The sequence below is a fragment of the Mesorhizobium sp. CA4 genome (assembly GCF_020165075.1).
GTDB lineage: Bacteria > Pseudomonadota > Alphaproteobacteria > Rhizobiales > Rhizobiaceae > Mesorhizobium.
Genome location: NZ_JAIUHK010000023.1, coordinates 1 through 54,267, shown reverse-complemented (window position 1 = coordinate 54,267; position 54,267 = coordinate 1). Strand labels below are relative to the sequence as shown.

Below are 54,267 nucleotides of genomic sequence, written 5' to 3'. Positions count from 1 at the left end.
GCCCTCGAAGGTGCCGGCGGTCACCATGTCGTAGATCGGTATGCCGAGCTTTTCATAGGTGCGGATGGCGGCGTAGTTCTCGCCGCGCCGCCACCAATTGGCCATGGCGGTGATAAAGGCGCCGTAGGGAGTCATCACGCTGGAATCGCGCGAATAGACCTGCATCGGCAGTTCCGGCGTCGGCTCGTGCCAATGGATGTTGACGCCGAAATGCTCATAGGCCGCGACGAGATCCTTGTGCTGCGCCTGCGCGATCTGGACGTTGCAGGGCGCCTCGCGCAGATGCTTGCGCGACAGCGAGCTGGTCGACAGGTGACGCAGGAAGTTCGGCGAGCCGAGCAGCACGTCGGTCAGCACATCGGTTTCGTTGGCGAAGCCCCAGGCGGTCAGCGGCTTGGTGCCGCCATTGGGATTGCGGCGCTGCAGCGAGAACGGCTCGGCGACGATGCGGTCATGGACGGTCATGGAGTTCTCCTCGAGCTTAAGGTTGTCGTTGGTCGGTCATGCGGTGGAGGCGGCCGGGATCCACCAGTCGCGCCCGCGCGGCGTGGTGACATATTCAGGCCAGCGGAAGTTGATCGGCGGTTCGTAGTCGCAGAGCGGCGCGATCCAGCTCGATCCGCCGACGCCGCCCCCGGTTCGCCTGACGAACTCGTCCATCGCGGCATCCCGCGCGGCCTTGTCCTCGAGCAAGCGCAGGGCGGTGAGCGCAACGGTCTTGGCGGCGCAGGTGACCATCGGGTCAATGGTCGCCGAAATGCCGCCCAGCGCGTTCATCACCCAGGCCGGATAAGTATGGCCCGGGGCCGCGCGCAGCGCCGGACGGGCGATGTAGAAACGCGACGTCGGCGCATGCCAGCTCATGTCGGTGTAATCGTCGGAGGTGGAGTTCACCTGCGAGGGCGGCAGGTCGCGGCGCAGGATCGCCTCGGCCTCTTGCGGCGAAATCAGACGCGCCAGCTCGTCGATGAACGGGTTCTCCGTCGCCTCGCCGCCGGCATTGACCTGGACTTCGCGGGCGATCGCCCTCGCCTCTTCGTTCCAACGCGGCGCGCCGACGATGGAAAGCGCCTGATAGGTGATGTCGGCCATGGCGTGATTGGCCAGCCCCGGCCGCGACTTCGACACCCAGTGGCGCTCGTAGCGGCAGCCGCTCATCTTGGCAGCCGCCTCCGCGTTGCGGTCAAGCACGGTCATCACCTGCTCGGCCATGGCAATGGTCGGCACGCGGATCATGTACTGGATCTCGGCCAATCCCGCCGGCAGGTTGTCGGCGGTCGCCTGCCCCGCCGTCAGGATCGCCTCGCTGATCGACCAGCCGCCCTGATGCGTCAGCATGGAATCGCGCAGCGCCTTGGAGGCCATGTACATCATCACCAGCGCGTCGTTGGCGCCGGGCGCCCGGACCGCCGAATGCGCTTGCGGGATGGGTGCTGCGTCGCTTGCCGCGCGGGTCCAGTTCTCCGGATCGTCGCAGACAAAGCGGTAGATCATCGAATAGGCGGCGCCGCAATGCGTGTCCCAGCGCGCGGTGTTGCAAAGCGGCAGCATGTAGAAGGGATGGAAGGAGATCATGCCGGCGAGGCCGTCATAATAGCCCTTGGCCGCATGGATCGGCTTCGACCCCCTCACCTTCTCCGCCGGCTCGCCGGTGAAGCGCAGCGTGCCCTTCATGCCGTGCTCCAGCATCGCCGCCTTGGTGGCCAAGAGGCCGCCGAGGCTGCCGATGCCAAGGCCCGAATGTGGATCGGTGTGGCCGCCCGCCTCAACACCGAGACCCGGGCGCGGCCGCTTCACCGTCGCGGCATCTTGGCAATTGCCGGGCACGGCATCGTACTCGCCATACATGCCGATCACCGGGCCGTCGCCATTGGTCCAATGGGCGCAGAAGGCCGTGGGCATGCCGCCGGAACCTTCCTCGACCGAAAAGCCTTCGCGCTTCAGCCGGTCCACATACCAGGCTGCCGACTGGTACTCGCGCCAGGCGGTTTCGCCAAAGTCGAAGATGGTGCGGGTCCAGGCCGAGAGCAGCGGCTGGATGCTGTCGATGCAGGCAAGCGCGGTTTCTTGCGCCGAGGTCGTCACCGGTTTGTCCATGCCTCAAAGAAAGCAGTGAAGCGCCTCATCAAAAAGTGATATGTTTTTCCGGCTCGTGCAAATTCGGTTCACCTGAGGCCTCTTGCGAATACCTTCCACGCAGGCGCTGCGCGCCCTCGACAGTTTTGCCCGTCACGGCAGCGTCTGGCGCGCCGCCGACGAACTTCACCTCACCCGCAGCGCGGTTTCGCATCAGTTGAGACTGCTCGAACGCGACCTCGGCTTCGATCTTCTGCAGCGCATCGGCAAGGGCGTCGCGCTGACGCCCCGCGGCCAGCGCTACGCGGCCGACGTCAGGAAGGCGCTGACAGTGCTGGGCGATGCGGTGACGCAGGGCGGCGGCGCCGGTGTCGGCGGCTCCTTCGCCATCTCCTGCCCGCCGGGCTTCGCCTCGATGTTCCTGTGTACCCATATAGGCGAGTTCCAGCAGATGTATCCGGACGTTGCGCTCTCCGTGCTGACGCCACGGCGGCTCGACGATGTCAGCAATCCGGAGGCCGACGCCTTCATCGCCTTCGGCGTCGGCAATTGGCCGAACCGGGCGGTGGAACTGCTGTGCGAAGTCTCCTTCACGCCGCTCTGCAGCCCGACGCTGCTCAACAAGGTCGGCGGATTCTCCAAACCAGCCGATGTGCTGCGCGCCAACCTGCTGCATCTCAGCGACACCGAGGACTGGGCGCGCTGGCTGGCGCTGTCCAAAGTGGAAAATCCCGACACCGAGGGCGGGATCTTCTTTTCCGATATGAACCTCGTCTTTTCGGCGGCGATTGCCGGCCAGGGAATTGCGCTCGGCGACGAACTGACTGGACGCCGGGCGCTGGGCGAGGGCCGGCTGGTCAAGCCGTTCGAAGCAACCGTGCCCTCGCCGCGCGCCTATTTCCTGGTCTTCGAGCACGCCAAGGCCGGACACCCGGTGCTCAATGCATTCAGCGACTGGCTGAGGGCGAAGCTGTCGGAGAACAGGCTGGCGACGTATTGAGGCGCTTGCCATGGATGCAGACTGAACGTCGGCTCGATTGTATTTCAACACGCCGGTGAGACATGACCCAAAGACACATGCATCGTTCGTCACCCCATCCCTGGATCGACAGGGTCTGGCAGACGGTCTGCCTGGAGGATGGGATCTACAGATCGACTCCCGACGGCTCCTGGGATCTGATCCTGAGTGTCTCTCCCGACGGGCGACCGACGGTCTTCCTGAGCGGACAAGCAACCGAGCCGGTGGATGTTCCTTACCTGGCCGGTGAACATTCGGTGGTCATATCATTTGCCGCCCATGTCCATCTGACCAAGGACGAGGAGATCAGAACCGGCGCTGCGATACGGTTGCTGCCGGTTGAGAGCGGGGGTTTCCTGCTTGACGGCGTCGAACTCCCGCTGCCGACCTTCGGCAATGCCGAACAGCTTACCGAGAGGATGGTCAAGGCAAATCTGCTGCAATCTGACGATCTGGTCGCCAAAGCATTCACCCCGAAGCCCAAAGCCGCCTCAAGACGGTCGGTACAGCAACATTTCAAGAAGACGACCGGCATCACCCAGAAGGATTTTCAGCTGATAAGGCGGGCACAGGAAGCTGTACGGCGGTTGAAACGGGGCGAGAATTCAGCCGCTGTCGCGGCCGATCTCGGCTACAGCGACCAACCGCATATGATCAAATCCATCAAGAAGATCATGGGGCACCTGCCTTCGAATCTCGACCCGGTCCACAAGATCTGAACACCGGGACAAGATAAGCTTGCCCGGTGTTCATCAGCACCAAACATGGATCATTTGGTCAGAAGTGCCGCAAACCGCCTGATGTCGTCGACATAAAAGGCGGGGTCCTCCCAAGCCGCGAAATGGCCGGCGGTCTCCATATCGTGAAACTGGACCACATTGCCGGAGGTCTGGCGGTCAGCCCATTCGCGCGGGAGCCGCACGCCGCCCGGGATCGGCGCCTCAGTCGCCACGGCGACCGGAACCTTCGTGTCCGCCCCCCTGATCGTCGGCTGCTGCATGGCGTTCTGGTTGTAGATGCGAAACGACGAAGCCGCCGTTTCGGTCAGCCAGTAGATCATGATGTTGGTCAGCAATTCGTCACGCCCAAACCGCGCGTCCGCATCGTCTCCAAGCCCCATACCGGCCATGAAGCTCATGATCCATGCGGCAAGGCCGACTGGCGAGTCGTTCATGGCGAAAGCCAGACTTTGCGGTTTGGTGGCCTGCACCAGATTGAACGCGCCATGGCTGAAGAACCATCGCTGAATTGCACCTGCGTAGGCTTGCTCGGGCGGGCTCAGCAACGCGAAATCGGTGGTGTGGTCAGGATATCCAACATCAGTCACGTGATAGCCCAGGAGCTTTTCCGCATGCCGCTGCGCCAGCGACATGGCGATCACGGAGCCTGTATCGCCACCGGCGGCGATGAATTTTCCATATCCGAGGACATCCGTCATGAGCGTTGCAAGGAGGTCACCGACCTTGTCCATCGCCAGCGCGGTCCTTCCGGAGAAGCCGCTCCCCGGGATCGACGGCACCACAACGTGAAAATCATCGGAAAGCGGCTCGATCACCTTATGGTAGCGGTAGAAGGAGTCTGGCCAGCCATGCAGCAAAAGCAGCGGCGTCGCATCCTTTTTCTTTGAAGGATGATGCACGAAGTGGAGCTCGATACCATCGATGCCGACCTTGAAATTGTGCAGGGCGTTTATGGCTGCCTCGGCCTTGCGCCAGTCATAACCGTTGATCCAGTGGTCGGTCAGCTTTTTCATGTAGGCGAGGTTCGTACCGAGCATCCAGCCAACATCAGCAGGTTCATCCGGCCAGCGAGTATGCTCAAGCCGGAACTTGAGGTCGGCTAGTTGCGATTCAGAGATGACGACGTTGAAGGGCATCGGGGCGGCCATGAAAAAGTCTCCTGTTGGCGGCGTTTCGTCTCATGGTGTGCTGTGATTTATCAACCTACGCGGGATGGCGGAAAACCGATTGTAAAAATGCGCAAACTCGATGCGATACCCGCCGCGGGCATCCCGCCCCAACCTCGCCACACGTGAATCAAATTTGCCGGTCAGACGAAAACTATTCGGTTGCGGTGAGCCGCAGCCGTGCCTACGATTTGGCTTGACGGTGAGGATAGAAGCAGGATGCAGCAACCCGGCCGGGCCGCAGAGATCAAGGCGAACGGGATCGGCAAGAGCTTCGGCTCGTTCCGGGCGCTCGATAATCTCACGCTCGATATCGGCCGCGGCGAGTTCCTGACGCTGCTCGGACCATCCGGCTCTGGCAAGACCACCTTCCTGATGATCCTCGCCGGCTTCGTGCAGCCGAGCGAAGGCAAGCTTTTCAGCGACGGCGTCGACATCACCAACCGGCCGGCCGAGCAGCGCGCCGCCGGCATGGTGTTCCAGGGCTATGCTTTGTTCCCGCATATGAGCGTGGAACAGAACATCGCCTTCCCGCTCAAGGTGCGCAAGAAATCCGCCGCAGAGATCAAAAGCCGTGTCGGCGAGATGATCGAACGCGTCGGTCTCAGGGGCCACGAGAAGAAGCTGCCGGCGCAGCTTTCGGGTGGCCAGCAGCAGCGCGTGGCGCTGGCCCGCGCGCTGGTGTTCGAACCGGGAGTGCTCTTGCTCGACGAGCCGTTCTCGGCGCTGGACAAGAGCCTGCGCGGCCAGATGCAGGCCGAGATGAAGCGGCTACACCAGGAGACCGGCACAACCTTCGTCTTCGTCACGCACGACCAGAGCGAGGCGCTGGCGCTGTCGTCGCGCGTCGCCATCTTCAATCACGGCAAGCTCTTGCAGGTCGGCAGACCGGACGAAGTCTATGACCGGCCCGCCAACCGCTTCGTCGCCGAGTTCCTCGGCGAGATCAACATGCTGCCGGTGAAGGGCGTTCGCCCCGCCGACAATGGCGCCACCGGGCTTTGCGAGGACCGCGCGGTCAACATGCGCTGCAAGGCCGAGGCGATCAAAGGCGACGCGATCCTCGCCATCCGCCCCGAGGACATGTCGATCGCGCCGGAAGCGTCGGTCAACGAGAACGGCATCGCGGCGACCGCTGTCGCCTCGACCTATCTCGGTGCCGCGACCAAGCTCGATCTCACCACCCGCCAAGGCGCCAAGGTCACCGTCTCGGTGCCGAACGAGGTCGCGGCCGCGGCGCTGAGCAAAGGCAATTCCGTCTGGCTGACCTGGCCGGCGGAGAAGGGTTTCCTCCTTCCGGACGGAGGACAGTAAGCACCCGCCGCCGCGGCCCGAAATCGCCGCGCTGGCTTCCGGTTCAAATCAACGACAACAAGGGGAACTGACATGAACGATACGAAGAAACAGACAATCGAATCCCTCGCCGAGCGGACCAAGCGCGGCGAGATCTCGCGCCGGCAGTTCGCGCAGCTTGCGGGCCTCGTGCTCGCCGGCACGCCGATGCTTTTGCGCTCGACCGGCGCTCGAGCCGAGACCAAGGGGCTGGTGCTGGTGAATTGGGGCGGCGACGCCATCACGGCTTACGACGCCGCTTACGGCCAGGCCTTCACCAAGGAAACAGGGATCCCGGTCAAGATGGACGGCTCGGGCCCGACCGAAGGCGCGATCGCCGCGCAGTTCAAGAGCGGCGCGCCGACCTGGGACCTGGTCGACGTCGATCCGTTCTCTGCCATCACGCTCGGCGGCCAGGGCATGCTCGAGCCAATCGACTATAAGATCGTCGACAAGAGCAAGATGCGGCCGGGCTTCGGTTGGGAATATGCCGCCTCGACCTACTTCTTCTCCTATGTGATCGCCTACGACTCGCAGAAATTCGGCTCCAACGCGCCGACCGGCATGGCCGATTTCTTCGACGTCAAGAAATTCCCTGGCAAGCGCTCGCTCTACAAATGGGGCGTGTCGAGCTGGGAAGCGGCGCTTCTGGCCGACGGCGTGGCGCCTGCCTCGCTCTACCCGCTCGACCTGAAGCGCGCGCATGACAAGATCGCCGCCTTCAAGGAAAACGTCGTCTCCTATTGGGGCGGCGGCGCCGAGAGCCAGAGCGTATTGCTCAACGGCGAGGCTTCGATGGCGATCGTGTGGTCGACCCGCGCCTCGCTGATCGAGCAGGACTCCGGCGGTCAGATCAAGTTCATCTGGGACCAGGGCCTGATCTCGCCCGGCGCACTCGCCGTGCTGAAGAACAATCCCGGCGGCAAGGACGCGGCGATGAAGTTCATCGCCAGCACCCAGGATCCGCAGAAGGAACTGGTGATGTTCGAGAAGCTCGGCCAAGGCCCGGCGAACCCGGCGGCCGACGCGCTGATCCCGGCCGACAAGAAGCGCATCAACCCTGTCGATCCGGCGAACATGGCGAAGCAGATCCCGCTCGACATGGAGTGGTATGCCAAGAATTACGGCGCAGCACTCGACGAATACACCAAGATCATCTCGGCCTGATCGGGCCGAGAACTACTTGGCGATGAGAGGCACCCTCTCCGACAGGACGGGCGCGGCGCTGTTGATGGCGCCGCTGCTCCTGTTCCTCGTGCTTGCCTATGCCTGGCCCTTCCTCGGAGTGGTGAAGTGGAGTTTTACGCTCCCCACCCCCGGGCTCGGCCAGTACCACGCTTTGCTCACCGACGACCTGGTGCAGTCGGTGTTCATCCGCACGCTGCGCATCGCGGCGATCGTCACCGTGGTCTCGGTCACCGCCGCCTATGCCATCACCGTGGTGTGGGTGCGCGGCAGCCCGGTGCAGCGCGTGCTTGCCGAGTTCTGTATCCTGGTGCCATTCTGGATCTCGGTGCTGACGCGCGCCTTCGGCTGGGTGGCGCTGCTCTCTAACCGCGGCCTGATCAACACCTGGCTGCAATCGATCGGCTTCATCTCCGAGCCGCTGACTTTGGTGCGCAACGAGTTCGGCGTCATCGTCGGCATGTCGCATTTTTTGATCCCCTTCGCGGTGTTCCCGCTGGCTTCCGCCATGCGCAGCCTGGACGAGCGCGTGCTGCTTGCGGCGCGCGGGCTTGGCTCCAGCCGCATGCGCACCTTCTGGACGGTGTTCGTGCCGATGACGCGCTCCGGCATCATCGGCTCGGCGCTGATCACCTTCGTCTTCTCGCTCGGCTTCTTCGTCACGCCGGCAATCCTCGGCGGCGGCCGCAGCGTGATGATCGCGGAGCTCATTTACCTGCGCATCTTCCAGAGCCCGGATTGGGGGCTGGGCGCAGCGATCAGCGTCGTGCTGGTGGTGTTCGTCGGCGCGCTGATGGCGCTTGTGTTCCGCTACGTCAGACCGAAGCAATTGGTGTAGCCAATGCCGACCTATCGCCCCGGCCCCGTCTCGCTCATCCTCGCCGTGCTGGTGGCGCTGTTCCTGTTGATGCCGCTGCTTGCCGTCATCCCGGTGTCGCTTACGCCGAGCCGCATGCTGGCTATGCCGACGGGTGAACTGTCGCTGCGCCACTACCGCTCGCTGATCGAGGATCCGCGCTGGCTGGATTCGATCCTGCTGTCGCTCAGGATCGGCATCGTCAGCAGCATCCTCTCGACGGCGCTGGCGCTGACCTTCAGTCTCGGCGTGTGGATGTTTCAGCCGCGCTTCACCGCTGCGCTCGTCGGCTTCGTGCTGCTGCCGATGGTGGTGCCGCCGGTGGTCTCGGCGGTGACGCTCTATTTCCTGCTCACCTCGGTCTCCGGCCTCACATCGTTCTTCGGCTACGACACCTGGCTGGGCGTGGCCATGGCGCATTCAGTGATGACCGTGCCTTTCGCTACGGTGCTGATGCTGGTGTCGCTCAGCCAGCTCGACCGGCGCATCGACCTTGCCGCGCGCGGCCTTGGCGCAACCGTGTGGGAACGCGCGACGCGCGTCATCATGCCCAACATCAAGTTCGGCATCGTCACCGCGGCGCTGCTGTCGTTCGTGCTTTCGTGGGAAGAAATCGGCGTGACGCTGTTCATTACTTCGGTCAACGCCATCACCCTGCCGCGGCTGATGTGGATGGGCCTGCGCGACAACATCGATCCGGCGATCGCGGCCCTCTCGGTGATCCTGATCATCATCACCGTGCTGGTGCTTGCGGTGCGCAGCGTCATCACGAGGCAGCGTCCCGCGAAACCCTGATCGGGCAAACCTGACCGAGACGCGACCGAACCTGCCGGGATCACCGGTGACTTCGTCGCCGGGCTCGACTTCTATCGGCTTAACAGGTGCCGGTTATCACCACCTGCCCCGCCGCTTCCCACGACACCAAGCCGGTGACGCCCGCGGTGAACGCAGCAAGCCACGCAACCCAAAACGAAAGAGGCCCGCCGGGAGCGGCGAGCCTCTTACGGAGCCGAAGTGGAAGTTCGGCGCCGTCATGATCCGGGGGTGTGGATCGACTTGGAATTTAGCCAACAGCGCCCGGCGAGGCGACTTACAAATCTGTAAGCTTCGGCTGAGCCGGGTCCCGCTCATACAAGAGAACCAATTACTATCAGCAACTTGCAGCGAATATCGGGCTCCGAAGCATCGTCTCTCAAACAAACGTGATGACCCCCCGGCGAGCGGCATGGCAAGAGCGGCGGTTCAACGAAACGTGGGCGGCGTCGCGATGCGGCCCGCTTATATGTCAGTCTGCGCCGTCGAGGTGCCGCGCCGGACGAAGGCCCCTGGCCCCGTCCGTGCGTGGCAAGCAGCTCAGGCAGCCTGCGGCCGCCGCATCCTCTCGACCAAAGCCTGCCTTGCCGGTCCGGCAAGCGGCTTGTCCGTCGTCAGCAGGCCATCGAGCAGTGTCAGAAGCTCGCGCGCTGCCGACGACTTGCAGGAATAATAAACCATCTGACGATCGCGGCGGGTTTCGACCAGGCCAAACCTGCGCAGTTTGGCCAGGTGTTGCGACAGCGCTGACTGGCTGAGTTCGACCTTGTCGGCGAGCACGCCGACAGAGAGTTCGCCCTCGGCGAGGTAGTTCATGATGAGCAAACGCTTCTCGTTGCCCATCACCGCAAGAAAGGCTGCCGCGCTTTCTGCGTTGGCGGTAAGTTTCTTGGTCACCATCGATTTCCCCATGGTTCATGCTCTTCCGAAGGCCATGGGGGCAATGGCTTCAGAGTTCCAGAGCGTTGATGAGCCTGCCCCGGTTTGAATGCGGGACCTGCCCTGCTTCTTTTTCGACCAGAACCCCTTCGTAACCCGGTTGCCACCACGTCGGGGTTGCTGGTCTCGGACAGAACGCGCGGCGCTTTTCTGGGCTCAAGTCAATGCAGACTCAGAAAAATTCCGCGCTGCTAATGCGTATCAGCGCAGCGCTCGTTCGGCAAGAATATAACGAGGCCGGCAAAACAGCGGCCAGCCGCAAGTAAGGAAGCACAGCAACCGGTGTGCCCGGCTAAGAAACCTTGGCCACGATGTTGCCGCGACTCACTCCCAATCTCGAAGCGTGCTATTATTAGCCGGGCAAGAGGGGCCGGGCTGGAGGAGGAAGCCATGTCCGTTGTACGCAACACGTTCAACCCCGACGAGACGGCCATGCTTGGCCGTGTCTACCAAAACGGCAATTTCGAAGGCGAGACTGCCGAGCAGAAGGAAGCGCGCGCCTCGCGTATCATCGCCAATTACATGGCGGGTATCACCGACGAGGCGGAACTGATCGAGCTTTCACGGAGGCCGCTTGGAAGATGAGCAACCTACGCCAGCTTCGTGAAACGCTTCACGCCAAGTTGACGTTTCGCGACGCAACTCTACGATAATATATCGTGTTCCGATATACTTCGGGAGGTTTTAGCGATGATGCAGGGATGGTTCTCCAGGCCGGTCGAAGTCGCCGTCGGGGTGTCCGGCTCGATCCGCCACATATCCAACGCCGAGCAGGCCGTCGAACTGCTGACCGGCCAATGGCGCGATGCCGGCAGCGCGCTGCATGGCGCGGCGCTGCGCGCTTGCCGGCGGGCGATCCGTGGCGACGTTGCGGCGGACAACGCCAGGGAGGCCTTCATCATGGCCGCGCGCGAGGCGCACGTACTAGTGGAATAGAACAACGGCGCCCGGCGCTCCACAGGCTGCCTATCGATAGTAAAGCCATAAAAGCACCAGCACCGCTGACGCCGCCGGAGAAAGCAGGATTCCGGCCCGAAAGATGCATATGGCCAGCTGAAGCGGAGTGATCATGCCTGGCGGGAAACCGATGCTCTGTTCGAAACGCGCGCGCACGATCCATCTCAGCGCGCGAGCGGTTCGGTCGCGCTTCCTCGTAGAGCCCGAACGCGGTCGCCATCAAGGTGGCAACGGTCATGGTGGGATGCTAGCACGGCGATAAGCATGAGAGGTCCTCCCGCGTTTCATCAGCCTGCCGGATTCATTAGATCAGGATGACGTTCCGGTAGATCGCCAACCGGTTCCCACTGTGCATCCGCTGAATTTCGGTTCGCAATCTAGCGCCACCCGCGAGAGTACGGCAGTGACTTTGGTCCCGCGATTTTCGACCATCCGCACTCGCCGGATTGGCCGCCCTTGAACCCGTCCGGACGCAGCGTTTCACCGTGTCACAGAAACGGTGAAACGGTCTACCTCTTTGTTTTTACGCAACTCCGGACGGAAGGCTGCGGCGGAGGCGCCGAGCCACCCGCCCACGCTTTTCCTGGAATTGCCGTAGCCTTGAAATTCTTCGGAACCTAACGCGCGGTGATCGGTTAACGCGCGGGTCCGCAATCGCGGAACCGCATCGGGCGCGTCATCCGGCGCCGATTGCTTGCTCAAAAGACGATCATAAGAACGGAGGAAGTGATGAACGATGTCTGGTTTTCCGAGCCGGTCGTGATCGATTTCCAGCCAAACGGTCAGCGCAAGGTTTCGAGCTGCTTCGAGGCGATGGAATGCCTGGACCAGCGCTGGCCCAGACAGGCGCGGGGCGGCGCCTGGCGCTCGGCGAGCCGCGTCTGCCGCGACGCGCTCGATGGGCTGCGCAGCCCGGTGGAAGCCCGCAAGACACTGCGCAAGGCTGCCAAGGTCGCCGGACTGCTGGCGTAGCCTCGATTTTCCCACGGCGCCCCGTGAGGGGCGTCACCAAGCCCGTCGCGGTTTCCCATTGCCGCGGCGGGCTTGTGTTTTCATGCAGCGAAGTGGCGGCCGACGCATACTTGGAACGCGTTCAAGCACGCGTCCCGCTGATACATGAAAACGCCGGCCGCTCGGCTTCGGGGTTGCCTGACGGGTTCAGGCCGCTCCATTTCGGCGAGTCGACCGGCAGCCGCAACGCGAGCACCGGGACGTGGTAAATGGGCGGTTACTATCCACAGGTCGTGGCGGCGGATAGTTCAGCCAAAGCCGCCAAGCACTTCCGGGAACCGGACCGCCAATGCGCCTTCTTCCGCCTGCCGGGCGTAGATTTGATGCATCTTCGCGCCGTCATATCTGGCGCGGCGGCGTTGGACTTCGTTTCCGAAAAGACCAGCAACGGCGTCGAAACGACGCAAGAAGCGCTTCATCACGCCGCGCTCGAAGCGTATGCGCTGCTCGAACGGCTTGCGCCAGGGCGTGTCCTTTGCGAGATCGCGCCAGATGCTCAGCGCTTCCAGCTCGACCCCGACCTGGTTGCCCCACGGCTTGCCGCCGGCGAAATGCCTGGCCCAGGCCTGGGAGAAGCGAAACTCCCTTGTCCCCAGCGATTGCAGGTTCCAGTTCGGATGCATCGTCTGCCATTTGCCCTCGAAGGCGATGTTGAGGGCATTCTGGTCGTTCATCTTGCCTTGAATGGCGGTGTTGCGCGTGCGCTCCAGCAGTCCGTCCGCCCGAACAGCGCCCATGTCGAAAACCACGACACCGGAGTTGAAGTAGGGCGCGCCCGGCTTCAGCCCGAGCTTTTGTCTGTAGGACGGCCGAAAATACATGTAGTCGTCATGCGCCGCGAGCATGGGCGCATGCAGCTCCTGCCCGGCAAGCTCGTTGATATCCCTGTTGAAGAGAACGTCGCAGTCCGTGTAGGCGACACGATCATATGGCCCAAAAACCGGAAGCTGGTCGGCGAAAAGACGAGTGTAGGCGGCGATACTGTATGCTCCGAAGCGGAAGCCGCGGCTAGTCATGAAATCCGCGACGTCGACCAGCTCGACCTTGCCTTTCAGCAGATGGCGGCCGGCTTCGAGATCCGGTTCGCTGGCGCCGGTATAGAGCAGGTAGCCGTCGATCGGCGCGGAGACGTCAACGATCCGACGCGCCGCCAGGCTGGCATACGGAAAATATTCAGCATCCGCCGCCAGGAAGAAACACTTCGTCATTCGCACCGCGACCCTTATCCTGCTGCGGTGCCTGCCACAAAATGCTTCTCGACGAAAGCCTCGATCGGGCCGGTGAGCGAGGCGGCCTCGCGCTTGACCTTATCGTCGTCCCAGCGCCACCACTGGATCGCCAGCAGCTTCGCTATGATCTCCTCGGGGAACCGATATCTGATCAGCCGGGCTGGAGAGCCGCCGACGATCGCATAGGGCGGCACGTGTTTGGTGACGACGGCACCGGCGCCGACGACCGCGCCATCGCCGATTTCCACACCCGGCAGGATCATTGCGCCATTGCCGATCCAGACGTCATTGCCAACAGTGATGCCGGCCTGCCTGCCGCCATTTGCGATCGGTTCGGGCTGTTTCAGCAACCGGCTGTAGATTGGAAACGAGGTTGCGCTCTCGGTCGGATGCTGGCCGGAGCAGATGAAAACCACCCGACCGGCGACAGAGCAGAAAGCGCCGACTTGCAACGGAGCATCCTTTAACGGGTCCAAGACTTTTCGCCATGTCACGCCATAGGTGTGGCGGCCAACGGTCACATGTTCCGGCAATCCGGAGCGCATGTCCCTCAGCCATTTGGAAAGAGCCGACATCCAGATACCTCCCCATACTTCTGCGACATAGCTTCGGACCGGCCGAACCATCAACCGGGAACTTTGGCCGGCGCAAGGGAGCGATCCACCGAAAAACCTGTTATCCGCACATCGACATTGGGGAAATTCGAGTGGATTGCGGTTGCCTGTGTTGGTAGTGGGAGCGTCTCAGACACATCTCCCATAGATCGAATGAACGACGTTTTTGGCTATATCGCCTATGGCGATAACGAGGTTTATCACTTTGGCGCGCTGCTCAGCGCGCTTAAGCTTTTGCACAATTGCCCAGGCGCCAAAATATTCGTCGCAACCGACAGACCCGAACTCTTTCGCTTATACCCCGTAGAGACGATCGCAATAACCGCCGACCAGAAAGAGTTGATGTCTTTCGGCTGGCGCTATCATTTCGGCGTCAAGGCTGCATTCCTGATCGAGATCCTGAAGCGAGCGGACCGCCTGATCTTCATGGACTCGGACCACTATCCTTATGTCGATCCATCCAGAGGGTTCCGACAGATTTCACCGACGCGTTCCTTCATGCGTAAGTGTGAGGGTGAGCATCGGCTTTACCCGGTTCTCACAGGCAAAGGCATCAAAATCGGAGACTACACTCTGACTGGGCACGAACCGATGTGGCAAAGCGGAATCCTTGGCATTCATCGAGCCAATATTCGTGCATTAAACGAAGCCTATTCCGCGATGCTGGCCGTACGCGAATTGACCAATACAGATGCGCCGGAGCAGTTTTGCATCGGGGTCGCGCTCTCTCGAAATGGCCTGGCCCTCAGCCGACACCACCTTCCGGTCAGCGACTACAACACACGTGGCAAAAAGGCTTTCGCCAGCCCGCGCGTGCTGCAGTTCTTCAACATGTACGGCGACGCTCCGATAGCCGAACAGGTAAGGAGAGCCGGGTGGTATCGCTTGTGGCGAGCTCCCATGGACCTATGGCGGCAGCGGGATAGGTGGTCGCTTTAAGTTGGCCGTGAGATTTTACGGCAGAAGAAGAATGTCTCGCTGTTCGAGCGCGTCGCGAATATTCATTTCCTTTTCGGTTTTGCCACTGGAGACGCCTTCGATGTCTATTCCATTGAAAATGGCGGACTTCCGTTTCTCCTGGCGTCACGTTATGCAGGCCAAATGGGTCTGAAGATCGTCGATGTCATAACCAGAGCGCCGGCAATCATCGCGGCGAAGGAAGCCAGAAATAGGCTAGTATACAAGGCTTTCGAGCATCGGGGCCGAGTTGCTGGACGCGCTTTTGCAGACCGCCTGAAAGCCACTGGTGCATCGCGTGTCTGCTTTGCGGTGGCGTTCAACACGCCTTGGGTCATAGATGCGCTGGCCAAGGCCTGGCAAATGCACCCGCCGGGAATGACGCTGGCAGTTGTCGACAATTCGACCGGTCGGGCGTCGAGAGAAGCAATAGAAAGCATCTGCAAGGTAAGAGACGTGCCTTATTTGGCGCTTCCGATGCGGGTAGAAAAACATCTGTCCAGATCGCACGGAACCGCGATAAACTGGACCTATCATAATATCATACGGCACTTGGAGCCTGAGTTATTCGGCTTCATTGATCATGACTGCTTCCCGGTAGTGCCATTTGACATCCCGGCCAAGATGGAAGAAAAGGCTGTCTACGGTAAGCTGTTCCTTCCAGGTCGAAATCATATCCACGAGCCGAAGCCGACCGATCGACACTGGAATTTATGGGCAGGTTTCTGCTTCTATCGCTTCTCCGCCACGGAGGGACGAAAGCTGAACTTCGAACCCCGCTTGAACATGGGGCTCGATACTGGCGGCGCAAACTGGAAAGTCCTTTACTCGCATTTGGACAGGGCAAGTGACGTTGCTGTAGCCGTCGCGCGGGAAAACCCGATGACGATGGCGGGTGCGGTCGGACACCATGAGATCATCGAGGAAGCATTCTTCCATGTTGCCGGCGTATCCTACCCCGACCGTCCCAGTTATCACCGCAGAACAACCGATCATCGAAAACTGATCCGCGACTACGTCTGGAATACATACCTTGGCGGCACGAGCGGCAGGGTAGCCCAAGATTTCTAAGTGCTGACCAGATCTTCGGGCTAGTCCGCCCGAAAACGCAAGCTAAACGACAGGCCCATGAGCCGATCCCGCAGCAATACCCCGATCGTCGGCATGACCACAGCCGACAGCGACAACGCATTCAAGCAAGCCGAGTATCGACGCGAGCGGCGGGTTGTGAAGGTGCGGCTCGAGCTTGACGAGGAAGCATTGCCCATCAAGGAATCCGTGGGCCAGTGAGAAGGACGACAAGCAATGGCTGACCGATCCCTCCCCTGAGCTGATGCGGAAGTAACATCCGTGCAAAACGGCGCCAGAAGGAACTCGCACTGCCAAGTCAAGTCGCAGCGTGAGGCAAAGACGAGAGGATTGTTAAGCTAGCTGGGCGGACTGGGCAAATCCACCAAAGCCGTATTGCCACAGAGTGGCCAGCGCCCGTTCGTTGCCGCGGCGTCTGCCGCAATGATCCGGGCGCCGGCGGTTGTCCAATCGTCTGGGAAGTGGATATGACGCGTTCGTTTTTGCGGTCACTTTGAATGATGCCGCCATCTCTCGCCAGAATGGTTGACTGTAGCCGGGAATTGACCGCCATGCAGCAGCATGGTTCAAGGCTGCATGTCATTGGAACGAACCAACTCTCGGTTTGAATGGATCGACTATGCGCGGTTCGCCGCGGCGCTGTCGGTCATGAGTTATCATTATCTCGTCAACGGTATCCGCAACGGCAAACTGACAGGCATAGGGCCATTCGAGGGGGCCGGAGCGCTGTTTCAATACGGGTATCTGGGTGTCCCGCTCTTTTTTATGATCAGCGGCTTCGTAATCATGTCGTCCGCCCGATCGGGGTCACCGGTGAAGTTTGTGATTTCGCGAGTCTTCAGGCTGTGGCCGGCGTTCGTCTTCTGTATGACATTGACCTCGATTGTGCTTGCCATCTGGCCGTCGCCGTTGATGCCGATATCGGCGGGACAGTATTTCGTCAACCTGACGATGATCCCGACGTCTTTTGGATGGCCAGTTGTCGACGGTGTCTACTGGACCCTCAAAACGGAGATCATCTTCTATGCCTCGGTGCTTGCCATCCTTTCGCTAAACCTGATCAGCTATGCCCAAATTATAGTTGAGATATGGATAGCCTGGCTGATAGTTTCTTTCGCGGTGTGGGGAGGTCATGGGTTCCTTGGGGGATATGACGCGTTCTTCGCCGCCGGGTGCTCCTTCTATTTCATGTACCAGGACGGTTTCTCTCCGCGGACACTGCTCGCGACCTCAGCCTGTGCAGTCATGGGCCTCTGTGTTGCCGAATTGCCCACCACGGACTTCATTAATGCGACCTATGGCCCGACGCTTTCGCGCTACGTCGTTGGGGTTATCGTGCTCGGGTTCTTTGTCGTCTTCCTGGGTATGAAGGCATCCAGAGCCGAATCGAAACCATTGCCTTTTGCGAGACAGATCGGCGCGTTGACCTATCCAATGTACCTTCTGCACGCGTATATAGGATACACGTTGATGTCGCGGTTCGGATCCTCGGATCGCCCCCTTTTTACTGTCTTTATCATGGCTGTGGCAGTTCTCATCGCAAGCTATTTGGTAGCCCGTTTCGTTGAGCTGCCGGTGCAAAGACTTCGCCCTGTCGCGGAGCGTGGGCTTAGCATGCTTCTTCGTCCAGCCCGAGGAACTACTCCTTCAGAGCAGCCTGAAGCCTAAATTAGAAGGCCGGTGCTCTATCTACAGGGCCGGCTAGCAAACTTTGTTAAGCCGCGCGCAAAGTCGGTATAGCGCTCACATCCACTTCCCGTTCGGCGTGCCAGGCATCATGGGCCGCCTGCATGCGAAGCCAGATTGCAGCGCCGCCGCCGAACATTTTTCCGAGCCGAGCCGCGATGGCCGGCGATACCGGCTTCCGTTCGCGGGTGATATCGTAGAGCTGCTGTCGGGAGATTCCGAGCAGCCTGGCAATTTCCACCTTGGTCTTTCCAGTCGCTGGGATGATGTCCTCAAGCAGCGCTCCCGGGTGGGACGGGCAACGCTCGACGGGACGCTTCGGCTTGTGCTCGCTCATAAATCCAATTTCCCCAATCTGTCCGCCTCAATGATACTGTTCGAAATCGACGCGGGCGGCGTCTTGGCCGTCGAATTCAAATGTGAGGCACCACGGGCCGTTCACGTGGAACCGTATAGCGGGTCGGGTCGAAGCCTCTCAGCGTGTGAAAATCAAACCCTGGCAGGTTCATATCTTCCGGCCGCTCGGACGCCTCAAGGCGGTCAAGCCTGATCAGGATGCGCTTATGCATCTTGACATCGATCTTCCCGGTTTTCCCGGTCTCGAACAAATCGGCTAGCGCTTTGCTCTTGAATGACTTGATCATGCCACACGTAAGCAGATAGCTTACACAAGTCAAGCAAATGTAAGCAGAACGCGTACATTACCATCGACAAGAATGCCAAAGATTGGCGATCCCGGCAGGATTCGAACCTGCGACCATCGGCTTAGAAGGCCGGTGCTCTATCCAGCTGAGCTACGGGACCGTCGGCCGGGCTAGGCCGGCTGGTCTATCATGCCGCGCGACGAAAGACTCGAAAATCAGTGCGTCCAGGGCGTCCTGCGGTCATAGCGGAAATTGTCCGAATAGGAAATCTGCCGGCGCTTAGCTTCCTTGGGCTCTTCAACCCGGTAGGCGATCTTTTCCTTCTCGGCATAGGCGATCGCCTCTTCCTTCGTATCGAAGGTGAGCTTCACCTGGCTCAGCATGTCGCCCGAGGAGGTGTAGCCCATCAGCGGGTCGATCTTCTTGCGCTGGGCGGGCTCGAATTCGAGCACCCAATGTCCGGTCTTGGCCTTGCCGGACTGCATCGCGGTTTTGGCTGGACTGAAAATGCGCGCGGACATGACCACCTCGTTGCCGCCCGGGGACCGGGCACCGTTGTTCAGCGCGCTATTTCCAGGATCCCATCGGGAGCCTGAACCTCGCGCCAATCCGTCATTACTGTGCAATGACCGCTGCGGCAAGGCCGCAGCGGCCCGGCGCACGCTATGGCGCAGGGAACCTCGCTGCGCTGCCGACATTATCGGGCAGGCCGCGCCGTGCCGGCCTTCCCTGTAAGCCATCAGCAAAACGGACGTTTCGCCATGACCGATGCAACCGAACACGCCGTCCTCCAGCTCGCCGTGCTTGTCGGCAGCCTGCGCGCCCAGTCCTTCAGCCGCAAGATCGCCAAGGCGCTGGCCGCCCGCGCGCCGGATTCGGTGCGCTGCCGTTTCGTCGAGATCGGCGAGTTGCCGCTTTATAACGAGGATCTGGACGGCGACAGCCCGCCGGCGGCATGGTCGGCCTTCCGCGCGGCGATAAAAGAATGCGACGCGGTGCTGTTCGTCACCCCGGAATATAACCGCTCAATCCCGGGCTGCCTGAAGAATGCGCTCGATGTCGGCTCGCGTCCGTCCGGCAAGAGCGTGTTCAAGGGCCTGCCCGCCGGGGTCGTCAGCGTCAGCCCCAGCAAGATCGGCGCCTTCGGCTCCAACCAGGCGCTCAGGCAGACCTTCGTCTTCCTCGACATGCCGGTGATGCAGCAGCCGGAGGCCTATATCGGCAATGTCGCGGAGCTGCTCGACGATAAGGGGGCCGTTACCAATGCCGATACCGCAGCCTTCCTCGAGAATTTCATGGCTGGCCTGGAAAGCTGGGTCAGGAGGGTACATCCCGGCGGCTCGTCCTTCGATGCCTTCATGAAGCAGCGCGAGAAGATCGCTGAGGATTATGTCAACGGCGATCCCACGTCGCTGAAGGCGATCGTCACCCATGCCGGGCCGGCGACGTTCTTTTCGCCGCGCGGCGATCATCTCGAAGGCGCCGAGGCGATTGCGGGCCGCTACGAACGCGACGCGGCGAGCTTCCAAAAGGGCGGCAGCACCGACCTCGAGGTGCTGCAGGCTGCGGCAAGCGGCGATCTGGCCTTCTGGACCGGCTTGCAGCATGCCAAGACGCGCATGGGCAGGAACGGCGAGGCGACCGAGATGACCTTGCGGGTGACGGAAGTGTTCCGATTGGAGGACGGCGGGTTCAAGCTGGTGCATCGCCACGCCGACCCGGTTCATTAGCCGGCGCTCGTACCAATCCGCGACACAATGCCGGAGGTTTTTGCAACAGCCACCTATTCCTTTTGGCGGGTGGGCGGCATATGTCAGATACAGGATCATGCCACTTGAAGGCATGATGACGGCGATAAAGACACAAATGGGCGCGGAAGCGAAAGTCTTGCCGTCGGGGGTCGGCGAGCCAGCGATATTGGACGGAGCGATTGTCATCGGCGCGGGCGCCGCAGGGCTTGCCGCCGCGCATGCGCTGGCCAGGGCCGGCGTGACGGTGCAAATCCTGGAACGCGAGCGGCGGCTGGCCGAGCCCTGGCATCGCCGTCACGATAATCTGCATCTCAACACGCATCGTGACCTCTCCTCATTGCCCGGCGTTTCCTTTCCGGCAGGGACGCCGGCTTTTCCGCATCGCAGCGCCGTCATCCGTCATCTCAACGATTTCGCCGAAACGCACCGGCTGCCGATCGCCTTCGACGTCAAGGTCGACGAAATCGAATTCCATGGCGACCACTGGCTGCTGCGGACAAGCGCGGGGCTGAAGGCGGCACGGCATGTGGTGATCGCCACCGGACGCGACCGGCAACCCTTCATTCCGGCCTGGAAGGGCATGGAGGATTTTTCGGGGTCGGTCATCCACTCGGCCGAGTTCGGCAAGGCGAGCAACTATGCCGGCAAGAAAGTGCTGGTGGTCGGCGCCGGCAATTCCGGCTTCGACACGCTCAACCATCTTTCCCGCGTCGAGACGGGTCAGATGTGGCTTGCGGCACGCAACGGACCTTCGCTGCTGCCCAAGCGCATCGGCAAGATCGCCGTGCATCGCATATCGCCGCTCATGGCCAGCCTGCCCACAAGGCTCGCGGACGCGGTGATGGCGGCAACGCAGCGCCTGGTGTTCGGCGATCTGACGAAATACGGCCTGCCGCCTGCCCCGGCGGGCGGCGCCAGCCGGCTCGGCTCCGACTATACGGCGATCGCCGCCGACGACGGCGCGGTCGAGGCCATCAAGGCCGGGCGCATCATCGTGGTGCCGCAACTGCGCGAATTCAGGCGCGACGGCGTCGTACTGGACGGTGGCCAGACGATCGCGCCCGACATCGTCATTGCCGCCACCGGCTACCGTACCGGGCTGGAGACGATACTGGGCCGACTCGGCGTGCTCGACGCCAAGGGCGTGCCGCTGTTCAATGGCGCCGCGAACGATCCGAAGCTGCCCGGACTCTGGTTCACCGGCATGCGCCCGAGCATTCGCGGCTGCTTTGCCAATGCGAGAATCCAGGGTACCGCGATCGCCAAGAAGATCGCCGGCCAGCAGCGCCAGAGCTGATCGGCATTTCTGCATGAAGGCCGCGAAGGCATCGGCGGAGGCGGCAAGGCTTTCAAACGCCGCTTGCAGCCACGCCTTGCAGGTCACGGTAGCGATCCGGGCACCGTAGGCGAACCGAGGGCTGGCGCTCTTCAACACTGCGGCATCGATCCAGGTCGGGCCTGCCGTTTTTGTGTTGCCTTCCGGGCGCCCGCCCCCTATACGCCGCGGGACGTCGGAGTGTAGCGCAGCCTGGTAGCGCACCTGATTTGGGATCAGGGGGTCGCGTGTTCGAATCACGCCACTCCGACCATCGCTTCCTTCCTCGACCAAATCGGTCTCGCCTTTCCTGCATTACAGCCGGAAGGACAGGGACAATTGAGACGCCAACACTTTCCAGGCGGCGGCTGACATGGGGGCTCCGCGATCTGCGGTCCTCCTCTCATCAACGACGCACGTCAATGCGGCCTCGCCATAAGTGGCGGCAGCTTGCTGCTCGATGCGGGACAGGCTCACGGCAAGCGGGACGAGCCATTCAACGCCGCAGTTCGGAGGAACGGTAAACCCGCCGGGCGAGAACCCCAACACCTCGAGCCCGGCGAGCCTACAACCCGATCTGGAACGCGATCGGGACCGGGATCAACCGGCGACGGCTGCGTTGCAAAAGTGATGCCTGAAAGATTGTTCCGAAACGGGACGGCTACGCCGCATGCTCCCACGGATTGATAACCGGCACCCCGGCCGCCTGAAACGGCGCGATGTCGAGTGACGCGGCCTGGAAGCCCTTCGCGGCGGCGATGGCTGCGATATACCCGACAGGCACGGGAAATCCCTTTCCGGCCGTTCTGGCCTTTACAGCAAGACCGGCATAGCGACGTGCCGCCTCGGCGTCGAAGACCAGGATACGTTGATCGAAGATTGCACAAATCCCGGCAAACGTTTCGGCCAGCGCGTTCTTGCGGCGGCTTGCTGCCATGGCCTCAATCCCGAACAGCACTTCCGTGAGCGTGATGCTGGAAAGGTAGAGTGTTTCGGCGGCCTGAGCATCCAGCCAAGCCAAGACTGTGGGATGCGGCTCTGCCCTCATCACCTCCGACACAACATTGGTGTCCAGGAGGATCATTCGAATTTCAGGGGCTCGGCAGGGCTTCTGTCCAAGGCTTGCTCCCAGAGCATCGACATCCTCGTCTTTCACACCGGCCCGGCGAGCGATGCTTGCAAGCAAGGAGCCTAGTTTGACACGGCCCTCCGGCCGAACGGCATCCTCAAGGATGGCGCGGATTTCTGCTTCCGTACTGCGGCCATTGATGGCCGCGCGCACGCGCAGAGCGCGATGTGTCTCTTCCGGAAGATTTCTGATCGTGACCGCTGTCATTGATATCGATTCGATCTCATTGCTATCACATAGCTAATGGACCCTGATTGTCACGCGCAGGCACTTCAGCCTCAAATATCGAACTCGCCCTGCCCTTCGTCCATGGCGCTGACCGTCTCGGCGGCCAAAGCGCGGGTGATCGGCGTCTTGCGTTCGAGCGCGGCGCGGTCGAGGCGTTCGACAACGCGCATGGCGGTGCCGAGCGAGCGCTCGATGCGGCGCACCAGATATTGCACCACATGCGGCTCGACCTCTACCTGCCGGTCTGCGAAGAGCTTTGTGAGCACGCCGGCGAGCAGCAGGTCGTCGGGCTCGTGGATCTCGATCGTCGCCGCCGCCTTCAATCGCGAAACGAGATCCGGCAGCGCGACGCGCCAAGCCGAAGGGAAACGCCGGGCGGTGAGCAGCAGCGTCGAGCCCGCGCCGCGCACGGCGTTGATCAGGTGGAACAGGCCCGGCTCGTCGATCGCCGCCTTGTCGATGTCATCGACGAGCACCGGCCTGCTGCCGAGACCGGCAATGTGCTCGCCGATCCGACCGGGATCAACGATGACGGCGTGCGCCCTATCCTGCCAGATGCGGGCGAGATGCGTCTTACCGGAGCCGGGCGGCCCGGCCAGCACGACCACCGGCGACGGCCAGTCCGGCCAGCGGTCGATCAGCGATGCCGCTTGCGCATTGGTGCCCGAGACGACGAGCTCGTCGCGCGAATAGCCGGTGCCGTGGCCGAGATCGAGCGGCAGCTGGCGCGGTGTATCTGCTGGCTGGGCAGCCATTTCAGCCCCGAGACGAGCGGTGGCCGCCACCGCGATCGGCCGGCAATGGCGGCGCGGGCTGAGTGCCGTTGCCCTTATAGAGCGGCGATTCGAGATAGCGGCCGATGGCGAAGCGCACCAGCACGGCAATCGCCGCCGAGGCCGGCACGGCAATCAAAAGGCCGACGAAACCGAACAGCGCGCCGAAGGCAAACAGCGCGAACATCAGCCATACCGGGTGCAGGCCGACGCTCTTTCCGACCAGCCGGGGCTGCAGGATGTTGCCCTCGATGAACTGGCCGACGAAAAACACGCAGGCCACAAGCAAGACCATCGTCCAGTCCGGCCAGAACTGTACGAAGGCTACGCCGACGGCGAGCACCAGCCCGGTCAGCGAGCCGACATAGGGGATGAAGGAGATCAGCCCGGCGAAGAAGCCGATGAGGATGGCGAAATTCAAGCCGGTCAGCGTCAGTCCCGTTGCATACATGGCGCCGAGCACAAGGCAGAGCGTGCCCTGCCCGCGCACGAAGCCGGCGGTGGCGGTGTTGATCTCGCGAGCGAGCGTTCTGACCGTCTCGACATAGTCGCGCGGCACCCAGCTGTCGACAACGGCCACCATGCGGTCCCAGTCGAGCAGCATGTAGAAGGCAACGACCGGGGTGACGACGAACAGGCTGACCACCGAAACCAGCGCCACGCCCGAGCTCCAGATCGAGGTGAAGACGGTGGTAAGCAGCCCGAAGCCGGTGGTGAGCAGCGAATTCAGCCCCTCGCGCAAGCCTGCGGCGTTGACGCCAAAACGCTGCTCCAGCCATTTCGGGTCGAAGCTGGTGATGAGCGATTGCAGGCGGGTGAGATATTCCGGCAGCTTGCGGGCGAAATCGGCCATCTGCGTGGCCAGCACCGGCACCAGGATGACGAAGGCCAGCACCACGACTACGATGAAGGCGATCAGGATCACCACCGTCGCCATCAGGCGCGACAGGCCTAGCCGCTGCAGCCAGTCGGCGACCGGGTCGAGGAAATAGGCGAGCACCATGCCGGCCACGAACGGCAGGAGGATGCCTGAGAAGATATAGAGGAACAGCGCCAGCAGGACCGCGGTCACCAGCCAGAAGAAGACCTGGCGGCGAAGCCCGCCCGAGCCGTCGTCAGCGGCGATCACCGCGCCGTCATTGTCAGGCGTCCGTGCTGGAGCCGCCCGACTTGCCGATGCCCGACTTGATGTCGCCCGACTTGATGTTGTCGGTTGGGGAGTTGCTCGTCCGGGAGCCTTCGCCATAGCCGCTCATATGCCTTAGCCAAGCCACGAGATAGGCTGCGGCCGAAGCCACGGTCAAGACCCCGGTCAGCAATATGAGCGCGGTCCGCAGCGGGCCCAGCTGCACCGAAAAGGCGAGTTCGCCCAGCACAAGCGACGCCAGCACGATCTGCGCCGCGGTGTTGATCTTTGAAACGAGGAGCGGCTTCACCTCGATCGGATGGCTCATCACGCTGGACAAGAGCACGGCGCAAACGATCAGCCCGTCGCGCGAGACCATGGTTACCACCAGCCAGAGCGGCAGCTCGCCGGCAAAGCCCATGACGACGAAGACCGAGACCAGCAGGAGCTTGTCGGAGACCGCATCGAGATAGGCGCCGAGGCGGGACGATTGGTTCCAGCGACGCGCGATAAAGCCATCGGCACCATCGGAAATGCCGGCGACGAGGAATCCGGCGAAGGCCCAACCCCAAAGCCACTGCAGCATGGCCAACATCACGGCCGGCACCAGCAGCAGCCGCATGATCGTAATCATGTTGGGAAGGGTCACGTGAGGTCCCGTCGTGATTTTGTTTGAGAATAAATGATGGAGATACGTAAATTGGGCAAGGGAGAAGCGGCGTGAAGCCGCCGATCTCCCCCCTTGCGGGGGAGATGCCTGGCAAGGCAGAGGGGGTGCTGTCCGTCGGCATCTCGGAGTTTTTCTTTCGCCGTGCCGGCAGAACCATTATCGATGCTGGTATTCCTTCACACCCCCCTCTGTGCTGCCGGACATCTCCCCGCAAGGGGCGAGATTGGCCGCCATCTCGGCCTTCGCCAATCGCCTATGTCGGTGCCCACTTTCCACGATTTTGTCAGTCGCAACGACATCCTTGCTCCCCGAAACCATTCATGCGAAGAGCCCGCAATGACAAACAGGGACGAGCCGACGATGAGCAAGGGCGAAAAGGCCAAGCGCAAGAACGGGCTCACCTATGCCGAGGCTGGCGTCGACATCGATGCCGGCAATCTGATGGTCGAGAAGATCAAGCCGCTGGTGCGCGCCACGCGCCGGCCGGGCGCCGATGGCGAGATCGGCGGCTTCGGCGGACTGTTCGATCTCAAGGCCGCCGGCTTCACCGATCCGGTGCTGGTCGCCGCCAATGACGGCGTCGGCACCAAGCTCAAGATCGCCATCGATGCCGGCAAGCACGACACGATCGGGATCGACCTCGTCGCCATGTGCGTCAACGACATCGTCGTGCAGGGCGCGGAGCCTTTGTTCTTCCTCGACTATTTCGCCACAGGTAAGCTCGACCCCGAGCAGGGCGCGTCGATCGTCGGCGGCATCGCGCAGGGCTGCCGACAGGCCGGCTGCGCGCTGATCGGCGGCGAGACCGCCGAAATGCCGGGCATGTATCACGACAAAGACTACGACCTTGCGGGCTTCGCGGTGGGTGCGGCCGAGCGCGGGCAACTGCTACCGACCGACGACATCGTCGAAGGCGACGTGCTGCTCGGCCTTGCCTCGTCCGGCCTGCATTCCAACGGCTTTTCGCTGGTGCGCCGGATCGTCGCCGCGAGCGGCCTCGGCTGGAGCGATCCAGCGCCGTTCAACGAAGAGCTCAGCCTCGCCGAGGCGCTGCTCGAGCCGACGCGCATCTATGTGAAGTCGATCCTCAAGGCGATCCGCAACACGCATGGCATCAAGGCGCTCGCCCACATCACCGGTGGAGGTTTCCCAGAAAATATCCCGCGTGTGCTGCCCAAGGATTTTTCGGCCGAGCTCGACCTCGAGGCGATCGACGTGCCGCCAGTGTTCTCGTGGCTGGCCAAGACCGGCGGGGTCGCGCCGGAAGAGATGATGCGCACCTTCAACTGCGGCATTGGCATGATCCTCGCCGTAGCCTCCGGCCAGGCGGCGCAGGTCGCGGCGGTGCTGCAGGAGGCCGGCGAGACGGTGACGCCGATCGGCCGCATAGTGCCGCGCCGCGACGCCGGCGTCATCTACAGGGGCTCGATCGGCCTATGAGCAGGAAACGCACGGCCGTCCTGATCTCGGGACGCGGCTCCAACATGACGGCGCTGATCGCGGCCGCCGCCGATCCAAGCTATCCGGCGGAAATCGTCGGCGTTATTTCCGACCGCGCCAACGCGGCCGGCCTCGGCATCGCCCAGTCGCGCGGCATCGCTACCAAGGTCATCCAGCGCGCCGATCAGCCGAGCAAGGACGCCTATGACGCCGCGATCGACGCCGCGCTCACGAGCTTCGGCGCCGACATCGTCGCCTTGGCCGGCTATATGCGCATTCTCGGCCGCGGCCTCGTCGAGAAATGGCAGGGACGCATGGTCAACATCCACCCTGCCCTGCTGCCGGCGTTCAAGGGGCTGGACACGCATGCGCGCGCAATCCGTGCGGGCGTTCGCATCCATGGCTGCTCGGTGCATTTCGTCACGCCCGAGATGGATGACGGCCCGATCATCGCGCAGGCCGCCGTGCCAGTCATGGTCGGCGACAACGAAGACATGCTGGCGGCTCGGGTGCTGAAGGCCGAGCACCGGCTCTACCCGCTGGCGCTGGGTCTGGTCGCCGAAGGCAAGGCGCGCATGGAAAAGGGCCACACCGTGTTTGCCCATTTCGCCGACGATGCCGAAAACGCCACCTCGGTGGTGATGGCGCCGGACCCGCTGCGCGAGGAGACTGATCTCGAACAGCTGGCGCGGATCACGCCGTAGGGGCTGCAATGCCTGTGAGACAGTTGCTCATCCTTCGCCACGCCAAGTCGAGCCGGGACGATCCCAAACTTGAGGATTTCGACCGGCCGCTGGCCCCGCGCGGCTTGAAGACGGCGCCGTTGATGGGGCGAGAGCTTGCGCGACGCGGCTGGTTGCCGGATCTGGCGCTGGTCTCGCCGGCGCTGCGCACACGCGACACCTGGAGGCTGGTCGCGGCCGAACTGCCGAAGCATGTGCAGGCGGAGTTCGCCGAGGAGCTCTACGAGGCGACGCCGGCCGCCATCCTGGCGCGCGTGCGCCAGGTCAAAGCTACAAGTGTGCTGGTGATCGGCCACAATCCCGGCCTGCAGCATTTTGCGCTTCAGCTGGCGGGCGCCGGATCGGATCAGGGCGTGTTCAAGAAGATCGAAGCGAAGTTTCCGACGGCGGCACTTGCGCGGCTCACGCTGGGCGAGGATTGGGCAAATCTCGACTTCCACGGTGCGCGGCTGACGCATTGCGTGAGGCCGAAGGATTTGACGTAGAGCCCGAAGCCGGCCAGTCCATAAGCAAGGCGGCGGGCTTTGCCGCCGCCTTCAATATTTTCAGAGACGGGGTCAATTGCCCCAATTGTCCGATGGCGGACCCGGCCAATCCGCAGCGCCGGTCGCACCCGTCTTCATCTCGGTATCGACCTTCGGGGCCGGCTTGACTGTCTTGTGCTTCGGGATCGAAGCCGTGACGCTGGTGTCGGAGCCAACGGCGGCGGCTTGGTTCACGCCATCAGCGCCGTAGTGATCGCTGCCGGCGGATGCGGTGCTCATGGCGGCGGCAAGTATGGCGGCCGCGACGAATGCAATCCTGGTCATGTTCCATTTCCTTGTTTCGTGTCTTTCATCGGCGGTGGCCTTGGGAGGATGGCCCCGCTGCCGAAGAGACCCGCGGCGGCCGGGATTTATTCCCGGCGGGTCGCCTTTTCAGCGGCCACAATGCGTCGACCAAGACCTCGCCGAAAAAAAGACTAACGATTGCAACTGCTTGTGACACAAACACTTGTGAAGGCGATTTGATATTGCCGCTAGGCGGCTGCACAAAAGCAGGCGGCGGGACAGGCCCGCCGCCTGCTATTTTCCGGGCCGGATCAGTGGTTGCCGAACAGGTTGTGATCGGCGCCCTGCACCACCGGCCTTCGGACATCCGCGTCCGACTTCGCGATCGAGGTCGTCACGGTCCGGTCGATGGTGACGGCCGGCTGGTTGGCATCGGCCGCTCTGTAATTGTCCGAGCCGGCGAAGGCGGCACCGGTGGCAGTGAGAAGGGCGACGGCGATAAGTGCGATCTTGGTCATTTCAAATACTCCTGGTTCTGGGTTGCGCTGTTTGATCGGGCGCGATTGACGATCCGATGACCCGGTGGATCGGCACAGCCTCGGACATCGCCCGGGCGCTGCCCGCTCGTTCCACTCACTTGAATTTCCGTGCATCGGCCCCGTTTATCGGCCCTTGCTCCCACTTCGGAGACGCCCAAGACGTCGTTACAGGCATCACCGCTTCGTGATGAATGCTTGATCAACCACCGTGAAAGCCGGCCCAGCGGCCAGCCGGCGGCATAAAAGCAAAGCGGCGGGACAAGCCCGCCGCTTTGAGGTCTGTCGAGGACAGAACCGTTTAGTGGTTGCCGAACAGGTCATGATTGGCACCCTGGACGACCGGCTTCTGGGCATCCGCATCCGACTTCTTGACCGAAGCGGTGAGCGAGGTGTCGACCGAAGCGGCCGGCTGGTTGGCATTAGCCGAACCGTAGTTGTCCGAGCCGGCGAAGGCGGCACCAGTGGCAACAAGAAGGGCAGCGGCGGTAAGAGCGATCTTGGTCATTTGAGTTACTCCAAATTCAAGTTTGTTGGTTCGAAGGTTCGCCACGCGAACCGATTAGCGGTTGCCGAACAAGTTGTGGTCTGCGCCCGTGACGACCGGCTTCTGTACGTCCGCGTCCGAGTTGTTCGTGGAAGCGGTGATCGAGTTGTCGACCGAGGCGGCCGGCTGGTTGGCATTGGCCGAGCCGTAGTTGTCCGAGCCGGCAAAAGCGGCACCGGTAGCAACGAGAAGAGCAGCGGCGGTAAGAGCGATCTTGGTCATTTGAGGTACTCCAGATTCAAAGTTGTTGGTTGACACTGGTCAGGGAGGGACCGCTTAGCGGCCCCAGATGCCCTGGCCGGATTCCGGCTGGTTCTGAGCCGGCTTGATGTGAAGGTCGCGTTGCTCGAACTTGCGGATCGAACCCGTGACGGTGTTGTCGACCTTGCCCGCCGGAGCGGTCACGGCCGGCTGGTTGACGTTGTCGGAACCGTAATGGTCGCTGCCGGCGAAAGCGCTGCCCGTGGCAATGAGGAAAGCAGCGGCGGCAAAAGCAATCTTGTTCATTTTAGATACTCCAGATTTCAAAGTCGTGTCCGTCTAGTGGCGTGCCGTAATGGAAATTCGCGTCGCTCGAACCACCCCGAAATGGGTCGGCCTTGTTGCCATTTCCAATCACGAAAAGTTGTGAACCGAACCGTTCGGTTCGATCTTGAAATTGACTGCACGACGCAGCGGCCACATTCTTATCGTTTGAGATCAATGCCTTACGACGATCGTGGCGCGATGCGGCATCTGGGTAACGTGCTGCTGTTCACCCCAGCTATACGAACCGTCAACATTAATTGAACCGAACGGTTCGGTTTCATCGTTTGCAGGGATGGCTCGGCAGGAACCACGACGGGGGGGTCGACCGCCGAGAAACCACGTTTGCCTTGCACGCGGATCGATACTATCGGTTGCCTCGGGAACCAATTTGGACGCCGCCTGCCCTTTGGCGACGGTCGATGTCATTGGGAGGAAACAGCGACAAACGATGCGGCTGCTGCTTGTCGAGGACAATCGTGAACTGGCCGATTGGCTGAGCAAGACACTGCGCCAGGCGAGCTATGTCGTCGACGTCGTACATGACGGCGAGGATGTCGAGCATGCTTTGGCTGCCGGCGACCATGCCCTGATCATCCTCGACCTTGCCCTGCCCCGCATGGGCGGCATGGAGGTGCTGAAAAGACTGCGGGCGCGCGGCAACCCGGTGCCGGTGATCGTGCTCACCGCCAATGCCAGCCTCGATGGCCGGGTCAAGGGCCTCAACGAAGGCGCCGACGACTATCTGGCGAAACCCTTCCAGATCGAGGAGCTGGAGGCGCGCATCCGCGTGCAGCTGCGCCGCGCCAACGATCGCACCGCGCCGGTCATTGCCTGCGGCGACCTTGTCTTTGACACCAACACCCGCCTGTTCTCGCTTGCCGGCGCGACGCTGACGCTGACGCCGCGCGAGCACGCTGTGCTGGAACAACTCGTCGTCAAAGCCGGCCGCACGGTGAGCAAGACGGCGCTGTCGGCCGCGATCTACGACTTCGAGACCGACGCCGATCCCAGCGCCATCGAAATTTATGTGCACCGCCTGCGCAAGAAGCTCGAGGGCTCGCGCGTCCAGATCGCCACCTTGCGCGGCCTCGGCTACCTCCTGCGTCATGACGATCCGGCGCCATGAGGATCGGCAGGCTTCGGATCAGCAGTCTTCGCCTGCAATTGCTGGCATGGGTTGTGCTGCCGCTGGCGGGGCTCACCGCCATCAATTTGTGGACCAGCCACGGCAACGCGCTCGCGACTGCCGATCTGATTGCCGACCGGATGTTGATGGCGTCGGCGCGCGCCATCGCCGAGCAGGTCGCGGTGAAAGACGGCGTGCTCGACGCCACCATCCCGCCGGCGGCAATCGAAATGTTCGATACCGGCGACCGTGACCGGGTCTACTACCATGTCGAGACCGCGGGCGGGCGCCTGCTTACCGGCTATCCCGACCTGCCCAAGGCGACAAGCCGCGGCAGCATCGAGACCGGCTTTCGCGATCACCGTCTGCGGCTCGCAACGCTAAGCCATACCGTAATCGGCGCCGGCGCGGATTCGCCGATCACGGTCACAGTCGGCGTGACGCTCGGGGGGCATGACGCGATGGTGAGGCGTCTGTGGTTAAGCGCCTTCGGCCAGCAGCTGGCGCTGGTGGCGATTGCCGGCGTGTTTGTGCTGCTTGGCCTGCGCCGAGGGCTGGCGCCGCTGATCCGGCTGCGCGACGCCGTGCGCTCGCGACACCGCAGCGATCTCGAGCCGGTCGAGGTCGCGGGCGCACAAAGCGAGATCCGGCCGCTGATCGAGGCGCTCAACGCCTATATGGAGCGCGTGCGGGGGCAGATGGCGGCGCAGCGCCGCTTCATCGCCAATGCCGCGCACCAGCTGCGCACGCCACTGGCGCTGTTGTCGACACAGGCAAGCTATGCCTTGCGAGAAACCGCGACCGACCGGCGACAGGAGGCGCTGATGGCGTTACAGGCAAGCTCCGGCAAGCTGGCACGCCTCGCCGAGCAACTTCTTACGCTCTCGCGTGCCGAGCCCGGCAGTCGACGGCCGCGTGCCGACCGCATCGACCTCACCGACGCCGCCCGCCAGGTGCTGGAAAGCCAAGCGCCGAAAGCGATCGAACGCAACATCGACCTCGGCCTCGATGAGAGCGGGCCGGTGCCCGTGATCGGCGACGGCACGATGCTGCGAGAGATGATCGTCAACCTGGTCGACAACGCGCTGCGCCACTCCAAAGCCGGGGGGAGCGTGACGGTCAAGCTCGCCGCCGTCGATGGCGAGGCGGCGCTCACCGTTACCGATGACGGGCCCGGCGTTCCAGCGGAAGAGCGCGAGCATGTCTTCGAGCGCTTCTACCGCATTGCTGGATCTACGGAGGAAGGCAGCGGGCTCGGCCTGGCCATCGTACGCGAGGTGGTCGAGAATGCCGGCGGCGGCGTCACGCTGGGCGACGCCGCCATGGGTGGGCTCAAGGTCGAGGTTCGGCTGCCGCTGGCCGGCTCCTGAAGCGGCCGCCAGCGAAGCGCTATCTTGCCTACTGCGTCTCGTGCAACGGCTGCGGCCGCCACTTCGCCAACCGGCTCTCGACCAGCGTCATCAGATACTCGGCGCCGAGCGCCACGACCATCACGATGACGATCGCTGCATACATGCCGGCGGCATCGAACGAGCCTTTGGCGATGTTGATCAACAGGCCAATGCCGAAGCGCGAACCGACGAACTCGCCGACGATAGCGCCGATGATGGCAAAGCCGAAGCTGACATGCAGGCTGGCAAAGATCCAGCTCATTGCCGACGGCACGATGACAGAGCGCGTCAGCTGCCAATCGGAGGCGCCGAGGATGCGGGCATTGGCGATCATCGCCCGGTCGGCCTCACGCACACCCTGGAAGGCGTTGTGGAAGACGACGAAGAAAACCATGACGAAGGCCAGCGCCACCTTGGAGGCAAGCCCGAGGCCGAGGATCATGATGAAGATCGGCGCCAGCACCACGCGCGGGATCGAGTTGATCACCTTGATGTAGACCGAGAAGATGTCGGCGGCCATGCGGTTGCGGCCGAGCGCGACGCCGATGACGATGCCGGCAATCGAGCCGGTGACGAACCCCAGCACCGACTCCTCCATGGTGACATAGAGATGGTACCAGAGCGGACCTTCCGAGGTGCCTTCGGTGATCCACTCATAGAGCCGGCCGGCGATCGTGCTCGGCATGGCGTAGAAGAAGGGGTCGATCCAGGCCATGCGGCCGGCGATTTCCCACAAGCTGAGGAAGGCGATCAGGATACCCAGCCGCCAGAACGTGACGGCGCGGCGGCGATGGGCGGCGGCCTTCGCGGCGGCCGCCTCGATCTCGGCGTCCGAGGTGCCGGGCCGGAAGCTGGCCGTGGTGATGTTGACGGTGGCGTCTGTCATGTCGCCCTCCTCACGCGGCCGCACGGGCGTAGCTGGTCTCGACCTCTTCCTTGAGGTCGGCCCAGATGGTGCGCGAATAATCGATGAAGCTCTGCTCATAACGTATGTCGGCGACGACACGCGGGCGCGGCAGGTCGATCGTGTAGACGGATTTCACCGTCGCCGGCCCGGCGGTGAGCACATAGACCTTGTCGGCCAGCGCGATCGCCTCCTCGAGGTCGTGAGTAACGAACACCACCGACGCATTCGCCTCCGACCATAGTCGCAACAGTTCCTCATGCATGAGCACGCGTGTCTGCACGTCGAGGGCCGAGAATGGCTCGTCCATCAGCAGGATCTCGGGGCCGTTGATGAAGGTCTGGGCGAGCGCCACACGCTTGCGCATGCCGCCGGAAAGCTGATGCGGATAATGCTGCTCGAACCGCGCCAGGCCGACGCGCGCCAGCCAGTCGCGCGCCGATGCCTCGGCCTGCGGCTTCGACTTGCCGCGAAACAGCGGTCCGGCCATGACGTTCTCGATCACCGTGCGCCATGGGAAAAGCGCGTCGGTCTGGAAAACGAAGCCGATGCGCGGATCGATGCCCTTGACCGGCGCGCCCATGACACGAACCTCGCCGGCGCTCGGGCTGGCGAGCCCGGTCACGAGATTGAGCGTCGTCGACTTGCCGCAGCCGGTCGGGCCGACGACGGCGACGAACTCGCCGCGTTCGACCGTCATGGTGAAATCGCGGAGCGCCGTAAGCGACTTGCCGGTTGGGGAGAGGAAGCGACGGCTGACATTGATAAGTTCGATCGCTGGAGCGGGTCTTTCGACTGCCATGGTGAAATACTCCAAGGCCGCGCGATCGCCACGCAGGCGCATCGCCGGACACACTGATAGGGCTGATACAGGCGCGATGTCCGATTGACATCGCGCCGACGGTATCGGCTACTTCACGTTCTTGACGAATTCCGTGGTGTAGGTCTTCGAAAGGTCGATCTGCTTGCCCTGCAGTTCCTTCTTGAAGGCCGACAGCACAGTGAGCACCGTCTCGGGGCCGCCCTCGGGCATCACGCCATCGGGAGTGAACATTGCCTTGCCGGCATCGAGGGCTTTCACATAGCCGTCCTTGTCGCCGACATAGTAATCCTTCGGCATCTTTTCGGCGATCTCGGCGCCGCTGTGGGTGCTGATGAACTTCAGTGTCTTGACGAAAGCATTGGCAAGCTTCTGCGTCTCGTCCTTATGCGCTTCGACCCATTCGGTTTGCATATAGAGCGAGGCGGCCGGATAGGTGCCGCCGAGAGCCGCCTTGGTGCCTTCGATCGTGCGCATGTCGATCAACACCTTGGCCTCGCCGGTCTTGAGCAATCGCGTGATCGTCGGCTCGGTCGTCATGCCGGCCTGGATCTTGTCTTGTTGCATGGCGGCGATGAAAGTATTGCCCGCGCCGACCGGCACCGAGGTGAACTCGCCGAGCTTCAGGCCGTTCTTGACCGCCAGATATTCGGTCAGGAAGTTGGTTGAGGAGCCGAGGCCCGTGACGCCGAGGCTCATGCCCTTGAAGTCGGCCGGCGACTTGATCTCGGGGTGCTTGGAAGAGACCAGCTCGACCTCGCCCGGCGCCTGGCTGAACTGGACGATGGATTCGACGAACTTGCCCTTGGCCTGCAGGTCGATGCAATGATCGTAGAAGCCGACCACGCCCTGCACGGCACCCGCCAGCATCTCGTTCTCGGCGTCGACGCCGGCAGGTTCGTTGAGCAGCTCGACATCGAGGCCTTCATCCTTGAAATAGCCGAGCGCCTCGGCGAGCTTCGCTGGCAGGTAGATCTGTTTTTCGTAGCCGCCCACCATGATCGAGATCTTGTCGGCGGCCGAAGCCGTCGTTGCACCAGCGGCAACCGTGGCAACCGCCAGCAGCGCGGAACGAAGGGCGCATTTAGAGATGAAACCGGTCACGTAACTTCCTCCACCTGGCGGCGCAGCGCGCCGCATTTCCTCCTTACCGGCCACTCCCAGCCGGCTGCGTGGCGAACGCCACGAAACTGTCATGGCACGGCCAAGCTTTCAGCTGGCTTTCAGCGGTTTTGGCACCCGTTGAAACGAAATCCGCTGAAATTCCAATCAACAGTCAGCGAACCCGAGCACATCGCGCATGCCATACTCCCCGGGCGGCCGTCCGGCGACCCAGAGCGCAGCCGCGACGGCGCCGCGGGCGAACATCGAGCGGTCGCCGGCGAGATGCGAAAGCGTGAACCTTTCGCGGTCGCTGAGAAAGCTGACGCTGTGCTCGCCGACGATGCTGCCGCCTCGCAGCACGGCAAAGCCGATCTCGCCGGCGGAGCGCGGGCCGGTGACGCCGTCGCGGGCACGCTTCGCCACATCATCCAGCCTGACGCCACGTCCTCGCGCAGCCGCTTCGCCCAACATCAACGCCGTGCCCGACGGCGCGTCGACCTTGAAGCGGTGATGTGCTTCGAAGATTTCGATGTCGCAGTCATCAGGCCCAAGCGCCCTCGCCGCTTGCTCGACCAGGCCGGTCAGTAGGTTCAGGCCGAGCGAATAGCTGCCGGAGCGCACGATGGCGATCTTCTTCGCGGCTTGCGCTATGGCTGCCAGTTCGGCGACGTCAAAACCTGTCGAGCCGATCACCAGCGCCGGACCGCCACGCGCGGCGCAAGCTTCTGCCAGTTCGGCAGAAGCCGCGGGCGTGGTGAAGTCGACGACCACGTCGGCAAGCGCCAGAGCTTCGTCGCGCTCGACCAGCCCCTCTCCCGCGCTGCCCGGCCGATGGAAGCGGGCGACGAGTTCCAGTCGAGAATGGGCAGCGACTGTCTCGGCCATCTGCCGGCCCATGCGGCCGAGCGCGCCGGCGATGGCTATCCTGAGCGGCTGCGGCATGGCGATCCCTGTCGAAAGCTGAGTCGGAACAATCCTCTAGCATGCCGCCTTGGCAAATTGACTCAAACCGCTCCGTTGGTCTTCAGCATCATGCCGGCGATCTCCTTGACCAGCTTGGCGGCGACCAGCGCCGTCACGTTGGAAAGGTCCTGGCGCGGATTGTATTCGACGACATCGGCGGCGACTATTCGTCGGTCTATTGCCTGGATCAGACCGATGACCTGGCGCGTGGTCAAGCCGCCGGGCTCACGGTGAGAGATACCGGGAGCGAAGGCCGGATCGAGAGCGTCGATATCCATCGAGATGTAGACAGGCGTCTGGAGGTCGAGCTGCAAGCCTTCCTTGAAATTCCGCATCTCCACCACCTCGACACCGAAGCGCTTGAACTGGTCGCGATGGTGATCATTGACGGTGCGCAGGCCGATCTGGATCACCCGGTCGGCCAGCTTCTCTTCCATGATACGGGCGAAGGGCGAAGTGTGCTAACGCGGATTGTCGTCATAGGAATGATAAATGTCCGGATGCGCGTCGATATGGACAATCGTGAGGCTCCGGTAGCGGCGGCGCACCGCGCGCAGCACCGGCCAGGAGATCGCATGGTCGCCGCCGAGCGAGATCAGCGGATGGCCGGCGTCGAGCGCGCGGCCCACCTCCGCCTCGATCCGCTGCCACGGGTCGCCACCTTGCGTGAAATCGATGTCGCCGTGATCGACGAAGCGGTCCGTCAGGTCGAAGCCGGTTTCGGTCCAGGAACTGTAGGCGTCGCTGGCGAGTTCGCGCCGGATCAGCGGCGGCGCCTCGGCGGGCCCGCGCAGATAGGATGAATTCTCGTCATGCGGAATGCCCAGAAGCGAGACCTCGGCCACGACATCCTCCCTCGTTGCCGAGACAAGGGGCCTCTATAGATGCCGGAGCTGGCGGGCGCGACGAGAGGCGCTTGGGCCAGATGGGAGGCTGCAGCATGATCCGAAGTGGGAACCGGTTTTCGGAGAAGATCATGCTCCGCAAGGAATTAGGTCAGGACGGCGATTCAACGAAACGTCATCCTGATCTATCGCCGGATTCTTCAGCTTTCCGCAGCCACACCTTGTTGTCGTGGACGGCGGCGCCACCATAGGGTGCCGGCGCATCGGCGCCGGTCAGGACGTTGATGCCTTCGCCGCGCTCATGCGCGCTGTTCGGCCAGATGCCTTCCGCGACCACCACGCCTCGCTTCACGCCGTCGAAGAATTTTGCGTGCAGCACCACATCGCCGCGCCGGTTGCCGACCTCGACACGGCCGCCATCCTCGATGCCGAGCGCCGCGGCGTCCTGCGGATGGACAAGCAGCTCCGGCCTGCCTTCCTTGGCCTTCGACACCGGCGTTTCGGCAAAGCTCGAATTGAGGAAATTGCGCGCCGGCGAGGTCGCCAGCCGGAACGGATGCTCCTCGTCCGCGACCTCGATCAGCTCGACATGGTCGGGGAATTCCGGCAGCCGCTCGACCGGGCCGAACAGGCCCATGCTTCTCGGCGGCCGGTTGGGCGCCGACTGCCCGGTCCAGTTGGGCCGGAAGTGGAATTTCTTGTCCGCATGGCCGAAGCCGTTGATGAAATGCGCGTCGTCGAAGTCGGGCTGCAGGTCGACCCACTTCTCCGCCTTCAGGCTATCGAAGCTGCCGAGCCCGCGCTTGCCGAGGATGATGTCGATGTGCTCGCGCTCGGTTAGGCCGAAGCCGGGCCGGTCGCCGACGCCGAGGCGCTTGCCGAGTTCCTCATTGACATAGTGGTTGGTGCGCGGCCCTTCCGGCGGCTCGATCAGCTTGGGGCCGAGCGTGATGTGCTGGTTGCCGCCACCTTTGTAGATGTCGTCATGCTCCAGGAACATCGTCGCCGGCAGCACGACATCGGCGAGCTTGGCCGTATCGGTCATGAACTGTTCGTGCACGCAGGTGAACAGGTCTTCGCGCAGAAAACCCTTTCTCACCAGCCGCTGCTCCGGCGCGACATTGGCCGGATTGGTGTTCTGGATCAGCATCGCCGTCACCGGAGGGCCGCCATAGAGCGCGTCGGCCGCGCCCGTCAGCACCGGGCCGATGCGCGAATGGTCGAGATAGCGCACCTTCGGGCCGCGCATCGCGGTGCCCTCGAGCACGTCCTGGTTCAGCTTGAAGATGCCGGAATTGGAATGGAAGGCGCCGCCGCCCTCATACAGCCAGGCGCCGGTGACCGCGGCGATGCAGGAGACGGCATGCATGTTGACCGAGCCGTTGCGCTGGCGGGCGAAGCCATAACCAAGGCGGAAATAGGTTTTCTTGGTCTTGCCGACCAGATGGGCGAATGCCTCGATCTCGGCGACGGACAGCCCGGTAATGGCGGTCGCCCATTCGGGCGTGCGCGTGTTCAAATGCTCTTCCAACCCGCGCGGATCGTCAGTGTATTTCTCAAGATAGGCGCGGTCGGCGAGCCCGTCGCGGAACAGCACATGCATGACCGCGCAGGCGAGCGCGCCGTCGGTGCCGGGCCTCAGCACCAGGCCAAGATCGGCCTGCTTCATCGTGGCGTTGTCATAAATGTCGATGACGACGATCTTTGCCCCACGCTCCTTTCGTGCCCGTATCGCGTGGGTCATGACATTGACCTGGGTGACCACGGCATTGGTGCCCCAGATCACCACGCAATCGGACTTCGCCATCTCGCGCGGATCAGGGCCGCGCAAGGCGCCCACACCCATCATCCAGCCGGTCCAGGCCAGATTGGTGCAGATCGAGCCGAAGAAACCGGAGTATTTCTTGGCGTGGCGCAGCCTTTCGATGCCGTCGCGCTGCACCAGCCCCATCGTGCCAGCATAGAAATAGGGCCAGACGGTTTCCGAGCCGTATTTCTCTTCGGCCGCGATGAATTTTTCCGCGACGAGGTCCAGCGCCGCTTCCCAGCTCGCTTCCTTCCAGGCCCCCTCACCCTTGGCGCCGGCTCGCACCAGCGGCTTCAGCAGCCTATCGGGATGGTGGACACGGTCGGCATAGCGGGCGACCTTGGCGCAGACGATACCCGCCGTGTAGCTGTTCGCCTTGGCGCCATGCACGCGGCCGATGCGGTTGTTGTCGAGCAGCTCGACTTCGAGCGCGCAGGTGGAAGGACAGTCATGCGGACAGGCCGAATGGCCGATCCGGAGCTTGGCGTGCTGGTTCATGCGGGGGGTGTAGCGGGTTTTGGGGACGAGGTGTAGGGCCAGAGATTAGCCAATCTCCCACCTTGTGGGGGATATGTCGCCAAAGGCGACAGAGGGGTCGTTGCGCGTGAAGCGCCGGCGCCTTCGAGACAAAAGAGGGTGTTGGCGATCTAGGTGAGACGACCCCCTCTGGCCTGCCGGCCATCTCCCCCTCAAGAAGGGAGATCATGCTCTCACTCCGCGATCCCTTCCTCATACTCCGCGGACATGGTCAGCCACTTGTCTTCGTTTTGCGCCAGCGTCTGCGCCAGTTGCGAGCGTTCCTTGGCAAGCCGCGTCGCAGTCGAGGGGTCCTTTTCGTAGACTGCCGGATTGGCGAGTTCGTCCTCGATCAGGTCGATGCGTTTGCGGATGCGGTCCATCAGCGCCTCGGTGGCGCGGATCTCCTTGGCTAAAGGCTCGAGCGCGGCGCGGCGCTGGGCGGCTTCGCGGCGGCGGTCGGCCTTGGACGCCTTGTCCGCTTCCTTCTGCTCGCGGCGGTTGGAGGACACGCCGGTGACCAGCGTCTTATAGTCCTCGAGGTCGCCGTCATAAGGATTGACCGCGCCGTCCTTGACCAGCCACAGCCGGTCGGCGGTGGCTTCGAGCAGGTGCCGATCGTGCGAGATCAGGATCACGGCGCCCGGAAAGTCGTTCAGCGCATGGATCAGCGATTCACGGCTGTCGATGTCGAGGTGATTGGTGGGCTCGTCGAGGATGAAGAGGTTCGGGCCCTCGAAAGCCGACAAGCCGATCAGGAGGCGCGCCTTCTCGCCACCGGAGAGGTCTTTCGCCGCGGTGTTCATCTTCTCGGTGGTAAGCCCAAACTGGGCGACACGGCCGCGCACCTTCGATTCCGGCGCCTCCGGCATCAGCCGGCGCACATGTTCGTAGGCGTTTTCCTCAGGCCTGAGATCGTCGAGCTGGTGCTGGGCAAAGATCGCCACCTTCAGCCCCGGCGCCACCGTCATCGTGCCGGCCTCCTGCTTTAGCCGGCCGGACAGAAGCTTGGCGAAGGTTGACTTGCCGTTGCCGTTGGCGCCGAGCAGCGCGATGCGGTCATCGGCGTCGATGCGCAAGGTCATCTTCTTCAGAATCGGCTCACCGGGCGTATACCCGACACTGACGTTGTTGAGCGCAACGATCGGCGATGCCACCGTCTTCACCGGTTCCGGAAACGAGAATGGCCGCACCGTGTCGTTCACGATCGCCGCGATCGGCTTCATCTTTTCCAGCGCCTTGATGCGCGACTGCGCCTGCCTGGCCTTGGAGGCCTTGGCGCGGAAGCGCTCGACGAAGGATTCCATATGCTTGCGGGCGGCTTCCTGCTTGATGCGGCCCTTCTCCTGCTGTTCCTTTTGCTCGGTGTACTGGCGCTCGAACTGGTCGTAGCCGCCACGCCAGAAGGTCAGCTTCTTCTGATCGAGATGGACGATCGAGTTGACGGCGCGGTTGAGCAGGTCGCGGTCGTGCGAGATCAGCAAGACCGTGTGCGGATATTTGGAGACATAGTTCTCCAACCACAGTGTTCCTTCGAGGTCGAGATAGTTGGTCGGCTCGTCGAGCAAGAGAAGGTCCGGCTCGGAGAAGAGCACCGCGGCCAGCGCCACGCGCATACGCCAGCCGCCTGAGAAGGACGAGGCCGGACGCTTCTGCGCGGCATCGTCGAAGCCGAGGCCGGCAAGGATGGTCGCGGCGCGGGATTCGGCCGAATGGGCGTCGATATCGGCCAGCCGCGTGTGGATCTCGGCGATGCGATGCGGATCGGTCGCGGTCTTCTCTTCTTCGAGCAAGGCCTGGCGCTCGACATCGGCTTTCAGCACGATGTCGATCAGCGGCTCCTCGGTTCCCGGCGCTTCCTGCGCCACCTGGCCGATGCGCGTGCTCTTCGGCAGGCTGATAGAGCCGGTCTCCGAAGGGAAATCGCCGGTGATCGCCTTGAACAGCGTGGTCTTGCCGGTGCCGTTGCGACCGACGAGGCCGGCCTTGGTGCCGGCCGGCAGCGTCAATGAGGCATGATCGAGAAGCAGCCGCCCCGCCATGCGCAGCGTAAGATCGTTGATGATAAGCATAAGCGGGCTTTTGCACAGGACATCGGCGCTTCGCAAGAGCCAGCGCCTGGACGAGGGCCCTCCGCGCGCTGTCTGCGGCCATTCGGCAAAAACTCGACGGACTGGAACCAGTTGCCTGCCGGAGCGTTTTGGAGCCCGTGATCCGCTATCTCGCCCTCGCCTTCATTTTCTTCCAGGTCGCCACGACAACCGCGCTGGCGACGCAGGTGGTTCTGTTCGAGGACGGAACCGCTCGCGTTGCTCTCGCCGCTGAACCCGCGAGGGGGCCGCAAGCCCAACCAGCCTCCGCCCAAGCGGCCAAGAGTGCGAGCCGGCTAGAGACGCGGGAGCCGGAACACCTGCTGATCCAAATCGATTCCGGAAAAACATCTTAGGCTTCGCCTATGATTGACGAAGAGGCTGGCGGGACACGCCCCCTCTGCCCTGCCGGGCCATCTCCTCTGAAGGAAAGATTGTCGTTCCTCCGCTTTCGCCAATCACCGGTCACACTTTGCTTGCCACGTCACAGGTTTGGCGTTGATCGCCGCTGTTGTCTCAACCTATGCTGGCGCGAGCGGCGGGTTCGGTTCAAGCAGAGGACAGATCAGATGCCGAGCAAGACCACGCTCCTTTCGGCCTCGCTGGCGGTCGCGATTTTCGCAGTCGTCGCCGGGCTTGCCATGCTTCTCACCAGTCCCGTGGCCCGTGCGGCAGCCATCGACTGCGCGGCAGCGAAGACGCAGGCCGACCTTGCAACCTGCACGGCCGCGAATGCCGCTTCGGCGGACGCGGGGCTCAATGCAGTCTACAAAGCGCTGGCGGGCCGCCTCGCTCCCGCCGACCTGTGGCGCCTGCGCGACGCGCAGCGCGCCTGGATCCCGTTCCGCGACAAGGAATGCGCCTTTCGCACTCAGCCCTATGCCGATGGCTCGGTGTATTCGAGCCTCGTCGAGACCTGCAAGGCGGAGTTGACCAAGGTGCGGCTGGCGCAGTTGCAGCACCAATTGCAATGCCCAGAAGGCGACCTCTCCTGCGTGCCGCAAAGCGGCGGCAATGCCGCGCCCACGAAGAACGCGCCTGCGGCGGCCGAGGCCGCGCCTGCGACGGCCAAGGCCGCGCCTGCGACGGCTGGCGCCGCGCCTGCGAAACCCGCCCCTGCCCAGTCAAGCCAGAACGACACGAAGCCATGCGTGCAATCGGCCGGCAAGGCGAAGTCGGACCAGTATGTCTCGCAGTGCATCCAGGTGTCGCCGGCGACCAATCCGCCCTGCAACGGGCAGAATGCATGCAGCATGATGATTGACGAGATCAAGCGCGGCTGCGCCATGATCGGCAACGACAACCCGCCGGGCTTCTGCTCTGCCTACAAGAACTAAGCCGCTCGCTCCTGCCTGCCTCGGCGATCAACATTCCCGGAGAAAGATCAACCCGGCGCAAAAAGACAACCGCAAGCTTGCCTTGTGCTCAATATTTATGCAGCAAGCGACCATGCCACCCAAAAAGGACAGGGAAATCTTGCCGGCCAAGCATGATGCTTATCAAAAATCGATTTCAGTTTTATCGCAAACCTGCAAATCTGTAGACGCGCCGTGAGTCGTGAGTGGGCGCCAACGATAACTTGGTCCCAACATACCTTGGCCCAGATACTTGGCCGCATCAGGAGCTCACGATGGATGGAGCGCCCAGCGATTTACGAACGTTGAGATATGTCGCGGAGATCACGCGCAAGCTGGCAAAAATGCTCTCGCATACGCGCTATCAGATGCTTGTCTATCTTCTTGAAATGACAGCGGTTGAAGCGGAGAGCCTTGCCGGCGAGCAAGATCCCAAACGCACTCGCCCGGTCAAGCCATCTCAGGCCCGCCCCAGCTAGTTCTAACAGTTCGTGCGCGGCCGACCGTTTGCTGCAAGGCGGTCCAGAACGGCCAGGCAGTTCAGCCTGCGCGCCTCAATGACCGACGGGTCGTCGCATTCAACAATAGCGCGCTCGAACCCGTCGAGCGCGTCGACCGCGGCAAGCAGGTCGCCGGACGGCTCGCCCAGCGAAAACAGGATGCGCCGCGCCTTGACGCCGTTGGCAGCGTCCACCGAGGACTGGGCAGCCACCCCGCGGCGCAAAGCGTCGAGAGCAGCCTTACGGTCGCGCCATGACCACGGCGCGACGTCACCCGTTGCGGGCGCCATGCCTCAGGCCTTGGCCTTGCGCTTGCCCTTGCCTGCATCGCCGCCGGCCGGCTTGCGGCCGAGGCCGGACGATTTGGCCAACGCCGAGCGGGTCGCCGAATAGCTCGGCGCCACCATCGGATAGTCGGCGGCCAGGCCCCATTTCGCGCGGTATTCGTCCGGCGTCAGGCCGTGATCGGTCGCAAGGTGGCGCTTCAACGACTTGAACTTCTTTCCGTCCTCGAGGCACACGATGTGGTCGGGGAAAACCGAGCGCTTCGGGTTGACGGCAGGCGTCTGCGCCACCGCCTCCTTGACAACGCTGCCGCTGGCGAGCTTGCGCACCGAGGCGCTGACGCTGGCGATCAGGTCAGGCAGGCCAGAGGCAGGAAGCGGATTGTTGCCGACATAGGCCGAGACAATGTCGGCGGTCAGTTCGATTGCAGTCTTGTCGTCGAGGTTGGACAATTTTTTCACCTTCTGCTGGCCCTCAAATCGCCAGCTCTTTTTAAGACTTTCGTCGGTGTATCGAATTGGACGTGTCCCCCAACGGACCGTCCAGAGTCAGTAAAGCTACGAGACTCAATACCGGACGATGTTTCTACACCGACTGGAGATGCGCAAGTTAGGAATTCTAATAGCTATAGCGAATGCTTTATATCACAGGCTGCCCGCCTGGATAGGTAAAAGGGGCTATAGCAATTCAACCTGCGGTAGGAGTTGCTGAAAAATCGAAGTTCAGACCAAGTTCCAGCACGGCAACGGGTAATCCGCCGATCGGACAGCCGACCATGCGCGATTCGGCGCTGCCATGGCAAATCGCTCATTTACCGGCGACACCGCGCCTGAGCTCCGCAGGCGGCTCGTCCGCGAGGATCTCCAGCACGCGCTTCCAGCGCGCGCAGCGGCCGAAATCCTTCTGCTCGATGGCCTTTTCCGCCTTCATGGCTGCATAGAGCAGCGCCTCCGCGCCAAACTCCCTGACCAACCAGTGCGCCTCCTGCCTGGCGCGGCGTTCGTCCTCGTCAACGGCCATTTTGGACATTGTGCCTGGTCCCCGTACCTTCGATGCCGACCGCAAGGCAGCTGCCAATGACGAGGACGGCGCCGGCAATCGCCGTCATCGACAGGCTTTCGCCCGACAAGGTCAGCAGAAACGTGGAAGCGATCGGCGTCAGATAGGCGACGATCGCTATCCTGCCGCCGTGGTCGAGCTTTGCCGCGCGTGACCAGAAATAGTAGCCGAGCCCCATCGGGCCGATGCCGAGATAGAGGCCGAGCAGAAGGTGCGCGGCGCTCGGGCACACGACGCCGTCATGCAGGCACCAGGCGAAGGTGAGCGCGACGCCGATCAGCGCCGAGGGCAAAAGCAGACGCTCGGGCGACACTGCAAGGCGGCCGACCGTAAGCGAGTAGAAGGCCATGCAGAGCGCCGAGCCCAAAGCGGCGAGATAGCCGACGAGGCTGCCGCCTTCGAACCAAGCCCTGTTGGACCAAAAATGTGCGCGGCCGCCGGAAATCACCAGCGCCACTCCGACGAAACCTAGCGCCGCCGCCAGCCCGAGCAGCAGCGGACGACGCGGACGGCCAAGCAGGATGACCGCCGCGGCGGTGATCAGCGGCCAAGTATAGGCGACGAGGTTTGCCTCGATAACCGGTACCGAGGCGAAACCGATATATTGCAGGACCATCGTGCCGACCAGGCCGAGGAAACCGACCGCGTAGGCGAGCGCAGCATTTCCCTTCTCGCCTTGTGGGATCCGAAGGACGGGAGAAGGGAAGAACCGGATCAGCGCGAAGACCAGGGTCGCGCCGCAAAATTGCAGGAACTGCACTAGCGACACCGGATAAGCGGCAAGCAACGTCTTGCCGACCAGTGCGTTGGTCGCCCACAGCGCCACGGCGCCGAGGGCGAAGGCAAGCACCGCCCCGAGGGCGCCGGGACGGCTTTGGCTTTCCGGCACGACCGGACCGAAGCTCAGCGACACTGAGGGTGGCTGACACTCGATCGGATCGTTGGTCATTACCAAGACTCCCTCGCCCCGCCGGAAACCGCTTCCGCCGTCGGCTGCGGCACAGGATGCTCCTCGGCATGGCGGCGGTAGGCGGGCAGCTGGTTGGTCCAGACATCCTCGGCCAACTCGTGCACCCAGGCACGGTCATGGTCGTTGTCGGCGGCAAGATAGAACATGCGGTTGTCGTCGACATAGGGTTTGATCGCCGAGCGCTGATTGAGCACCAGCGTGACGCGATCGCCGAGCTGGATCGGCGCGGTGCGGTGGAGCACGCCGAGGAACTGGCCGAGCGTGGCGTAGTTCATCTTGTGATCGATGCGCATGATTTTGTTGCGCGGCAACTCGCGGCCGGATTCGAGGATCGAGCGGCCGGTCTCGGAATCGTCGCAGTAGATTTCAAGATGACCGCCGATGAGCGGATCGCTGATCGACAGCGGAATGAGCTCCGTCACCGGAACGCCGTCGCAATGCCATTCGACCGCGCCATCCCTGGGGTTCATGAAAGTGACGGTCGAGCCGACGATCGACAGCGGATACGGCTCGAGCTTGGTGCCCATCATGTCGGACAGCCCTTCCAGGCGCAGCTTGTCGTGTAAGAGTTCCTTGATCTCCGGAATATAGCGATCGGCCCCGGTGATGAAGGTGAGGTCGAGGTGCTTGTGCACGGCATGGCTGGCCTTCAACTTCAGGGCCGCTTCTTCGATGGCGGCAAGCAGAGCCGGGTCGTAACCGTGACGATACTGGGCAACGCCGAAACCCGACACTTTCCAGGAGGTCTCGTGACCAATGATGGCCTCGCGGCTCATTGCACAGCGCAGTTCGGGAATTGTATGGGCGTTCATTCTATTTTCTCCAAGATGGGGGCAACACTTGGTTAACAGTCATTTAAGCGCCTACCCCTGTAAATTTAGGAATGCTGGTGGTAGCGTAAGCCCAGCTTAAGGTCGAAAAACCCCGTGCGTCTGCTCAGTCAGGTCAACCTCAATTCGCTGAAAATCGTGGAGAGCGCCGCGAGACACAGGAATTTCACGCGCGCCGGCGAAGAGCAGTTCATCACCGCTTCCGCCGTCAGCCAGCGCGTGAAGAGCCTGGAGGATCAGCTGCGCTTCAAGATCTTCGAGCGCGGCGGCAATGCGGTGTCGCTGACGCCGGAGGGCGAGACCTATGTGGCGCGCGTGCGCGAGGCGCTGGAGCGCATCGTGGCGGCCAGCATGGAGGCAACCGGCCAGTCGCAGGCGCATGTACTGCGGATCTGCGTGCTGCCGACCTTCGCGGCGCGCTGGTTGTTTCCGCGGCTTTCGGCCTTCCAGCATCAATATCCCGACATCGAGATGCGGGTGTCGACCTCTTACGCCACGCATGAATTCTCGATTTCCGAATACGACCTCGAAATCCGTTATGGCGACGGCAATTTCCCCGGTCTCACGTCGGAGCTGCTGTTCAAGGAAGATCTGACGCCGGTGTGCAGCCGCAAGCTCTTCCACGAGGTGCTGGGCGACAAACCGCTGTCGAAGGTGGTGCCGGAGGACCTGCGCTACTTCACGCTGCTGCACTCCGACACGTGCACGCAGAACTGGCAGTCGTGGCTGGGCTTTGCCGGCGCGAGCTTCGTGCTTGGCGAAACGAGGAGCGTCTATTTCGATAGCTGCATGATGTCCTACGAAGCGGCCAATGCCGGCATGGGCTTTGCCGTCGCCAACCGCGCTTATATGGCAAGCGACATCCGCGCCGAACGGCTGGTGGCGCCCTTCGCGGTCCACCAGCCCAACACGGCGGGCTGGTATTTCGTCAGCCCTATCAAGGCCCTCGGGGCCCGCAAGGTCGAGCTGTTCAAGCGGTGGATCATGGCCGAAGCGGCGCTGACGCAGCGCCAGTTGGACATCGAGATCGCCAACGTGCCGGTGCGGCGCGTGGCGATGGCGTGAAGAGCACGCTTCCACAAATGCTCACTTGAGCGAACCTTCGGCGGCCCTCGCAATGGCTGGCCCTGCCGAATTTCGTGATTTCCGGTGGCTCTATAGCCGGCTAGCGCGATCACGCCATGACGCGATGTCGAGACTCAGCTATGTTGGATTGTGCGGCGGGCCTGATTTTCCCGCTTGGCCGGCGCTACCCAGCTTCCTCCCAAGCAGCGCCGGCCTTCTTCGTTTCGACGATAATCTTGGCAGGCCGGCCTTGGCGCTATTGCTTCGGCGGCGTGCCCGGCTGGTCTCCGCCGGTGGTCGATTTCGGCACCGGGTTTTTATCGACCTGAGGGTTCTGGTTGACCTCATTGCTCGGCGCCTTGGTGGGCTGCACATTGTTGTCGCAGGCGGCGAGCGCGAGCCCTGCCGCAAGAGCCAGCAGTACAGGACGTTTCTTCATGACGACCTCCTCTCGTTCGCCGCTTTCATGAGGGGCAAACGAGGCGGTGGCGGTTTGGTTGCGTGGACCGGCGGGAACCAACTGACCCCGAGTCCGGTTGAAATCCCGAGCCAATCGAACGCAACGAGGAACTGAACATGGTCCGCCTTCTGCTTGCCGGCCTTTTTGCCTACACCGCCTATCGCGTTGCCGTGAGGATCATCGACGAGGTGCCTGGAAACGTCGCGCCGCTGGATATGCCGGGCGACGAAAGGCGCAGGCTGCGGCGGCAGTCGGCCGCGATGGGAGTCGAGCCGAAGCGGTAACGGCTGTTTCGGGTGGGAATAGCCCCTTCCGATGAATCGTGGATGCCGGCGCAGCCCTCTCCGGCCGCTTCGCGGCCACCTCTCCCCGCTCGCGCGGGTCGAGTAAATTATTGCGAACAAAGCGGAAACGATGCTTGATGGGCGATGAACATCGCCGCCCGTGATTCGTCCTTCGAGACGCCCGCCTATCTTGCCCGGCTGAACGACGAGCAGCGGCTGGCGGTGGTGCATGGCGACGGCAAGGTGGCGGCGCCGCTGCTGGTGATCGCCGGCGCAGGCTCCGGCAAGACCAACACGCTCGCGCATCGCGTCGCCCATCTCGTCGTCAAGGGCGCCGATCCGCGCCGTATCCTGTTGATGACCTTCTCGCGCCGCGCCGCCGCCGAAATGGCCAAGCGCGTCGAGCGCATTGCCGGCGAGGTGCTGGGCCGCGACGCGGCAATCATCGCCGACGCGCTCGCCTGGGCCGGCACGTTTCATGGCATCGGCGCAAGGTTGTTGCGCGACTATGCCGAGCAGATCGGCCTCGATCCCGCCTTCACCATCCATGATCGCGAGGATTCCGCCGACCTGATGAACCTTGCCCGGCACGAGCTGGGATTCTCGAAGACCGAAAGCCGTTTCCCGACGAAGGGCACCTGCCTGCAGATCTATTCGCGGGCGGTGAATGCGCAGGCGCCGCTTGGCGAAGTGCTGGGCTCCGCCTTCCCCTGGTGCGCGGCATGGGCGGACCAGCTGAAGGAACTTTTCGCGGCTTACGTCGAGGCCAAGCAGGCGCAGAACGTGCTCGATTACGACGACCTGCTGCTCTACTGGGCGCAGATGGCGGCCGAGCCCGAGATCGCCGCGCATCTCGGTTCCCGCTTCGACCACGTGCTGGTCGACGAGTACCAAGACACCAACCGGCTGCAGGCCTCGATCCTGCTGGCGCTGAAGCCCGACGGTGCGGGGCTGACCGTGGTGGGCGACGACGCGCAGTCGATCTATTCCTTCCGCGCCGCGGAAGTGCGCAACATCCTCGATTTCCCGAAACAATTCGCAAAGCCCGCCGAGATCGTCATGCTGGAGCGCAATTACCGCTCGACCGAGACGATCCTGGCCGCCGCCAACAAGGTGATCGGCGAGGCCAGCGAGCGCTTCACCAAGAATCTGTGGACCGAGCGCCAGTCTTCGCACAAGCCGCAGCTGGTCAGCGTGCGCGACGAGGCTGAGCAAGCCAATTATGTCTGCCAGGCGATCCTGGCCGAACGCGAGGCCGGCACAGCGCTGAAGGCGCAGGCGGTGCTGTTTCGCACCTCGAGCCACAGCGGACCGCTGGAGGTGGAGCTGACGCGCCGCAACATCCCCTTCGTCAAGTTCGGCGGCTTGAAATTCCTCGACGCCGCGCATGTGAAGGACATGCTGGCCATGCTGCGCTTCGCCGAGAACCCGCGCGACCGTGTCGCCGGTTTCCGCGTGCTGCAACTCATGCCGGGCATCGGCCCCTCCGCCGCCTCGCAGATCGTGGACGCCATGACGACGTCGCTCGACGAAACGCTGGGCCTTGCCCGCTTCCGGCCGCCGCAGCGCGCCGCGCAGGATTGGCCGGTCTTCCTCGACATCTATAGCGGGCTGCGCGCGGGCGCCAAATGGCCGGCCGATCTGGAACGGATCAGGCTCTGGTACGAGCCTCATATGGAGCGTGTCCATGAGGACGCGATCACGCGACGCGCCGACCTCCTGCAGCTCGAGCAGATCGCATCGACCTATCCGTCGCGAGAGCGCTTCCTGACCGAGCTCACCCTCGATCCGCCCGACGCCACAAGCGACCAGGCCGGGCCGCCGCATCGCGACGAGGATTACCTCATCCTATCGACCATCCATTCGGCGAAGGGCCAGGAATGGAAGAACGTCTTCGTGCTCAACACGGTAGACGGCTGCATCCCGGCCGATCTCGGCGTCGGCACCAAGGAGGACATTGAGGAGGAGCGGCGCCTGCTCTATGTCGCGATGACCAGGGCCAAGGACAGCCTGCATCTGGTGGTGCCGCAGCGTTTTTATCCGCACAACCAGGCGGCGCGCGGCGACCGCCATGTCTATGCCTCGCGCACCCGCTTCATCCCGGCCTCGATGCTTTCGGCTTTCGAACAATCGTCCTGGGCAAGCGCGGCGCTCAAGGACGACCCGCGCCAGAAGCCGGGCGTCAAGGTCGATCTCGGCGCCCGCATGCGCGGCATGTGGAAATAGGCTGCCTGGCCTCTCCAGCCGACCACCAGGGCCGCTCGGCGTTCGCTAGAGTCGCTTGGCTGCTCCAACTCCAGGCGTTGAAGCCTTTGGTTCAGGCGAGGGATCAAGTCCAATGCGGAAAAATCGGCATGCGCGGAACTTCCGGTCGCAAGCCGCGTTGTGTGGCGTCCTTCCCCAGACCGGAGGTCCGCCGCCTCCACAGCCAACAGACGAGGTCCGAATGCACGACAGGACGTTCTTCACCCCGGTCGCCCTCAGCGTCGGCGCCGGCCACAAGCGCATGATCGCCTCGCTGTTCGACATGCATGACTTCCTGACCGAGTTTCCGCCCTCGCGCCGGCGCCTCAGCTACGGCGCCGCGGTGAAGGCCTGCGAGGCCGCGCGGAGTGGAGAAATCTCGGTCGAGGCCGCGCGCGATGCGCTGATCACCTTCGCGGTGACGGCCGGCGTGCTCTGGCCTTCGGAGCCGCCGATCGTCTCGGTCAAGCCGGTGGCGCGCGGCTGTGGCGGCTTCGCAGCCTGACAACAAGGTACTACCCTTTCGGGAGTCCTGCCACTTATGAACCGACCCCCGCAGGTCAGTTCACCGAGGCGGGCATTTCCGCGCCGTTATTCCGGCTTGGCGGCCGCCGGCGAAGCTTCGGCGATCGGCGCGGCCGGCCCAGCCGCGGTCACGAAGGGATAGACGAGCTGCTGGTGATAGAGCTGCGGCACCGGCTCGTCGACACCGTATTTTTCCGGCATATGTTGCGGCATGAACAAGGTGCCGCCGATCATGTCGAGGACGGACAACTGGGCGGCGAAATTCTTGTCATAGGCCTGGCGTTCGTTGGCATGATGCCAGTGATGAAACTGCGGCGAGGCAATCAGCCATCTCAGTGGCCCGAACCCGATGCGGGTATTGGCGTGGATGAACACCGACTGCCAGTGATAGATCAGCACATAGATGAGAAGCGCCTCGCCTGAAAAACCCAGCGCGAAGAGTGGCAAGAACGAAGCCGACTTGGTCAAGATCTGGTCCACCGGGTGCACGCGGTGGGCCGCCAGCCAATCCATCTCCTCGATCGAGTGATGGATGGCATGAAAACGCCACAGGAACGGCACCGCGTGAAAGGCGCGATGGGCAAAGTAGAAGCCTATATCGGCGATGATCAAGGCCTCGATCGCCTGCAGCCATAAAGGCTGTGACTGGACGGCGGCGGGAAGCGCCCCGGGAACGACGCGCGGGACCACCAGCATCGCAGCGCCGATCACCAGCAACAGGCCGAACTTGATGACGATGCCGTTGAAGAGCAGATAGAAGACGTCGTTCAGCCAATGCCGGCGCGTAGCCGATTGCTCGGCATGCAGCGGCAGGAGCTGCTCGAGCGGAATGAAGATGAGGGCGATGACCAGCACCGCCTTGTAGTCGATGAGATCGAACACGGTCGCTCGCGGATCGGCTGAGGCCAGTCTCCGACACTAGCCGCCAAAGGATGAACGGACCGTTGCCGGCCAGAGCATGATGCAATTGAATTAGTGGACCGTGCCAGACGCGTCGCCCGCCGGCGTGCCGCGCGGGATTTCGAAGCTCACCTGGTCGCGGCCATTTGACTTGGCCTTGTAGAGATGGCGGTCGGCGACCTGGAACATGTCATGGTAGGTGGTCGGGCCGCTGAAGGCGGTGCCGCCGATGCTCACAGAAAGCGGCCAGGGCCGCCCGCCGGGTGCAAACTCGGCCTCGCGGATGCGGCGCCTGATGGATTCGGCGACCAGAAAGGAGCGTGCGGCGTCGGCGCCGGGCAGGAAGACCGCGAACTCCTCGCCGCCGATGCGTCCGACAATGTCGGCGCCGTGCAGTTGCCCTTTGATCGTCGCGGCGATCAACCTGAGCGCCTGGTCGCCGCAATCGTGACCGAGGCGGTCGTTGATCGATTTGAAGTGGTCGGCATCGACGATCAGCAGCGCGCCGGTGTCGGCGACCGTTTGGCCGCGCGCCCGCTCGAGATATGCCTCGACCAGCATCGAGAAGGCGCCGCGGTTGAAAACCGCCGTCAGGCTGTCGGTCGCGGCAATGAGGCCGAGTTCCTTCTGCGTGATGGCCAGCTGGCGCATCTTCCACATCAGGAAGAACAGGAAGGAGCCGCCAAGGATAAGCGGCAGGAAAAGATCGGTGAGTTGCGCCCAAAGCAGCGCCTGCGGCGACAGCGAGGGAAAATTGAAGGAATCGACGAAGAAGGCGGCGGCAATGAAAAAGGCGGTACCGGCGGCGGTGACCACCACGACCCTGCCCCAACTTGTCGGGGACAAATCGATGCGCATTTCATTGCTCCTACTGCACTGGCTTATTGTGGAGCGCGAGCGCAAAAGAAGTCCTAAAATATTAGCTTCGATGCAAATGTGGTTAACACGCCGTCCGCACCGCCCGCGGTGGTGGGCAAGCAGAAAGCGCACCGGGGAGGTGGCAGGCTCTCCGACTGGCCGGAGGTCCTCGTCAGCGCACCGCCGGTCGCAGACGGCAACGCGGTAGGAGTGCCGCAGAGCCTCACAGCCGGTTCGACACTCCCCGTTGAGCCGTTGGTATTGCCCCGCTGCAATCGGTCGATTGTCCAGCGGGAGAACAATATCGGCTTCAATGCAAGCTCGGTGCGCGCAGCGATGACGCGAAGCAACCGGCAGGCCCGCCCATGGCGGGCTCTGCCTTTTAGTGGGCGGTCGAGCTGCCCGAACCACCCACGGTGCCACCGATTCCACCGGTCGAGGTATTGCCGGAACCCATGGTGGAGCCGGCGGCCGAGCCGCTGATGCCGGCGTTGAAGCCGCCAGAGCCGCCCCAACGTGCCGGTGCCGCCGACGCCGCTGGTCGCACCGAACGAGGTGCCGGTGGTCGTGCCCGCGGCGGCGCCGATCGAGCCGGTAGTGCCGGCGTTGAAGTCGCCGGAGCCGCCCAACGTGCCGATGCCGCCGACGCCGCCGATCGCACCGAACGAGGTGCCGGTGGTCACGCCTGCGGCGCCGCCGGTCGAGCCAGCGGTGCCGGCGTTGACGCCGCCGGAGCCGCCCACTACGCCGGTGCCGCCGACAACGCCGGTCGCACCGAACGAGGTGCCGGTGGTCGTGCCCTCGACGCCGCCGATCGAGCCGGTAGTGCCGGCGTTAAAGCCGCCGGAGCCGCCCACGCCGACGCCACCGATGCTGCTGCCAAAGCCCGTGCCGAGACCGGTCGAACCGCCCATCGAGGAGCCCGCGCCGGTGATCGCGCCGCCCGGACTGCCCGCAGTGACGCCGGTGTTGCCGATACCAAAGCCGATGTCGAGACCAGCGGCATTCGCCGGCAGGGCGAGAATGGCGATGCCGCCGACCAATGTGCCCGCGATTTTTTCTACGATACCATTCATGGCATTCTCCTTCGTTGCCACATTTTTCCGCATCGCCGGAGTGCCGGGTCCGTGCGCATGCCTGTGTGCGAGAGGGAATGAAGGGAATACGAACGGGCTCGGTCAGGGTTCCATTTTTTCAAGCAAAAATTCGTTGTTCCTTGATGTTGGTTTGATCAACAATTGGCTCGCGGAAAAGCCCGGACGATGCTGTGCTCAGGCGTAGGCGCGACCTTCCTCGGAGCGCTGGAACAGCGCCAGGTCGAGCGGCACCGAGGGCCGGCCGAGCACCGTGAGCACCATATGCGCCTGGCCGCGATGGTGGGTCTGGTGGTTGAAGAAATGTCCGAGCGCCGGCGAAAGGCGCTGCGAGACGGTGCGCATGTCGACGGTCATGTAGGAGAAACGGCCGGCGAGCGCCTTGTCGCCCATCCCGCCCACCC

Annotated in this window: 61 protein-coding genes, 2 tRNA genes and 4 pseudogenes (1 of these 67 only partly in view); 29 read left to right on the top strand and 38 right to left on the bottom strand. The window is 62.9% G+C overall.

Features of this window, described 5'->3' with window-relative positions:
* A protein-coding gene (locus LB528_RS19205; protein WP_224715934.1) for a dimethylarginine dimethylaminohydrolase family protein crosses the window boundary here: on the bottom strand, positions 1-465 show its beginning. 468 nt of this gene lie to the left of the window's left edge; only the first 465 of its 933 coding nucleotides appear in the window; the start codon lies at positions 463-465; its stop codon lies off the left edge, out of view.
* A 36-nt stretch (positions 466-501) separates the two neighbouring features.
* Complete coding sequence (locus LB528_RS19200; protein ID WP_224715933.1) at positions 502-2,097, bottom strand: amidohydrolase; 1,596 nt, start codon at positions 2,095-2,097, stop codon at positions 502-504.
* 82 nt (positions 2,098-2,179) lie between these two features.
* Between LB528_RS19200 and LB528_RS19195 the strand changes: the two genes are divergently transcribed.
* Complete coding sequence (locus LB528_RS19195) at positions 2,180-3,076, top strand: LysR substrate-binding domain-containing protein (protein WP_224513154.1); 897 nt, start codon at positions 2,180-2,182, stop codon at positions 3,074-3,076.
* Positions 3,077-3,138: 62 nt separating this feature from the next.
* Positions 3,139-3,813 carry a helix-turn-helix domain-containing protein gene (locus tag LB528_RS19190; protein ID WP_224715932.1) on the top strand — a complete coding sequence of 225 codons (675 nt, stop codon included), beginning with the start codon at positions 3,139-3,141 and terminating at the stop codon, positions 3,811-3,813.
* A gap of 50 nt (positions 3,814-3,863) precedes the next feature.
* Here the strand turns inward: LB528_RS19190 and LB528_RS19185 are convergent, their stop codons facing one another.
* Complete coding sequence (locus LB528_RS19185; RefSeq protein WP_224715931.1) at positions 3,864-4,982, bottom strand: epoxide hydrolase family protein; 1,119 nt, start codon at positions 4,980-4,982, stop codon at positions 3,864-3,866.
* Between the two features lie 237 nt (positions 4,983-5,219).
* Here LB528_RS19185 and LB528_RS19180 point away from each other — a divergent pair, with 237 nt between their 5' ends.
* The 4 genes from LB528_RS19180 (at position 5,220) to LB528_RS19165 (ending at position 9,168) form a co-directional block, all read left to right on the top strand.
* The gene (locus LB528_RS19180; RefSeq protein WP_224513148.1) at positions 5,220-6,314 is read left to right on the top strand and encodes an ABC transporter ATP-binding protein; all 1,095 of its coding nucleotides are present in this window, start codon (positions 5,220-5,222) and stop codon (positions 6,312-6,314) included.
* 72 nt (positions 6,315-6,386) lie between these two features.
* Positions 6,387-7,499, top strand: coding sequence for an ABC transporter substrate-binding protein (locus LB528_RS19175; RefSeq protein WP_224715930.1), 1,113 nt, complete (start codon positions 6,387-6,389; stop codon positions 7,497-7,499).
* 22 nt (positions 7,500-7,521) lie between these two features.
* Positions 7,522-8,355 (top strand): ABC transporter permease, encoded by an 834-nt coding sequence (locus tag LB528_RS19170; RefSeq protein ID WP_224513144.1) that lies wholly within the window; start codon positions 7,522-7,524, stop codon positions 8,353-8,355.
* Between the two features lie 3 nt (positions 8,356-8,358).
* A complete protein-coding gene (locus LB528_RS19165) occupies positions 8,359-9,168 on the top strand; it encodes an ABC transporter permease (RefSeq protein ID WP_224715929.1) in 810 nt (269 codons plus the stop codon).
* A gap of 558 nt (positions 9,169-9,726) precedes the next feature.
* Here the strand turns inward: LB528_RS19165 and LB528_RS19160 are convergent.
* The gene (locus LB528_RS19160; RefSeq protein WP_095767198.1) at positions 9,727-10,086 is read right to left on the bottom strand and encodes an ArsR/SmtB family transcription factor; all 360 of its coding nucleotides are present in this window, start codon (positions 10,084-10,086) and stop codon (positions 9,727-9,729) included.
* A gap of 429 nt (positions 10,087-10,515) precedes the next feature.
* Here LB528_RS19160 and LB528_RS19155 point away from each other — a divergent pair, with 429 nt between their 5' ends.
* Both LB528_RS19155 and LB528_RS19150 read left to right on the top strand, forming a co-directional pair.
* Positions 10,516-10,710 carry a hypothetical protein gene (locus tag LB528_RS19155; RefSeq protein WP_224589130.1) on the top strand — a complete coding sequence of 65 codons (195 nt, stop codon included), beginning with the start codon at positions 10,516-10,518 and terminating at the stop codon, positions 10,708-10,710.
* 105 nt (positions 10,711-10,815) lie between these two features.
* Positions 10,816-11,061: a DUF982 domain-containing protein gene (locus tag LB528_RS19150; protein WP_224513138.1), complete on the top strand. Its 246-nt coding sequence runs from the start codon at positions 10,816-10,818 to the stop codon at positions 11,059-11,061.
* A 501-nt stretch (positions 11,062-11,562) separates the two neighbouring features.
* On the opposite strand, the gene LB528_RS19145 is transcribed toward LB528_RS19150, so the two are convergent.
* Positions 11,563-11,784, bottom strand: coding sequence for a hypothetical protein (locus LB528_RS19145; RefSeq protein WP_224715928.1), 222 nt, complete (start codon positions 11,782-11,784; stop codon positions 11,563-11,565).
* Between the two features lie 27 nt (positions 11,785-11,811).
* Between LB528_RS19145 and LB528_RS19140 the strand changes: the two genes are divergently transcribed.
* Positions 11,812-12,054, top strand: coding sequence for a DUF982 domain-containing protein (locus LB528_RS19140; protein WP_224513134.1), 243 nt, complete (start codon positions 11,812-11,814; stop codon positions 12,052-12,054).
* 287 nt (positions 12,055-12,341) lie between these two features.
* Here the strand turns inward: LB528_RS19140 and LB528_RS19135 are convergent, their stop codons facing one another.
* Positions 12,342-13,301 carry a glycosyltransferase family 8 protein gene (locus LB528_RS19135; RefSeq protein ID WP_224715927.1) on the bottom strand — a complete coding sequence of 320 codons (960 nt, stop codon included), beginning with the start codon at positions 13,299-13,301 and terminating at the stop codon, positions 12,342-12,344.
* A 14-nt stretch (positions 13,302-13,315) separates the two neighbouring features.
* A complete protein-coding gene (locus LB528_RS30430; RefSeq protein WP_318012324.1) occupies positions 13,316-13,897 on the bottom strand; it encodes a CatB-related O-acetyltransferase in 582 nt (193 codons plus the stop codon).
* A gap of 192 nt (positions 13,898-14,089) precedes the next feature.
* Here LB528_RS30430 and LB528_RS19125 point away from each other — a divergent pair, with 192 nt between their 5' ends.
* From LB528_RS19125 to LB528_RS19110, 4 genes are all read left to right on the top strand, one after another.
* On the top strand, positions 14,090-14,875 hold the full coding sequence (locus tag LB528_RS19125) for a hypothetical protein (RefSeq protein ID WP_224715926.1): 786 nt from the start codon (positions 14,090-14,092) through the stop codon (positions 14,873-14,875).
* Positions 14,876-15,037: 162 nt separating this feature from the next.
* Positions 15,038-15,964 carry a hypothetical protein gene (locus tag LB528_RS19120; protein ID WP_224715925.1) on the top strand — a complete coding sequence of 309 codons (927 nt, stop codon included), beginning with the start codon at positions 15,038-15,040 and terminating at the stop codon, positions 15,962-15,964.
* A gap of 57 nt (positions 15,965-16,021) precedes the next feature.
* Complete coding sequence (locus LB528_RS19115; protein ID WP_224513126.1) at positions 16,022-16,183, top strand: hypothetical protein; 162 nt, start codon at positions 16,022-16,024, stop codon at positions 16,181-16,183.
* 381 nt (positions 16,184-16,564) lie between these two features.
* Positions 16,565-17,650, top strand: coding sequence for an acyltransferase family protein (locus tag LB528_RS19110; RefSeq protein ID WP_224715924.1), 1,086 nt, complete (start codon positions 16,565-16,567; stop codon positions 17,648-17,650).
* A gap of 46 nt (positions 17,651-17,696) precedes the next feature.
* Here LB528_RS19110 and LB528_RS19105 read toward each other — a convergent pair whose 3' ends face one another.
* The 4 genes and pseudogenes from LB528_RS19105 to LB528_RS19090 form a co-directional block, all read right to left on the bottom strand.
* Entirely contained in the window at positions 17,697-18,005 is a 309-nt protein-coding gene (locus LB528_RS19105) for a HigA family addiction module antitoxin (RefSeq protein ID WP_224715923.1), read from the bottom strand.
* Between the two features lie 27 nt (positions 18,006-18,032).
* A pseudogene (locus tag LB528_RS19100) lies at positions 18,033-18,312 on the bottom strand (type II toxin-antitoxin system RelE/ParE family toxin).
* 83 nt (positions 18,313-18,395) lie between these two features.
* Positions 18,396-18,472, bottom strand: a tRNA-Arg gene (locus tag LB528_RS19095).
* Between the two features lie 55 nt (positions 18,473-18,527).
* On the bottom strand, positions 18,528-18,833 hold the full coding sequence (locus LB528_RS19090; protein ID WP_224513119.1) for an ETC complex I subunit: 306 nt from the start codon (positions 18,831-18,833) through the stop codon (positions 18,528-18,530).
* 240 nt (positions 18,834-19,073) lie between these two features.
* Between LB528_RS19090 and LB528_RS30595 the strand changes: the two are divergent.
* The 4 genes and pseudogenes from LB528_RS30595 to LB528_RS19070 all read left to right on the top strand — a co-directional run.
* Positions 19,074-19,634, top strand: a pseudogene (locus tag LB528_RS30595) (NADPH-dependent FMN reductase); the annotation flags it as partial.
* Entirely contained in the window at positions 19,608-20,042 is a 435-nt protein-coding gene (locus LB528_RS30590; RefSeq protein WP_411962214.1) for a YybH family protein, read from the top strand. The pseudogene LB528_RS30595 and the gene LB528_RS30590, both read left to right, overlap by 27 nt.
* 136 nt (positions 20,043-20,178) lie before the next feature.
* Positions 20,179-21,360: a flavin-containing monooxygenase gene (locus tag LB528_RS19075; RefSeq protein WP_224715962.1), complete on the top strand. Its 1,182-nt coding sequence runs from the start codon at positions 20,179-20,181 to the stop codon at positions 21,358-21,360.
* Between the two features lie 215 nt (positions 21,361-21,575).
* Positions 21,576-21,652 (top strand) — tRNA-Pro (locus tag LB528_RS19070).
* 387 nt (positions 21,653-22,039) lie between these two features.
* Here LB528_RS19070 and LB528_RS19065 read toward each other — a convergent pair.
* The 5 genes and pseudogenes from LB528_RS19065 to LB528_RS19045 form a co-directional block, all read right to left on the bottom strand.
* Positions 22,040-22,462 (bottom strand): type II toxin-antitoxin system VapC family toxin, encoded by a 423-nt coding sequence (locus LB528_RS19065; protein ID WP_224715922.1) that lies wholly within the window; start codon positions 22,460-22,462, stop codon positions 22,040-22,042.
* Positions 22,459-22,714, bottom strand: a pseudogene (locus tag LB528_RS19060) (FitA-like ribbon-helix-helix domain-containing protein). The gene LB528_RS19065 and the pseudogene LB528_RS19060 overlap by 4 nt, the downstream one beginning before the upstream one ends.
* Before the next feature lie 71 nt (positions 22,715-22,785).
* Positions 22,786-23,490, bottom strand: a complete 705-nt coding sequence (gene hdaA, locus LB528_RS19055; protein ID WP_224513113.1) for a DnaA regulatory inactivator HdaA — start codon at positions 23,488-23,490, stop codon at positions 22,786-22,788.
* Position 23,491: 1 nt separating this feature from the next.
* Positions 23,492-24,637 (bottom strand): AI-2E family transporter, encoded by a 1,146-nt coding sequence (locus tag LB528_RS19050; RefSeq protein ID WP_224715921.1) that lies wholly within the window; start codon positions 24,635-24,637, stop codon positions 23,492-23,494.
* A 13-nt stretch (positions 24,638-24,650) separates the two neighbouring features.
* Positions 24,651-25,283, bottom strand: coding sequence for a CDP-alcohol phosphatidyltransferase family protein (locus LB528_RS19045; RefSeq protein ID WP_224715920.1), 633 nt, complete (start codon positions 25,281-25,283; stop codon positions 24,651-24,653).
* Positions 25,284-25,664: 381 nt separating this feature from the next.
* Between LB528_RS19045 and purM the strand changes: the two genes are divergently transcribed.
* Genes purM through LB528_RS19030 form a run of 3 tightly spaced genes read left to right on the top strand, consistent with a single transcriptional unit; the run spans position 25,665 to position 27,972 of the window.
* On the top strand, positions 25,665-26,744 hold the full coding sequence (gene purM / locus LB528_RS19040; RefSeq protein ID WP_224715961.1) for a phosphoribosylformylglycinamidine cyclo-ligase: 1,080 nt from the start codon (positions 25,665-25,667) through the stop codon (positions 26,742-26,744).
* Complete coding sequence (gene purN, locus LB528_RS19035; RefSeq protein WP_224715919.1) at positions 26,741-27,448, top strand: phosphoribosylglycinamide formyltransferase; 708 nt, start codon at positions 26,741-26,743, stop codon at positions 27,446-27,448. The genes purM and purN overlap by 4 nt, the downstream gene beginning before the upstream one ends.
* 8 nt (positions 27,449-27,456) lie before the next feature.
* On the top strand, positions 27,457-27,972 hold the full coding sequence (locus tag LB528_RS19030; protein WP_224715918.1) for a SixA phosphatase family protein: 516 nt from the start codon (positions 27,457-27,459) through the stop codon (positions 27,970-27,972).
* A gap of 72 nt (positions 27,973-28,044) precedes the next feature.
* On the opposite strand, the gene LB528_RS19025 is transcribed toward LB528_RS19030, so the two are convergent.
* The 5 genes from LB528_RS19025 to LB528_RS19005 all read right to left on the bottom strand — a co-directional run bounded on the left by LB528_RS19025 (position 28,045) and on the right by LB528_RS19005 (position 29,847).
* Entirely contained in the window at positions 28,045-28,296 is a 252-nt protein-coding gene (locus tag LB528_RS19025) for a DUF680 domain-containing protein (protein WP_224715917.1), read from the bottom strand.
* Between the two features lie 272 nt (positions 28,297-28,568).
* A complete protein-coding gene (locus LB528_RS19020) occupies positions 28,569-28,775 on the bottom strand; it encodes a DUF680 domain-containing protein (protein WP_224715916.1) in 207 nt (68 codons plus the stop codon).
* A 319-nt stretch (positions 28,776-29,094) separates the two neighbouring features.
* Complete coding sequence (locus LB528_RS19015; RefSeq protein WP_224513101.1) at positions 29,095-29,301, bottom strand: DUF680 domain-containing protein; 207 nt, start codon at positions 29,299-29,301, stop codon at positions 29,095-29,097.
* A 54-nt stretch (positions 29,302-29,355) separates the two neighbouring features.
* Positions 29,356-29,562, bottom strand: a complete 207-nt coding sequence (locus tag LB528_RS19010; protein WP_224589148.1) for a DUF680 domain-containing protein — start codon at positions 29,560-29,562, stop codon at positions 29,356-29,358.
* A gap of 54 nt (positions 29,563-29,616) precedes the next feature.
* Positions 29,617-29,847, bottom strand: coding sequence for a DUF680 domain-containing protein (locus LB528_RS19005; RefSeq protein WP_224715915.1), 231 nt, complete (start codon positions 29,845-29,847; stop codon positions 29,617-29,619).
* 469 nt (positions 29,848-30,316) lie between these two features.
* Here LB528_RS19005 and LB528_RS19000 point away from each other — a divergent pair, with 469 nt between their 5' ends.
* Positions 30,317-30,994 carry a response regulator gene (locus tag LB528_RS19000; RefSeq protein ID WP_224513097.1) on the top strand — a complete coding sequence of 226 codons (678 nt, stop codon included), beginning with the start codon at positions 30,317-30,319 and terminating at the stop codon, positions 30,992-30,994.
* Positions 30,991-32,364, top strand: a complete 1,374-nt coding sequence (locus LB528_RS18995) for a sensor histidine kinase (protein WP_224715914.1) — start codon at positions 30,991-30,993, stop codon at positions 32,362-32,364. Before LB528_RS19000 ends, LB528_RS18995 begins: the two co-directional genes overlap by 4 nt.
* 28 nt (positions 32,365-32,392) lie before the next feature.
* Here the strand turns inward: LB528_RS18995 and LB528_RS18990 are convergent, their stop codons facing one another.
* From LB528_RS18990 to LB528_RS18960, 7 genes and pseudogenes are all read right to left on the bottom strand, one after another.
* The gene (locus LB528_RS18990; RefSeq protein ID WP_224715913.1) at positions 32,393-33,271 is read right to left on the bottom strand and encodes an ABC transporter permease; all 879 of its coding nucleotides are present in this window, start codon (positions 33,269-33,271) and stop codon (positions 32,393-32,395) included.
* A gap of 10 nt (positions 33,272-33,281) precedes the next feature.
* The gene (locus LB528_RS18985; protein WP_224715912.1) at positions 33,282-34,091 is read right to left on the bottom strand and encodes an ABC transporter ATP-binding protein; all 810 of its coding nucleotides are present in this window, start codon (positions 34,089-34,091) and stop codon (positions 33,282-33,284) included.
* Positions 34,092-34,199: 108 nt separating this feature from the next.
* A complete protein-coding gene (locus tag LB528_RS18980; RefSeq protein ID WP_411962213.1) occupies positions 34,200-35,201 on the bottom strand; it encodes an ABC transporter substrate-binding protein in 1,002 nt (333 codons plus the stop codon).
* Between the two features lie 177 nt (positions 35,202-35,378).
* On the bottom strand, positions 35,379-36,155 hold the full coding sequence (gene dapB, locus LB528_RS18975; RefSeq protein WP_224715911.1) for a 4-hydroxy-tetrahydrodipicolinate reductase: 777 nt from the start codon (positions 36,153-36,155) through the stop codon (positions 35,379-35,381).
* A 62-nt stretch (positions 36,156-36,217) separates the two neighbouring features.
* A pseudogene (gene speB / locus LB528_RS18970) lies at positions 36,218-37,021 on the bottom strand (agmatinase).
* A gap of 175 nt (positions 37,022-37,196) precedes the next feature.
* Positions 37,197-39,326: a molybdopterin-dependent oxidoreductase gene (locus tag LB528_RS18965; protein ID WP_224715910.1), complete on the bottom strand. Its 2,130-nt coding sequence runs from the start codon at positions 39,324-39,326 to the stop codon at positions 37,197-37,199.
* A 212-nt stretch (positions 39,327-39,538) separates the two neighbouring features.
* Entirely contained in the window at positions 39,539-41,416 is a 1,878-nt protein-coding gene (locus LB528_RS18960) for an ABC-F family ATP-binding cassette domain-containing protein (RefSeq protein WP_224715909.1), read from the bottom strand.
* A 137-nt stretch (positions 41,417-41,553) separates the two neighbouring features.
* Between LB528_RS18960 and LB528_RS18955 the strand changes: the two genes are divergently transcribed.
* The 3 genes from LB528_RS18955 (at position 41,554) to LB528_RS18945 (ending at position 43,268) form a co-directional block, all read left to right on the top strand.
* Positions 41,554-41,790 (top strand): hypothetical protein, encoded by a 237-nt coding sequence (locus LB528_RS18955; RefSeq protein WP_224715908.1) that lies wholly within the window; start codon positions 41,554-41,556, stop codon positions 41,788-41,790.
* A gap of 213 nt (positions 41,791-42,003) precedes the next feature.
* Entirely contained in the window at positions 42,004-42,771 is a 768-nt protein-coding gene (locus tag LB528_RS18950) for a lysozyme inhibitor LprI family protein (RefSeq protein ID WP_224513081.1), read from the top strand.
* A gap of 293 nt (positions 42,772-43,064) precedes the next feature.
* Positions 43,065-43,268, top strand: coding sequence for a hypothetical protein (locus LB528_RS18945; RefSeq protein ID WP_224513079.1), 204 nt, complete (start codon positions 43,065-43,067; stop codon positions 43,266-43,268).
* Between the two features lie 2 nt (positions 43,269-43,270).
* On the opposite strand, the gene LB528_RS18940 is transcribed toward LB528_RS18945, so the two are convergent.
* The 5 genes from LB528_RS18940 to LB528_RS18920 all read right to left on the bottom strand — a co-directional run bounded on the left by LB528_RS18940 (position 43,271) and on the right by LB528_RS18920 (position 46,415).
* The gene (locus LB528_RS18940) at positions 43,271-43,579 is read right to left on the bottom strand and encodes a hypothetical protein (protein WP_224715907.1); all 309 of its coding nucleotides are present in this window, start codon (positions 43,577-43,579) and stop codon (positions 43,271-43,273) included.
* Positions 43,580-43,582: 3 nt separating this feature from the next.
* Complete coding sequence (locus LB528_RS18935; protein ID WP_224715906.1) at positions 43,583-44,026, bottom strand: MucR family transcriptional regulator; 444 nt, start codon at positions 44,024-44,026, stop codon at positions 43,583-43,585.
* Positions 44,027-44,381: 355 nt separating this feature from the next.
* Positions 44,382-44,603: a hypothetical protein gene (locus LB528_RS18930; protein ID WP_224715905.1), complete on the bottom strand. Its 222-nt coding sequence runs from the start codon at positions 44,601-44,603 to the stop codon at positions 44,382-44,384.
* Positions 44,584-45,582, bottom strand: a complete 999-nt coding sequence (locus tag LB528_RS18925) for a DMT family transporter (RefSeq protein WP_224715904.1) — start codon at positions 45,580-45,582, stop codon at positions 44,584-44,586. The genes LB528_RS18930 and LB528_RS18925 overlap by 20 nt, the downstream gene beginning before the upstream one ends.
* Positions 45,582-46,415, bottom strand: coding sequence for a hypothetical protein (locus LB528_RS18920; protein WP_224715903.1), 834 nt, complete (start codon positions 46,413-46,415; stop codon positions 45,582-45,584). Before LB528_RS18920 ends, LB528_RS18925 begins: the two co-directional genes overlap by 1 nt.
* A gap of 114 nt (positions 46,416-46,529) precedes the next feature.
* On the opposite strand from LB528_RS18920, the gene LB528_RS18915 reads away from it, so the two are divergent.
* Complete coding sequence (locus tag LB528_RS18915) at positions 46,530-47,498, top strand: LysR substrate-binding domain-containing protein (protein WP_224513065.1); 969 nt, start codon at positions 46,530-46,532, stop codon at positions 47,496-47,498.
* 256 nt (positions 47,499-47,754) lie between these two features.
* Here the strand turns inward: LB528_RS18915 and LB528_RS18910 are convergent, their stop codons facing one another.
* The gene (locus tag LB528_RS18910; RefSeq protein ID WP_224513063.1) at positions 47,755-47,937 is read right to left on the bottom strand and encodes a hypothetical protein; all 183 of its coding nucleotides are present in this window, start codon (positions 47,935-47,937) and stop codon (positions 47,755-47,757) included.
* A gap of 137 nt (positions 47,938-48,074) precedes the next feature.
* Between LB528_RS18910 and LB528_RS18905 the strand changes: the two genes are divergently transcribed.
* The 3 genes from LB528_RS18905 to LB528_RS18895 all read left to right on the top strand — a co-directional run bounded on the left by LB528_RS18905 (position 48,075) and on the right by LB528_RS18895 (position 50,991).
* Complete coding sequence (locus LB528_RS18905) at positions 48,075-48,242, top strand: hypothetical protein (RefSeq protein WP_095767064.1); 168 nt, start codon at positions 48,075-48,077, stop codon at positions 48,240-48,242.
* A 144-nt stretch (positions 48,243-48,386) separates the two neighbouring features.
* Complete coding sequence (locus LB528_RS18900) at positions 48,387-50,468, top strand: ATP-dependent helicase (RefSeq protein ID WP_224715902.1); 2,082 nt, start codon at positions 48,387-48,389, stop codon at positions 50,466-50,468.
* Between the two features lie 220 nt (positions 50,469-50,688).
* A complete protein-coding gene (locus LB528_RS18895; protein WP_224513059.1) occupies positions 50,689-50,991 on the top strand; it encodes a DUF982 domain-containing protein in 303 nt (100 codons plus the stop codon).
* Positions 50,992-51,077: 86 nt separating this feature from the next.
* Here LB528_RS18895 and LB528_RS18890 read toward each other — a convergent pair whose 3' ends face one another.
* The 4 genes from LB528_RS18890 to LB528_RS18875 all read right to left on the bottom strand — a co-directional run.
* Entirely contained in the window at positions 51,078-51,893 is an 816-nt protein-coding gene (locus tag LB528_RS18890; protein WP_224715901.1) for a sterol desaturase family protein, read from the bottom strand.
* Between the two features lie 90 nt (positions 51,894-51,983).
* Positions 51,984-52,769: a GGDEF domain-containing protein gene (locus tag LB528_RS18885; protein WP_224715900.1), complete on the bottom strand. Its 786-nt coding sequence runs from the start codon at positions 52,767-52,769 to the stop codon at positions 51,984-51,986.
* Between the two features lie 53 nt (positions 52,770-52,822).
* Positions 52,823-53,845 carry a hypothetical protein gene (locus LB528_RS18880; protein WP_224715899.1) on the bottom strand — a complete coding sequence of 341 codons (1,023 nt, stop codon included), beginning with the start codon at positions 53,843-53,845 and terminating at the stop codon, positions 52,823-52,825.
* A 195-nt stretch (positions 53,846-54,040) separates the two neighbouring features.
* Positions 54,041-54,267, bottom strand: a 227-nt coding sequence (locus LB528_RS18875; RefSeq protein ID WP_318012323.1) for a DinB family protein, incomplete at its 5' end; no start/stop codon positions are given.

Excerpts from the sequence above, each read along its gene's own strand:
- LB528_RS19200 (WP_224715933.1), bottom strand. The coding sequence starts at position 2,097 with ATGGACAAACCGGTGACGACCTCGGCGCAAGAAACCGCGCTTGCCTGC.
- LB528_RS19190 (WP_224715932.1), top strand. The coding sequence starts at position 3,139 with ATGACCCAAAGACACATGCATCGTTCGTCACCCCATCCCTGGATCGAC.
- LB528_RS19185 (WP_224715931.1), bottom strand. The coding sequence starts at position 4,982 with ATGGCCGCCCCGATGCCCTTCAACGTCGTCATCTCTGAATCGCAACTA.
- LB528_RS19180 (WP_224513148.1), top strand. The coding sequence starts at position 5,220 with ATGCAGCAACCCGGCCGGGCCGCAGAGATCAAGGCGAACGGGATCGGC.
- LB528_RS19175 (WP_224715930.1), top strand. The coding sequence starts at position 6,387 with ATGAACGATACGAAGAAACAGACAATCGAATCCCTCGCCGAGCGGACC.
- LB528_RS19170 (WP_224513144.1), top strand. The coding sequence starts at position 7,522 with ATGAGAGGCACCCTCTCCGACAGGACGGGCGCGGCGCTGTTGATGGCG.
- LB528_RS19165 (WP_224715929.1), top strand. The coding sequence starts at position 8,359 with ATGCCGACCTATCGCCCCGGCCCCGTCTCGCTCATCCTCGCCGTGCTG.
- LB528_RS19160 (WP_095767198.1), bottom strand. The coding sequence starts at position 10,086 with ATGGTGACCAAGAAACTTACCGCCAACGCAGAAAGCGCGGCAGCCTTT.
- LB528_RS19155 (WP_224589130.1), top strand. The coding sequence starts at position 10,516 with ATGTCCGTTGTACGCAACACGTTCAACCCCGACGAGACGGCCATGCTT.
- LB528_RS19150 (WP_224513138.1), top strand. The coding sequence starts at position 10,816 with ATGATGCAGGGATGGTTCTCCAGGCCGGTCGAAGTCGCCGTCGGGGTG.
- LB528_RS19140 (WP_224513134.1), top strand. The coding sequence starts at position 11,812 with ATGAACGATGTCTGGTTTTCCGAGCCGGTCGTGATCGATTTCCAGCCA.
- LB528_RS19135 (WP_224715927.1), bottom strand. The coding sequence starts at position 13,301 with ATGACGAAGTGTTTCTTCCTGGCGGCGGATGCTGAATATTTTCCGTAT.
- LB528_RS30430 (WP_318012324.1), bottom strand. The coding sequence starts at position 13,897 with ATGTCGGCTCTTTCCAAATGGCTGAGGGACATGCGCTCCGGATTGCCG.
- LB528_RS19125 (WP_224715926.1), top strand. The coding sequence starts at position 14,090 with ATGAACGACGTTTTTGGCTATATCGCCTATGGCGATAACGAGGTTTAT.
- LB528_RS19120 (WP_224715925.1), top strand. The coding sequence starts at position 15,038 with ATGGGTCTGAAGATCGTCGATGTCATAACCAGAGCGCCGGCAATCATC.
- LB528_RS19115 (WP_224513126.1), top strand. The coding sequence starts at position 16,022 with ATGAGCCGATCCCGCAGCAATACCCCGATCGTCGGCATGACCACAGCC.
- LB528_RS19105 (WP_224715923.1), bottom strand. The coding sequence starts at position 18,005 with ATGAGCGAGCACAAGCCGAAGCGTCCCGTCGAGCGTTGCCCGTCCCAC.
- LB528_RS19090 (WP_224513119.1), bottom strand. The coding sequence starts at position 18,833 with ATGTCCGCGCGCATTTTCAGTCCAGCCAAAACCGCGATGCAGTCCGGC.
- LB528_RS30590 (WP_411962214.1), top strand. The coding sequence starts at position 19,608 with ATGGCTGGCCTGGAAAGCTGGGTCAGGAGGGTACATCCCGGCGGCTCG.
- LB528_RS19075 (WP_224715962.1), top strand. The coding sequence starts at position 20,179 with ATGGGCGCGGAAGCGAAAGTCTTGCCGTCGGGGGTCGGCGAGCCAGCG.
- LB528_RS19065 (WP_224715922.1), bottom strand. The coding sequence starts at position 22,462 with ATGATCCTCCTGGACACCAATGTTGTGTCGGAGGTGATGAGGGCAGAG.
- hdaA (WP_224513113.1), bottom strand. The coding sequence starts at position 23,490 with ATGGCTGCCCAGCCAGCAGATACACCGCGCCAGCTGCCGCTCGATCTC.
- purM (WP_224715961.1), top strand. The coding sequence starts at position 25,665 with ATGAGCAAGGGCGAAAAGGCCAAGCGCAAGAACGGGCTCACCTATGCC.
- purN (WP_224715919.1), top strand. The coding sequence starts at position 26,741 with ATGAGCAGGAAACGCACGGCCGTCCTGATCTCGGGACGCGGCTCCAAC.
- LB528_RS19030 (WP_224715918.1), top strand. The coding sequence starts at position 27,457 with ATGCCTGTGAGACAGTTGCTCATCCTTCGCCACGCCAAGTCGAGCCGG.
- LB528_RS19025 (WP_224715917.1), bottom strand. The coding sequence starts at position 28,296 with ATGACCAGGATTGCATTCGTCGCGGCCGCCATACTTGCCGCCGCCATG.
- LB528_RS19020 (WP_224715916.1), bottom strand. The coding sequence starts at position 28,775 with ATGACCAAGATCGCACTTATCGCCGTCGCCCTTCTCACTGCCACCGGT.
- LB528_RS19015 (WP_224513101.1), bottom strand. The coding sequence starts at position 29,301 with ATGACCAAGATCGCTCTTACCGCCGCTGCCCTTCTTGTTGCCACTGGT.
- LB528_RS19010 (WP_224589148.1), bottom strand. The coding sequence starts at position 29,562 with ATGACCAAGATCGCTCTTACCGCCGCTGCTCTTCTCGTTGCTACCGGT.
- LB528_RS19005 (WP_224715915.1), bottom strand. The coding sequence starts at position 29,847 with ATGAACAAGATTGCTTTTGCCGCCGCTGCTTTCCTCATTGCCACGGGC.
- LB528_RS19000 (WP_224513097.1), top strand. The coding sequence starts at position 30,317 with ATGCGGCTGCTGCTTGTCGAGGACAATCGTGAACTGGCCGATTGGCTG.
- LB528_RS18995 (WP_224715914.1), top strand. The coding sequence starts at position 30,991 with ATGAGGATCGGCAGGCTTCGGATCAGCAGTCTTCGCCTGCAATTGCTG.
- LB528_RS18990 (WP_224715913.1), bottom strand. The coding sequence starts at position 33,271 with ATGACAGACGCCACCGTCAACATCACCACGGCCAGCTTCCGGCCCGGC.
- LB528_RS18985 (WP_224715912.1), bottom strand. The coding sequence starts at position 34,091 with ATGGCAGTCGAAAGACCCGCTCCAGCGATCGAACTTATCAATGTCAGC.
- dapB (WP_224715911.1), bottom strand. The coding sequence starts at position 36,155 with ATGCCGCAGCCGCTCAGGATAGCCATCGCCGGCGCGCTCGGCCGCATG.
- LB528_RS18965 (WP_224715910.1), bottom strand. The coding sequence starts at position 39,326 with ATGAACCAGCACGCCAAGCTCCGGATCGGCCATTCGGCCTGTCCGCAT.
- LB528_RS18960 (WP_224715909.1), bottom strand. The coding sequence starts at position 41,416 with ATGCTTATCATCAACGATCTTACGCTGCGCATGGCGGGGCGGCTGCTT.
- LB528_RS18950 (WP_224513081.1), top strand. The coding sequence starts at position 42,004 with ATGCCGAGCAAGACCACGCTCCTTTCGGCCTCGCTGGCGGTCGCGATT.
- LB528_RS18945 (WP_224513079.1), top strand. The coding sequence starts at position 43,065 with ATGGATGGAGCGCCCAGCGATTTACGAACGTTGAGATATGTCGCGGAG.
- LB528_RS18940 (WP_224715907.1), bottom strand. The coding sequence starts at position 43,579 with ATGGCGCCCGCAACGGGTGACGTCGCGCCGTGGTCATGGCGCGACCGT.
- LB528_RS18930 (WP_224715905.1), bottom strand. The coding sequence starts at position 44,603 with ATGTCCAAAATGGCCGTTGACGAGGACGAACGCCGCGCCAGGCAGGAG.
- LB528_RS18925 (WP_224715904.1), bottom strand. The coding sequence starts at position 45,582 with ATGACCAACGATCCGATCGAGTGTCAGCCACCCTCAGTGTCGCTGAGC.
- LB528_RS18920 (WP_224715903.1), bottom strand. The coding sequence starts at position 46,415 with ATGAACGCCCATACAATTCCCGAACTGCGCTGTGCAATGAGCCGCGAG.
- LB528_RS18910 (WP_224513063.1), bottom strand. The coding sequence starts at position 47,937 with ATGAAGAAACGTCCTGTACTGCTGGCTCTTGCGGCAGGGCTCGCGCTC.
- LB528_RS18905 (WP_095767064.1), top strand. The coding sequence starts at position 48,075 with ATGGTCCGCCTTCTGCTTGCCGGCCTTTTTGCCTACACCGCCTATCGC.
- LB528_RS18900 (WP_224715902.1), top strand. The coding sequence starts at position 48,387 with ATGAACATCGCCGCCCGTGATTCGTCCTTCGAGACGCCCGCCTATCTT.
- LB528_RS18895 (WP_224513059.1), top strand. The coding sequence starts at position 50,689 with ATGCACGACAGGACGTTCTTCACCCCGGTCGCCCTCAGCGTCGGCGCC.
- LB528_RS18885 (WP_224715900.1), bottom strand. The coding sequence starts at position 52,769 with ATGCGCATCGATTTGTCCCCGACAAGTTGGGGCAGGGTCGTGGTGGTC.
- LB528_RS18880 (WP_224715899.1), bottom strand. The coding sequence starts at position 53,845 with ATGAATGGTATCGTAGAAAAAATCGCGGGCACATTGGTCGGCGGCATC.